The sequence below is a fragment of the Methylobacterium sp. A52T genome (assembly GCF_053346095.1).
This window is the reverse complement of sequence record NZ_JBKFBI010000031.1, coordinates 1-46,891: the sequence shown is the minus strand read 5'-3', so window position 1 is coordinate 46,891 and position 46,891 is coordinate 1. Positions and strand designations below refer to the sequence as shown.

The following is a 46,891-nucleotide window of genomic DNA, read 5'->3' as shown; positions in this document are numbered from 1 at the left end:
CGGCCGGCGCCTGGGCCGGGGCCTGGGCCTGGGCCCGCGCGGCCTCCGGCGCGAGCCCGAAGGCCGCCGCGGCGGCGAGCAGGGTTCGGCGCGACGGCGTGCCGGCGCGCGAATCGGTCGGCGGCACGGTGCGGGATGGCGGCATGGGATCTCGGCTGCGGCTCGCGACGGACCCGCTCCTTAGCGGCGCGCGGGCTCCCGCGCCACAGGGGCAAGTTTTTTGCTGCGGGCCCGCCGGCCCATGCTATAGGGCGCGCTTCCGGCGGCCGGCGATGCGCCGGATGTCGGCGCGCGCGGGCGTGGCGGAACTGGTAGACGCGCTGGATTTAGGTTCCAGTGTCGCAAGACGTGGGGGTTCGAGCCCCTCCGCCCGCACCAGGACCTCTGCTGAGGTTGCGGTCCCCTCGGGACCCTCCGCCCCGTACCCGACATCTCGGCATCCCGGTCCGCGCGAGCACGACGCCGGCCCGGCCGGCGAACCCAGGTTTCTTTGAAGAGCGACGACGACGATGCAGGTGACCGAGATCAACGCCCAGGGGCTGAAGCGCGAGTTTCAGGTTCTGCTGGCCGCCCAGGAACTCGAGGAGCGCCTGACCAACGAGCTGTCCGGCATGAAGGACAAGGTGCAGCTCAAGGGCTTCCGTCCCGGCAAGGTGCCGGTCGCGCACCTGCGCAAGGTCTACGGCCGCTCCGTCATGGCCGAGGTGGTGCAGAACGCCGTCAACGAGGCGAACCGCCAGATCGTCACCGATAACGGCCTCAAGCTCGCCCTGGAGCCGCAGGTCGAGTTCCCGACCGACCAGGCCGAGGTCGAGAAGGCGCTCGACGCCAAGGGCGACCTCGCCTTCAAGGTCGCCCTCGAGGTGATGCCGAGCTTCGAGCTCGCCGACCTCTCCGACGTCAGCCTGACCAAGCTCGTCGCCAAGCCCGCCGACGCCGAGGTCGACGAGGCGCTGGAGCGCATGGCCGGCCAGAGCCGTCCGTTCACCGAGCGCGAGGAGGGCGCCGAGGCCCAGAGCGGCGACCGCGTCACCATCGACTTCGTCGGCCGCATCGACGGCGAGGAGTTCCAGGGCGGCAAGGGCGAGGGCATCGACCTGGAGCTCGGCTCCGGCTCGTTCATCCCGGGCTTCGAGGAGCAGCTCGTCGGCGCCAAGGTCGGCGACAAGCGCGTCGTGAAGGTGACCTTCCCGGCCGAGTACGGGGCCGAGCACCTCGCCGGCAAGGACGCCGAGTTCGACGTGACCGTCACGAAGATCCAGGCCCCGGGCGAGGCCAAGATCGACGACGAGCTCGCCAAGTCCATGGGCATGGAGTCGCTGGAGAAGCTCCGCGAGGCCGTGTCCGAGGCGATCGGCCGGGATTTCGAGGCCGCCTCGCGCCGCCGGCTCAAGAAGGAGCTCCTCGACGCGCTGGACGGCAAGTACGCCTTCGAGCTGCCCCCGTCGCTGGTGGCCCAGGAATTCGCCGCCGTCTGGGCCCAGGTCGAGCAGGACCTCAAGACCCGCGGCAAGACCTTCGAGGACGAGGACACCACCGAGGAGAAGGCCCAGGCCGAGTACCGGAAGATCGCGGAACGGCGCGTCCGTCTCGGTCTCGTGCTTGCGCAGGTCGGCGAGAGCGCCGATATCAAGGTCTCGGACGAGGAGGTGAACCAGGCCCTCATCGCCCGGGTCCGGCAGTTCCCGGGCCAGGAGCAGCAGGTCTGGGACTTCTACCGGAAGAATGCGCAGGCGCTCGCGGAACTCCGCGCGCCCCTGTTCGAGGAGAAGGTCGTCGACCACGTCCTCGGGCAGGTCAAGCTCGTCGAGGAGCCCGTCTCGAAAGAGGCGCTTTTCGCGGACGAAGATGACGACGACACGACCGGCGGCAAGCCGGCAGACAAGGCCGAGGCCAAGGGCGAGACCGAGACCGAAGCCAAGGCCGACTGAGTCCCGCTCTGTCCCAGGACGGCGGGCAAGGGTTAGGCGATGGTTAAGCATCGCCGGTGTTCGCTGACATGCCCGGGGCTGCCCTGATTCGCGGCAGCCCCGGGCCTCACTCCGGGGCAGGATGAGATGAGAGATCCGATCGACGTCTACAACAACGCGCTCGTGCCGATGGTCGTCGAGCAGTCGAGCCGCGGCGAGCGCGCCTTCGACATCTACTCCCGCCTGCTCCGCGAGCGCATCATCTTCCTCACCGGCCCCGTGGAGGATTACGGCGCGTCGCTGATCGTGGCGCAGCTGCTCTTCCTCGAGGCGGAGAACCCGAAGAAGGAAATTTCCTTCTACATCAACTCCCCCGGCGGCGTGGTCACCTCGGGCCTGTCGATCTACGACACGATGCAGTTCATCCGCTGCCCGGTGACGACCCTCTGCGTCGGCCAAGCCGCCTCGATGGGCTCCCTGCTGCTCACCGCCGGCGAGCCCGGCCACCGCTTCGCCCTGCCGAACGCCCGGATCATGGTCCACCAGCCGTCCGGCGGCTTCCAGGGCCAGGCGACCGACATCCTGATCCATGCCCGCGAGATCGAGGCGCTGAAGCGGCGCCTGAACGAGATCTACGTGAAGCACACCGGCCGCGACTACGACACGATCCACACGGCGCTGGAGCGCGACAACTTCATGACCGCCGACGCGGCCAAGGAGTTCGGGCTCATCGACGAGGTGATCGAGAAGCGTCCCGAGCCGGCGGCCGCCTGACCGGCCCGCGTCGCCTGACCGCCGCGGCGCGGCCTTGATCCCGCCGCGGCAGCGTGTTTGCATCGAGGTTCGGGCCCTTCGGTCAAAGGCGCGCAGCACACTGTTTCTTTAAACGGGCCCCCTACATTCATGCGATGCGCGTCCGCCCCTTGCCGGCGGCGGACGCGAGGAATCGGAGACCGATATGAGCAAGACTGGCGGCAACGACTCGAAGAGCACGCTGTATTGCTCGTTCTGCGGCAAGAGCCAGCACGAGGTCCGCAAGCTGATCGCCGGCCCCACGGTGTTCATCTGCGACGAGTGCGTCGAGCTGTGCATGGACATCATCCGCGAGGAGTCGAAATCCTCGCTGGTGAAGAGCCGCGACGGCGTGCCGACCCCCAAGGAGATCCGCCGCGTCCTCGACGATTACGTCATCGGCCAGGACTTCGCCAAGAAGGTCCTCTCGGTCGCGGTGCACAACCACTACAAGCGGCTCGCCCACGCGACGAAGCACAACGACGTCGAACTGGCCAAGTCCAACATCATGCTGATCGGGCCGACCGGCTCGGGCAAGACCCTGCTCGCGCAGACGCTGGCCCGGATCCTCGACGTGCCGTTCACCATGGCGGACGCCACGACGCTGACCGAGGCCGGCTACGTCGGTGAGGACGTCGAGAACATCATCCTCAAGCTGCTCCAGGCCTCGGACTACAACGTCGAGCGGGCGCAGCGCGGCATCGTCTACATCGACGAGATCGACAAGATCTCGCGCAAGTCCGACAACCCGTCGATCACCCGCGACGTGTCGGGCGAGGGCGTGCAGCAGGCGCTCCTGAAGATCATGGAGGGCACGGTCGCCTCCGTCCCGCCCCAGGGCGGCCGGAAGCACCCGCAGCAGGAATTCCTGCAGGTCGACACCACCAACATCCTGTTCATCTGCGGCGGCGCCTTCGCGGGGCTGGAGCGGATCATCTCCCAGCGCGGCAAGGGCACCTCGATCGGCTTCGGCGCGACCGTGCAGGCCCCGGACGACCGCCGCACCGGCGAGATCTTCCGCTCGGTCGAGCCGGAGGACCTGCTGAAGTTCGGCCTCATCCCCGAGTTCGTCGGCCGTCTGCCGGTCCTGGCGACGCTGGAGGACCTCGACGAGGCCGCGCTGAAGAAGATCCTGCAGGAGCCGAAGAACGCCCTGGTCAAGCAGTACCAGCGGCTGTTCGAGATGGAGAACGTCGACCTGACGTTCCAGGACGAGGCGCTGTCGCTCGTCGCCCGCAAGGCGATCGAGCGCAAGACCGGCGCGCGCGGCCTGCGCTCCATCCTGGAGACGATCCTGCTCGACACGATGTACGACCTGCCGGGCCTCGAGTCCGTGGAGCAGGTGGTCATCGGTCCGGAGGTGGTGGAGGGCAAGTCGCGCCCCCTCTACATCCACGGCGACCGCAACAAGGACACGCCCGCGAGCGTCAGCGCGTAGGCACTCGGCAGGGTTGCATCAGGCGCCCGGCCCAGGCCGGGCGCGCTGCGGGGATCGCCTTGAAAACGCGCTCCCCCGCAGCCACCTCAGGCTCAGCGCGGTGGCCGCACGCTCCTTCGAGGTCCGGTCCGCGTCGCCAGCCGCAAAGTTAGCGAAATCCGACCCTCGCGGCCCGGTCGGCACCCGGCTGTAGGCGCGCTCCGTGCATGGGGGCGCCGAACCCGGGCGTCCCTGAGAGGAAGTCACATGTCACAGTCGAAATCGCGCCAGCCGGTGGTCCCGGGTTCGACGGGCTCCTACGCCGTCCTCCCCCTGCGCGACATCGTCGTCTTCCCGCACATGATCGTGCCCCTGTTCGTGGGCCGCGAGAAGTCGATCCGCGCCCTCGAGGAGGCCGTCCGCACCGACCGCCACATCCTGCTCGCCACCCAGATCAACGCGGGCGACGACGACCCGGCGACCGACGCCATCTACAAGATCGGCACGCTCGCCTCGGTGCTGCAGCTGCTGAAGCTCCCCGACGGCACCGTGAAGGTGCTGGTCGAGGGCGTCGGCCGCGCGAAGGTCGTCGACTTCACCCGCTCGGACGAGTTCTACGAGGCGACCGCCGAGGCCCTCCACGACGAGCTCGGCGACCGCGTCGAGGCCGAGGCGCTCGCGCGCTCCGTGCTCTCGGAGTTCGAGAACTACGTCAAGCTGAACAAGAAGATCTCGCCCGAGGTCGTCTCCGCCGTGACCCAGATCGACGAGCCGTCCAAGCTCGCCGACACGATCGGCTCGCACCTGCTCGTCAAGATCTCCGACAAGCAGGGCATCCTGGAGACCCCCACGGTGGCGCAGCGCCTCGAGCGCGTGCTGTCGCTGATGGAGAGCGAGATCTCCGTGCTCCAGGTGGAGAAGCGCATCCGGACCCGCGTCAAGCGGCAAATGGAGAAGACCCAGCGCGAGTACTACCTGAACGAGCAGATGAAGGCGATCCAGAAGGAGCTGGGCGACTCCGAGGATGGCCGCGACGAGCTGGCCGAGCTGGAAGAGAAGATCGAGAAGACCAAGCTCTCCAAGGAGGCCCGCGACAAGGCGACGGCCGAGCTGAAGAAGCTGCGCCAGATGTCGCCGATGTCGGCGGAGGCGACCGTCGTGCGCAACTACCTCGACTGGATGCTCGGCATCCCGTGGGGCAAGCGCTCGAAGATCAAGAAGGACCTGCTCGGCGCCCAGGCGCTGCTCGACGAGGATCATTTCGGCCTCGACAAGGTCAAGGAGCGGATCGTCGAGTACCTCGCGGTGCAGCAGCGGGCGAACAAGCTCACCGGTCCGATCCTGTGCCTCGTCGGTCCCCCCGGCGTCGGCAAGACCTCGCTCGGCAAGTCGATCGCCAAGGCGACCGGCCGTGAGTTCGTGCGCATGTCGCTCGGCGGCGTGCGCGACGAGGCCGAGATCCGCGGTCACCGCCGGACCTATATCGGCTCGATGCCCGGCAAGATCGTGCAGTCGATGCGCAAGGCCAAGACCTCGAACCCGCTCATCCTGCTCGACGAGATCGACAAGATGGGCATGGACTTCCGCGGCGATCCGTCGGCGGCGCTCCTCGAGGTGCTCGACCCTGAGCAGAACAGCACCTTCAACGACCACTATCTGGAGGTGGATTACGACCTCTCGAACGTGATGTTCGTGACCACGGCCAACACCCTCAACATCCCGGGCCCGCTCATGGACCGGATGGAGGTGATCCGCATCGCCGGCTACACCGAGGAGGAGAAGGTCGAGATCGCGCGCAAGCACCTGATCCCGAACGCCCTGAAGAAGCACGGCCTCGGGACGCACGAGTGGTCGATCGACGACGACGGTCTGATGATGCTGGTCCGCCGCTACACGCGGGAGGCCGGCGTCCGCAACTTGGAGCGCGAGCTGTCGAACCTGATCCGCAAGGCGGTGAAGGAGATCCTGATCACCAAGACCAAGTCGGTCGCGGTGACCCCGGACACCCTTCCGGTCTTCCTCGGCCCGCCGAAGTTCCGCTACGGCGAGATCGACGCGGACGATCAGGTCGGCGTGGTGACGGGTCTGGCCTGGACTGAGGTCGGCGGCGAGTTGCTGACGATCGAGGGCGTCATGATGCCCGGCAAGGGCAAGATGACGGTCACCGGCAACCTGAAGGACGTGATGAAGGAGTCGATCTCGGCGGCGGCGAGCTACGTCCGCTCCCGGGCGATCGATTTCGGGATCGAGCCGCCGCTGTTTGACCGGCGCGACATCCACGTCCACGTTCCGGAGGGGGCGACCCCGAAGGACGGTCCGTCGGCCGGCATCGCCATGGCCACCGCGATCATCTCGACGCTCACCGGGATCCCGGTCCGTCGCGACGTCGCGATGACCGGCGAGGTGACGCTCCGCGGCCGGGTCCTACCGATCGGCGGCCTGAAGGAGAAGCTGCTCGCCGCGCTGCGCGGCGGCATCAAGACGGTGCTGATCCCCGAGGAGAACGCCAAGGACATCGCCGAGGTGCCCGACAGCGTGAAGAACGGACTGGAGATCGTGCCGGTGTCGCGGATGGATCAGGTGCTGGAGAAGGCGCTGGTCCGCCAGCCCGAGGCGATTGAGTGGGAGGAGCCGCTTCCGGTTGCCAAGCCCGCCCGGACCGAAGAGGACGGCGCCGCCTTCGTGGCGCACTGAGCCGCCCGATCGATTGAGACGAGCCCCCGGTGCCCCGAGCCCCGGGGGCTTTTTCATGCGCGGACGCGAGCGCAGAGGCCCGGATGCGCATCCTGCTGATCAACGCGAACGCGCACGTCACCGTCCGGGCAGGCACCGTCGAGGCCCGACCTTGTCGAGACCATCGGTCTGACACTCGCGCTGGCGACGCGGCTCATCGGCCCCTGATAAGGATCCGGGGTGCGGGCCCTTGCACCGGACCGGGACCATGCCGTAACGGTCGCCGGCCGGGCGGTTAGCTCAGTTGGTAGAGCGTCTCCTTTACACGGAGAGGGTCGGGGGTTCGAGTCCCTCACCGCCCACCAGCGTATTCAATGGCTTAAGGCCAAATTCATAGCTGTTTGCTTCCCAGAACGCCGAACTGGGAAGCGTATGGGAAGCACGTGGCTTTGATTAGGACCCGGATCGGTTGATGTGAGTGGGGCTCGCCAAGGTTCATTGGCGCATCGGTCACGAGTGTAAGGGCCCCTTCGACCCTGGACGCAGAGTCGCGGGGAGGGGATGATGAGCTCGGAGGTGGGCGGCCTAGCCCTTGCTTAAGGCGCAAAGAGTTTGGTTCGTGGCCGAGAGCGGACGATAGAGCGAGCAGGCGACGCGAAGCTTGTGAGCCAAACCGAACGCTTGGTCGCTATTCGCAAGGTCCACATAGGTGGTGAGTCTCTTGTAGATTACCGACTGCAAGCTGACGTTACGCTCCGCGCCCAACTCGGCCGTTCGATTGATTAGCGTACGACCCGGTAAGCTGCCGTGGTCAGTCCACTTCCCCACCTTCGAAAGTGCCAGCCAGGACCGAGGCCATCGTAACCGACTGGCCGCCGACCTGGTGAAACGCGAGAGGCCCTCCGTCGTCCCCGTTGCGCGGCATAGCTCGAGGTCCGCGGACGTAGCCGCCATCGAAGGCGTTGAGGGCGGCTCGGATTCCGGGCATGTGGGCGGGGATAGCGGATTCGCCATCCGGTTGAGGCCAACGAAACAGGGGGAGTCGACGGAGGAGGGCCCGTCTGGGCCTTCGGGGGGGACGGCATTGCGCGGTCGCGCGCCCGTCCGCCGATCCGACGCGCGCACAATGCCGATCAGCAGCCCTACACCCAAGGAGATCCTGTTGTCCGCTGGCAATCCGGCGGACCCCGGCCTCTACTTCATCGGACCGCACAACCGCCGGATCACCTTCTACTCGCAGCAGGTAAGGGCGTTGCGCCTCGCGCAGGCAATGGACACCCTTAGCGCTATCAAGGCGGGGGAGAAGGTCGCGATCGTCGGTGCCGGAGCGGCCGGGGCAACCCTTGCGACCGCTCTCGCGCTACTCGGGAGGAACGTCACCCTCTACGATCCGGCCTTGGAGATACTGCAGCTGCAGAGCGCATCGACTCGCCTCCTTCACCCGCACATCTACGAATGGCCGATGCTCGGATCGCTCGACGATCGCGCTGGCCTCCCGATCCTCGACTGGAAGGCCGGGAACGCCGGGGAGGTATGCGCTTCTTTAAGAAGCGAGTTCGCCAAGATGCTGGCGGCACTTCCCGATCTTACCTTCAAGCCCAATCACCGCTTGAGCAGCTTGGCCAAGGCAGCCGGCGGGTGGCGGCTGAGTTTGCAGTCCGCCGATTCGACCGAGGATCGACTCTTCCAGCACGTGATCCTGGCTATGGGGTTCGGGGAAGAGAAGTCGTGTGGCGCGGTCACACCGGAGGACTATTGGCGCCCTAGCGCCATCGGCACGCCCGCGACCGAGCCCGAAGCGGGTGCCAAGTACGTTGTCAGCGGCAACGGCGACGGCGCGCTCACCGAGGTGCTCGGGCTGCTGATTACGGATTTCGAGCACGTCGCCTTCACGCGGCGCTTCCTTGGCCTATTCCGCGATGACGATCTACGGGTCGCTGCACTGCAGGTCTACGACGGCGTGCCACCCGACCATGATGTCGAGCATGACCTGAACACCAAGATACTCCCCACACTGGTACTTCACGGCGCAATAGACGCGCTGCGGAACTTGGTGCGCAAGGACCGGATGGTCACCCTGAACTCCAGCGGGACTCTCTTCCCCGCCGGAAAAGCTGCGCAGCTGAACCAGTGCATGGTCGCGGCAGTGCTCGAAGCAGCCAGGCGCGAGGGGATCACCGTCAGGCGTACCTCCGGATACATCAATGATGTGAAGGGCGCGGTCGGATCTAGGACCGTAGTCGGCACCAACGTTGGTTCGACGCCCGACAACGACGCGTACAAGCACGTCATTTTGCGGCACGGACCGGATCTGGCCGCTCGCTATGCGCCCGCGGCCGACCAGCTCATTGCCTATGGCGCCCATCTGAAGCCGCTGCTGGTCGCATATCCCGAGCTTGCTTCGCCTCCTGCAATGACTTTGGACTGCTTCGAGCTATTCGAGAAACTGCGGATCGAAAAGACGGCGGACCACGCCTCCAAACCACATCAGCTTCAAATCGCTGAGCAGAACAGGCATGTGGTCGAGGTGATCCGGGACGCCGCGACCCGCGTTGTCTTGGAGAGGGGGAATCGCACGCTGGACGAGATCGCAGCTGACTGCGAGACGCTGCCGCACCGCGTGACGATCCGTCTCCATATTCCACCGTCTGAAGTCACGACCGCAGAACAGCTGGTCAAGCTGGCACGGTGCAGCGACGGCTTGGTTGAGCTCGCCGCTCACCCCGAAGTTCGCGCGGATTGGCAAGCTCTGTTGCCGACCATCGGCGCCGCTCCGAATTTCTCGTCGGTGCGGCCTGCGCGGGAGCTAAGCTTGGCCGCTTTCGCTGGGTGCGTCGACCAGTGTCTCGTCCGGGCGCTGGACGAGCGGATCGCCGATACCCTTAAGAATGGGAAGAGCCCGATGCTGGGAGAAATCTCCAATGAGATCCTGGCGAAGGTCGGCGAGACCTGGGCGGCTTGGCGTATCCAGCTGGACGGAGACGCGGTGCTCCGGTTCGATTTTCTGCGCTGGTTGGCGCACGTCGATCAGGATCCCGTTCGACCTTGGGACGGTGACCGTGCATGCATCGACCACCTCTCGAACGCTTTGATCATGGCCATGGCGGCGCATCAGGCGGTACCATTCGTCCCAATATCGGTCGAGGACGGCAACCTACAGTTTGCCGCCAACGCTGTGGCACTCGGCTCCGGCTGCGACCGGATCGGCTCAGAGCCCATCGCGATCCGCTCCGAGCCAGACGAATGGGGCGTGGATGCCCTCATTCTGTCGGCCAGCAGCGAGGTCGAGGTCAGAAATGCAGCGGGGCGCGTGATGGATGGTGGCATCAAGGGCATGGCTCTCCGCACCGCCCGGCGGGTGAGCCCCGCCATCATCCAGAACGACCGAAAGTGGCGTTTGAAACTGAAGGGCGACCTCTCCTCTTGGCTTGCTGCGGTTGATGAGGAGTTTCAGGCACTGCGCGACCGCCAGGATGCCGAACTCGAGGAACTCGCCAAATGAACGCCCAGGACCTGAGGGACCGCCTTTTCGGGTCGGCCGAGGCGCTCGGTTGGCCGGCTGCAGCGGTGCAGGAGTTCACCCAGCCGCGGTTCCGTGGCAGGACCGACGAAAGTTCTGCGACGCTGCCGAGCGAGGCCTATGGAATGCGGCTCGGAGCCTATCCCGTCATCGTTGCGCCTGTCGCGCTTGGCGGTGTCAACGCCATGCGCGCAAATCTCCGCCCCCTGCATAGCCAGATGGTGATCGCGCGTTCTTACATGCGGCCCGAGGAGGTCATTAATTCGCACCTCCTTCTCTGCGCCGTAGATCCCGTCCGCGACGAGGACTGGCGGAACGCGGTGGACTTCGCTGAAAGGGACGAGAACGTGTGCCGCAAGATCGTCTGGATCCCGGACTCGGTTGCGCTAGATGCTAGCTACGATGAATTCCTGGCGAGGACCTTCATGGCCACGCCGTGGTTCCGGGCGGACGAGCGCCTCGATGCTTCGCTGGACAGTAATCAAGGCCTGGCGCAACGCGTCCTGACAAGCCACGGCCTCTCCAGCGCGGAGGCCGCACGCTGGGTCGAAATCGTCAATACGCTCAAGAGCGATCCCGAGGCCATGGTGGCGGCTCTTTCGGCTGCGGAGAGGCCGGCATGACGAACCCGCTGTACCTGACCCGCATCGAGCTCGCGCAGTTCCGCAGCTTTGCGGAGCTCGGGATCGACCTTCCTGCGGAGCCGGGCGTCTTGATCGTCCACGGCAGCAACGGCCTCGGCAAGTCGTCCTTGTTCGACGCGCTCGAGTGGACGCTTACCGACGCGATTGATCACTTCCAACCGGCCACTGGCTACGACAAGGTGGGCGCGTATCTCTGCCGCTGGCGGAGCGAACCCGGGCCGACCTCGTCGGCCATGCGCTTCTCTGACGGCTCGCTGATCGAGCGCCGGCTGACCTCCTATCAAGCGCATACCTCTCAATTAGCAGGCACCGTCGACGACGTAGTTGGATTCCTGCGTTCGCCCGCCTGGACCCAGCCGATTACGGCGATCAACCGATATCTGCTGCTGACACACTTCCTCGGTCAGTCCACGCTGTCGCGTCTCACGCACCGCAAGTCGGAGGAGCGATTTGAGATCCTCAAGGAGGCGGCCCAGAGCGCGGATTTGGAGGCGTTTGGTACAGCGCTGCACGGGAAGGGTAGCACGCTCGCCGCCCGCGCATTCAATAAGCGAATCAATGAGCTCGCCCAGGCCGCCGAGGAGCTCCGCAGGCAACTGAAACAAGAGGCAGAACTCTGGGCGGCTGCTCAGGCTTCGGGCGCATTGGACGAGACGTCCGCGCTCACGCTTGCGCGGCAGGTCGTTCAAACGCTGGATCGGACGGCAATCACAGCCGTCGCAGTGGCTCCGGCCGGTGTGGACATCGCGGCGCTCTCCCAAGCGACTCAGACGGCGGCCCGAAACATACGGGAGCGGAGCGAGGCCATCGCCAAGGCCCGACTACTCCTGGAGGAGCGCTCCAGACACGACATCTCGCTGGCAGAGATCACGGCTGCGATGGGAGAGGCGGACCGGGAGGCGGAGAGCGCGCGTTCCGCAGCCGAGCTGGCCCAGGAAAGGACGATCGCGCTGCGAGCGGTGCAAGAAAAGGCTTTCTCGGAGCTATCCGCCAGCCGGGCGTCACACCGGAGACTCGTCGATCTCCAGCAGAGCGGCCAGACGCTTGATCGCCTGCGCGAAACGAAGCGCACGCTCCTGCGCGAACTCGCGATGGCCGAAGAGGTAGTTACGGCCGTGGATCTCGCCGTTCAACGATGGCGGCGTAGGCAGCAGATCGCCGCCGGCATCGATGCGGAGATCGCTGCAATCGACCATGAGATATCCATCGAACGAAACCGGCTCGAACTGGCGACGAGATGGCTGGAGCGGCACCGACGGATCGGAGATCTGCTCGCGGGTGCCGCCTCTCTCACTACCGAGCATCCGCGGATGGACACCGAGGTGGCCGAACTAGAAGCAGCCGCATATGCGAAGAGCGAGGCAGTCCGGATCGAGGAGGATCTCCTTACTCGCTTGCGGGAGACGGTCGGCTCCATGACGGCCGCGGTCACCATGATCGCCGCGAGTCTGCCTGAGGGAACCTGCGACTGTCCGGTCTGCGCCACATCCTTCGATGACGCCGAAGCACTCAGGCGGCGAGCGACGACTGCAGCGGAACGCCTCGCCCCGATGCTTGTCCGGCAGGAGCAGGCGCACCGCGAGGCTCTGCGCGAGCAGGAGGAGGCGGTCGCCCACCTCGATGCGGTCAGGAGCGTCCAAGCTCAGATACAATTGCACAGTTCGCAGCTCGAGGAAGAGCGTGTCTCCAACGCTAGGCTCGCCGAACGGTTGGGCCTAACCGGGCCCACGGAAGCCGAGGTGGCGCGGCTGTGGTCCGACGCGGAGGCACGAATAGGCTCTGGGCTCGCCCGGGCACGGCGTCGGCGGCGGTGGCGCGAGAGGTTTTTGCCGTTGTCGGAGGACGTCAGTGCCGCCGGACGCTCCGATCCGACGCAGAGGCGGGTCGTAGCGATCCGCCAGAAGAGCGGTCTGGCGAAAGATCTGGACGACCTCGAACGCACCATTGCGGGTGCCTCGGTGGAGTTCCTGAGCCGTGTCAACGAGCTGTTCCCTCAAGGAGCTCCTTCGCCCGAGCAACTGGATCAGGCTGTCGCGGCGGCGGCGGAGGCCCTATCCATGGGACAACGACGACACGACGCAGCCCGCGAGGAGGCGGACGCCCAAGCTGGGCAGGCAGCGGCCGTGCAGGAGACACGCAAGTCGGTGGTTGCCCGACTGGAGCGGCTGGCCGCGCGCCGAAGCGAGGTTGAGGCCGCTATAAGCACAATGCCGGCACGCTGGACAGAGTTGAATTGGCCAAACGGCGAGCCCAACGCCGAGGGAGTGGAGGGTGTCGCCCGTACCCTGCCAAGCTCGGAGGGAGCCGTTGCCGAGGCGAACGCGCTGCTCCGGCAACTGCGGGAGGGGATCGAGGCGCAGTCGCGCCAGCAGAGCCACAGCGACACCTTGGAGCGGCTGCGTCTAGCGGTCGATCTCCCCTCCAACGCGAACCGGGTCTTGATACGAGAAAATGCCCAGACCAGGCTGTGCGAGCGGGAGGAGCAGGCAGATGCGACCAGGCGAGCGAAGGAGGTGGCCAAGCTCGCGAGCATCGACATCGGCAAAGAGGTCGAGGGGTTCAACGCTGAGTATATTCAGCCGCTCGATGAGCTAATGAAGCAGGTCAACCGAGCCATCCTTTGCGATCAGCGCGTCGGGATCGACCTCCACGTCAGGAACAGGAGGATCGAACAGAGCGCGTCGAGAGTTACCGAGGTGCCGGAAAGCGTAGGGGCCATCGATCCGCTATTAGTACACAGCGAGGGTCAGATGGCGGCGCTCGCCGTCGGCATGCTCAGCGCGGCCAGCCTGACATACCCATGGTCGCGCTGGCGCGCGCTCGTGCTCGACGATCCCCTCCAGCACAACGATGCCATTCACGCCGCGGCTTTTGCAGACCTGATGGCTAACATGGTGCAGGAGAAAGGCTATCAAGTGCTGCTTTCGACGCACGATCTGGCGCAGGCCGAGTTCCTGCAGCGGAAGTTCGACGCGCGACGCATCCCTTGCGCGGCGCTCAGCTTGCTCGGTCGCGGGCGGGACGGTGTCGAGTGGAGCTATCGGGCGGCAAAGTCACAGCCGCCGGCTGTAGCCGCCTAGCCGCTGTCACTGATCGGTCCCGCGGAATTGCGGCGCGACCACTACGGGACGGGCTTGTTGCGGCGGACAAACGCGTCCCTAATCTACAGTGATGAAACCGCCGGAGCCGCTGCTCGTCGGCTTGATCAGTCTATTAACTCCCATTCTGGCAAGCGCTGCTGGCATTATAGATTGCCATCAAGGACCTGCTGCCGATCAAAGCGGCCATGTCTGCTTCCTCGTCAGAAGCGTTTCAAAGCAATTAGGCAGCGATCCGCTAGAGCGTATTATGAACCTTGCACGAACGCTCTTCTGAGCGGCCCTTCTGGCGAAGGGTGAGAGTTACCGAGCTCCGGTGGCGGCTGCGGCGTAAAGCCGAGGTCGGCGCCAGAAGCTGCCGGAGACGCGAGGTCGGTCGAAGGATGGTATGGCACAACAGTCGGCGAGACGGGGCCGGAAGAACCAGACGAAATCCACGTGCCATCGAGTACGCTTGGGTGAGGTGGTTCCGGTCCGCGAACTCCCATACGGGCCCGCAGCCAATGGCTGCATCATCAGGCCGGACAGATGGCAGCATCCGACATCGTGCCACCCGCCAGAAACTGCTTGCGTCCGAGGGGGCGTCCACAGATGGGTTTCGGGCCGCGCACGAGGTGGATAGCCAAGTCCACGACCGGAGGGCCGTCGGTGGGTGTGGGTCGGCACGCCGTCTTGGGAAGGACCAGGGCTGAGCTTATGTAGGCCGTGCCAGAACCATACAGCCCATCGGCCAGTCCTATACCTGCACCGGACGACCGGATATCGTAACTTCTTGCCACGCGTATCCCTGCGGGCACTGCCCAAGATCAGGCTGGACCGTGTCGCCTGCCTGCACCTCGTAACGCCACTTCCGATCTCGGCCGCACTGGCTGCCAACCGAGTCCTGCCAGTACCAGACCTGCTTGCCGGCCTCGGTCTTCATCTCGAAGTTGTTGACGAGCCGAGTTGCCATGACCTCTTCACCTCCTGCGTGGATCGCGATCACAAGAACACGGGCGAGTTCGAGCGTCCAGCGATGATATGCCCCTTAACGCCTCGCAACCCGGTTCGCAGTTGGACAAAGCGCTGGAGTTGACCCTGTTTGTGGTCCACGGCCTATGCAAGTTCTCGAGTTGTTGAGGGTCCCCCGGATTTTGGTCCGGCCGCAAGGTGAGCTTCCGGATCTCATTCGGCAGCCTGCGGGGCCGCCGCCAGGGCGAATTCCTGGGGCATTCGCCACCCCAGGGCGGTGTGAGGACGGCTCTCGTTGTCGTGCCGCCGCCACGTCTCGATCTTGCTCCTCGCGTCGGCCAACGACAAGAACCAGTTCGCGTTCAGGCACTCGTCGCGCAGCCGGCCGTTGAACGACTCGACCAGCGCGTTGTCGGTCGGCTTGCCGGGCCGTGAGAAGTCCAACGTGACACCGTGCTCGTAGGCCCAGCGGTCGAGGGCTTTCGAGACGAACTCAGGCCCGTTATCGACCTAAATCGCGCCCGGTGCTCCGCGCAGCAGCGTCAAGCGGCCGACGACAGCCACGACCTGCTCGCCTTTGATGCCCTGGTCGACCTCGATCGCCAGAGCCTCGCGCGTGAACGCATCGACGACCGTCAGGGCCCGCAGCCGGCGGCCGTCGAACAGCGCGTCGGAGACAAGGTCCATCGACCAGCGTTCGTTCGGCCGGAGCGCGGCAGGCTGACGCTCACGGTGTGCCGCGCTGACGTGCCGGCGCGGCTGCTTGAGCCGCAGGCTGAGGCCCTCGTCCCGGTAGAGACGGTGGACCCTCTTGTGATTCACCCGCCAACCTTCCCGGCGCAGCAGGATGTAGATCCGGAAGTAGCCGTAGCGCACCCGGCTCTTGGCCAGATCGCAGATGCGCATCCGCAGCGGTGCCTGATTGGGCTTGGTCGAGCGGTAGCGGACGCCCGACCGGCCGACGCCGAGCGCGGCGCAGCCGCGCCGTTCGCTCACCCCGTGCGCCTCCTGAACCTGGTGCACGAGCTCGCGTCGCCGAGCAGGCGTCAGAGCTTTTTGCGAGCACGTGCCTCACAGGATGTGCTTGTCGAGGATCAGATCGGCGACGAGCTGCTTGAGCTTGCGGTTCATGTCCTCGAGCTGCTTCAGCCGCCGCAACTCGCCCGTGCCCAAGCCGCCGTAGAGCTTCTTCCAGCGGTAAAAGGTCTGCTCCGAGATGCCCATCCGACGCAGCACCTCCGCGACCGATGTCCCGGTCTCGGCCTGCTTCAGCGCGAAGGCGATCTGCTCTTCGGTAAACCTGCTCGTCTTCACGGCTCTGTTCCTCCCGTCAGGGTCTCACAGAACCGGAAACCTCGCACTTACGCCGGACCAAGGCGATGGGGGGACGTCAAGCGCAAAATTCGGTTTTCTATATCATAGGTTGAATGACTCGGGAGGCGGACGGCGAGAACGTTCGCGTTGCATGTGGTCCGATTCATTAGCCTGGGCCGCTCCACTTGAATGAAAAATCAAAACAAAATCATGCGCCGATAATAATCGCAAAATTCTGCGGAATTTCAACGTTAAAGCATCGTTCCATTCGGCCACTCGAATGACTACTTCTGGCGGATCCTCCCTCGCGCGAATGATCGGAGAGATCCGGAACCTGCATAAGCTGCGCCAGGGGAAGCCGCTGGCAGCAAATGATCTTGCCGAGCTTGAGCCCATGCTACTCAAGGCTGGCATCGGCGATACGCAGGTGATCGAACGAGTACGGGCAACGAGCTCCGGCTTCGGTGGCTTTGTCCGCTCGCTGATCGGCTTGGAACGGCAGGCGGTGCAGGCAGCCCTCAGTGAGTTCCGTGTGGGCGGATCGGCGAGCGCCGAGCAGATCGAATTCATCGGCCTCGTCGTTGATCATTTGACCGAGCGCGGCACCATGGAGCCAGCCCTACTGTACGAGCGACGCTTCATCGATGTTGCGCCTCAGGGCCCAGGCCAAGTCTTCGATCAACGGCAAGCAGATCGGCTCATTGAGAAGATTAGGAATTCCAACCAGACTGAGGCGGCCTGACACCGTCTTCCGCTCTCATAAGTGTTTCTAATAGTGGGGATTCGATACTCTTAAGGCGCCACGGCCTGAACAATCTCCCGAAACTCCAGCTACAGCGGAACGCTTTCCGCTACATCGACCTTTGGTTCGCGCAACGCATGTCTCCTGCGACAGCAATAAGTCGCGTATGTGCTAAATATATCTCAGACTCCCAAAGTGCGCCGAATATATGATGTGTCAAGCAAGCGCGCCACCGACTCGCTAAGGAGTCGTCGCGGACATTAATTTATGAGATTTTCGATATGAAGATCTTAACTGCAATCGCCCTAAGCTACCTTTTGACAACATCTTCTGCCTACGCACAATCAAATGTCTGCAAGCCCAAAGTGGAGAAGAGATCGATAAAAATTTCGTGTCCTGATGATTTAGTAAGACCCTGCAAGTGCGACATATATAGATACCCAGAGGGTGGGGAACGCGAAGGCCCTGTTCCCATCCTTGCGAGTCTGTGCAGGGCCCGCACAACGTATCTTGATGCGACCGGGCTCACGGTCTGCCCATTCAGCGTTCCCGCCTTCATTGTGATCAAAATGCGATGAAACGGTCCGCAGCCTCTGCTTACTTGGGTTTTTTCCTGTTAGTGAATTGCGGCGGGTGCGGAACGTATATTCCGCCCATCAGGGAACCTTCGGATCCGACGTTGCCCGGTAACGTCTCTGCCACTGGAATTCTGGAGTACAAAGTCAAGAAGAAGGTCTACTGCGCGATCTACGAAGCGGTCAGGCAGCAGGATAAGCTTCCACGGGATTGGGCGGTGCAGGTTACGTTGGATCTGCAAGCCGACGAAACGGGTGCGGCCAATCCGGGTTTATCCTACCTTTATCCGCTTAATGCGGCCGAAAGCTTCACTCTGGGTCTAGGGGCAAACCTCTCTTCACAAGCGACACAGGAACATAAATACGGCAGTTACTGGGACCTGTCACGGTTGCAATCGATCGGAACTCCCGAATGCGAGAATGCGCGCAGGCTTGAAGGCAGCTCACCAATCCTAGCCAACGAGCTTGGCCTGACCGAATGGTTGACGGACGCCCTCGAAAACAACGATTCCTTGCCTTCATCGGCCCTGAGCAAAGACAACACTTTCAATCAGGACAGTTTCACGTTTCACGTCCGGTTTGTCATCATCACCACCGGAACAGTCGATCCAACCTTCAAGCTCGTCCGAATTTCCGCAAACAACGGGGGCTCGCTCGTGAGCCTTAACCGGACACGGACGCATGACATCCTTCTAACCTTCGGCCCAAAGTTTAAGCCTAATTCCCCCAACATCGCTCTCACGCAGCACTCTGCAGCGGAGTACAGCGTTTCACTGTCGAATGCCGTCCGCTCGATTGCCCCGACGCCCTTCCGTTGAAGTAGAGCGTCCTTACCTCAGCGCGTCGGTGAGAAAGCTGGCCAGGATACAGCCGGCCTTGGTCAAATGCTGCGGGGTGCTCGCTACGGCTTGCACCTTGTAGAAGGTATATGGCTGATTGCGATTGCCCGAAAAGGTCCGGTTGCCGCTTCTTCCGCCAAAGGCCAGCCCTTCTGAAGCCGGTCAGGATGCGACATTAGCTGGAAGTCACTCTTCTCTGACCAGAGCTGTCCTCCTTGCAGCGGCCGTCATAGTTCTCGCTAGACGCCTCGCACGTGCAGCCTGACTTCTCAGGCAGATCTCGAGGATCCTCGATCACGCAACTCGCCGGCAGCAATTATTTTCACGTGGACGCTTTCCAAAGAAGCTGAAATTCGCGTAGCCTGCCGCAACTGGCAGTAGGTGGCGCTGATTCCGAATCGGGAGCAAGTGACCATGCACACGAGCAACTCTTCGACGTCAGGCGCTGACCAGTTCCAATCGAATCGGGCTCCGACCCCGACTCCGACTCTCCGATTGCATCTAAAAATTATAGTAGACCATCAGTATTTCTCGGTCGATAAGATGGTATCGGCAATGAGGGAGGTGTACGCAACGATCGGCGTTGCAGTGCAACTTGTTTCAACCGAAACACTCAACATCCCAAGTCTTCAGGTAGTAAATGTTGGTCGCTGCGCCGGGTCTGGCTTTACCCAAGATCAGGAGCGGTTATTTCAAAATCGAAATTCGGTAAGCAAGAACGAAGTTGTTGCTTACCTTGTGCGTCAAACAATACCTCCGTTGAACGGGTGCGCTACCCATCCACCTGGCCAACCCGCAATCATCTTTGTAAGAAATTCCTCCAAGTGGACGCTCGGGCATGAAGTTGGCCACGTTTTAGGCTTGGGCCACGTCCCCTCAACTGATCGTCTTATGACGGGTGGAGGAACCTGGAATATCACTAACGAGCCACCCGACCTCACAGCGCAAGAGGGCGAGGTCATGCGTGGAAGCCCATATACCATTGACGTTAGTGTAAGCGCAGAAATCATAGAGGCGGGCGATGCGAACATGGGTCATAATGAATCGATTTCTGATGACGTCGCAGCATTTCTAGAGAGCGATGAACCGGATTACGACGCAGGTGGGCGCAAGTTTCGCGGTAACAATGAAGCCATCTCCAAGGTCGAGCAAGTAGCCAGCGACGCGAATGCACGGCTCATTACGCGGACTAAAGCGGTATATTTGCTTAGTTTGCTAGATGAACAGGCCTTTTCACGAACTGCCAATGTGTTGGGTTCGCAAGAAAACGAAGATCTTAAAGTTGCCGTTGCTAGCGGCGCTTTGAACATTTCAGCTCAAATCGCAGCACCCTTACTTGTGAAACTGCTAGACGATCAAGATGTCGGGGTGCGTAAGGCATCTCTGATGTCTATACCAGGGGGGATGGCGGACTCAGTCACACCTGAGGCTAGAGAGTTGCTGAGCAACAAGCTTCGGAAAGTGGCTGAGTCGGATCCAGAGGCCGAGCTTCGGAAAATTGCGAACGAGCGTCTGCAAGAGCTTTCAATTCAAGCAAATGACGCTCGAAATTCAAGGTAAGAGTCGTGAATTTTATTTGAAATGGTCGTCCTATAAGATTATAACTTCAGTTTTTACTTTTGCAGACTGAATAATATTATGGCTGGATAGCAACCCTGTGTGAAGGACGAAGAGGTTCAATTGGGCCAGTCTTTACCTATTTGCATGAGCGGGTGCTGCCACATACCCCCTTAAACGGGAAACAATCGGCTTTATCGAGGAATAAGCCCATGAACTTGCGATTTGTTGTGCCAGCATTATACATAGCCGCTTGGAATGTTGGTATTATGCAATCTGCTGAAAGTGCAGAGTGGCTAATTTCGCGCAGCATCACATCTGGCGCCTGCCATGTGCAACTTGAAACCTCGCGCCCATACCTGGGAGAGCCACTACCCGGAAAGTATCCGCTGAGAAAGGCTGCATGTGAAAAGGCCAAGGCTCTGCACACGGAGGATGCAGTGGATACCTTAAAGTGCTTCGAGTATACGCGGGGAACGATAGACGGCTGCAGGTCTGACGGCGTCACATTACCCTAATTATATGAATGCATTGGCGGGACCGAGCATTGGCGCCGACACGACCAACCGGTCATGAATTCGGCACGAAGTTACAACGTGGAACACCACTCGCCAGAAATGTAAATGCCAAAAGATGAGCTTGCCGAAATTTGATTAGCGGGGCGTGTCACATGAAGGGGCACAGAAGCACTTCACGGTTCAACGTGTCGCGCCGCAACCTCATTCAGGGAAGCGCCGCCGCGGGTGCAAGCCTCCTGACGCAAGGCACGTTCGGCATGGCGGCTCAGGCTGCTCAGGACCTACCAACGCTCTCCTATCGCCTACTGCGTGACACGGACCTGCTAAACGTTGAGGTGCGGTTCATCAATTTCAGGCTGGCGAGCGGGAGCCTCCTCACGCCTATCGGCCTCGGCCAATCGTCAATAGCCGTCATTCTGCCGCCTCAGAATCTCGCGGAAGCGATCTTCGACGAGCGCCACCGCGATCAGGCGTTCGAGAATGATCCAATTGCCGGCCTCACGGCCGACGACATCGACCACATCCCGCCGGTGTCCACCTTTATCTCCGGGCCGAGCTGGGTCGTCTTCGAGGTCCCCGATCGCTCAGCCCCGTTCGACCTGATGCACCCCGATAGCTGGTGGCCGCGCGTGGAGCAGCTGTCCCTGCGCGTGGTTCCGGGAGCGAGCGGGCCCTGGGTCCCGCGGATGCCCACCAGCCGCGAGACGGCGCTCGAAGTGCCGTTCCGCCTCTACATCTCGCCCGGCCCCGACACGCGCTTTTCGGCCTCGCGCCTGCCCGACGAGATCGAGGAGGCCGCGCCGCCCAAGGCACCGGACGCGGCAGGCAAGGCGGCGAACGCCGCGCCAGTCGCGGCCAAAGGCGCCGCGGGGAAGGCCGCCGGGAGACGGCTGCCCGCCGAGCTCTGGAACGCCGTCCTGACCAGCCGCACTCTCGTCATCCCCGCGGGGCTTCCCCCCGGCACGACCAACATCCCCGAGGAACTGGCGCCGCCCAAGCGGGTCGTCCTTGAAGCGCGTGCGGTCTACTCGCCGGATTATCAGCGCCGGAGCGAGCCCCGCTTCACGCTCTACTACCCCGCCGAGCGACCGCTCTCGCTGCATGCCCTGACGCGCCATCGCCTCGTCAAGCAGATGTCGGAGGGCGACGGCAAGATCGACATCGAGCATCTCGTGCTGACCGCGCTCGGTGCGGACGCGAGTTTCCGCTACGCGAGTCAGAAGACCGTCGACCAGATCATCCAGGAGCAGGTCGCGGCCGACGAGATGCCGGGCACGGCAGGCGAGACCGGTACAGAGCTGCGTCTCTGGAAGCACCGCATCGTCATCGGGCGCGACGTCTTCTTCGTTGAGGCGTTCTTCGGCTTCCTGTTCCCGTTCTGCCATCCGGCGATCTACGTCGAACTCACCCAACGCAAGTTCGCGAGCTACACCGAAGAACTGCGCACGAGCGCGCAGACCCAGACCTACGATCCCGATCGAGCGTCGGCTCCCGGCGCCTACCTGCTGAAGCGTCGCTTCATCCTGGTGCAGGACCCGCTCAAGAGCTTCGCCGGGTCCGACAGCGCGGTGGGGCGCATGATGCCCACCAAGCGCGTGACCCTGCGGACCATGCGCTCGCCCGATCTCGCCGATCCAATGATCGAACCCGATCCAGGCAATCCGGCCGACAGGACCGGCCTGTATTTCTGGCCCCGCCTCGAATCCACGGACGGCATCGCGACCTGGGAGACCGAGGTCGAGGACGAGAGCGGCCAGAGGGCCACGACAACCGATGCGCGGCTGTGGTTCGCCTCGAACATCGTGAAGGGACATCGCCGGTACGCTGCGAAGAGCCCCGCTGATCGGACCATTCCGTTCCCGAGCAGCAAGATAGCTTTCGCGCCGGAAAAGGGCCCCTCGCAGCTCATCGCGCCCAAGGTCGAAGTGGCGCTGGTCGCTTTAAGGACCAGCCCGCCGAAGAAGGTCGAAGACGCGGTGGCAGCGATCCGCGAGGTTGTGCACGCCGCGGCTGAGGAGCTCAACAGCAAGACCCAGAAGATCGCGGACGTCGCCCGCGATGTGCTGATGGAGTTCGAGACGAAGGTCGCCAAGGGTTCCGCGTCGGTCGCCGAGTTACTCGCCGCCGCGGACCGTTTCGCCGGGGATCTGGCACAGCGAAACGATCTCGGTGCGACCTTAGAAACCAGGGCGATCACCTTTACTAGCAACTTTGTCAGTCACGAGATCGCCATCGCGAGGCGCGTCTTGACGCGGCTCGGCCGCATTCAGACCCTCGATCAGATCCGCCTAGACTTGCTGGAACCGCTCCGCAACGGCACCGATCCATTCGACGCGTTCGATCGCACCGCCCGGACCCGCGTTGCGGACGGCCTCGAGGCCTTGCGGGACGCTGGTGTCGGCCTGAAGAAAATCGATACCGGCATTGACGCTCTCGACGCCTTCAGGACGAAGGCACGGGCCTATCTAGACGAGTTCGAACGGTTCGCCGATCAGGCAGCTAGCCTCGGGTCGAGTGTCTTCCACACCGGTATAGACGGCGCGACCGTGGTGCTTCCCGCGATTAAGGGGCTGCTTCCCGAGGTGCCCGCGCGCGAGATCAGGCTGGTCGGTGACTATGTCACAAGCGGTTTCGAATCCCTCCAGCGTGCCGTCGGCACGCGGTTCCCTAACGCGCAGAACGGCGTGTTCGCGAGTTTGACGGAGGCAGTCGGGAAGGCGGAGGACATCGGAGGCCAAATCAGGAACGGCCTTGCCAAGCCAAGTGCTGTGATCAGCGGAATTTCCCGCGAAGTTGGTGCTGTCGTCGCAGACACGGTTGAGAAGGTTAAGGACGTCGCGCGGACTGACTTTAATCATTTCAAGCAAGACCTGTCCGAGGCCATTCCCGACGCTAAGCTGTTTGGCGTCATCCCGCTGCGCAAAATCGTCGCCGAAGTCTCGCGCGGTCAGCTCCCGAACATGAATGTTGTCGAGTTGCCCGACAAGATCGTGCGCACCTGGACGTGGGCGGCACCCGTAAAGGAGCAAAACCTCGGCATTCTAACCTTCTCGCCTAGGCTGCAGCCGGCCGGCCTATACATCAGGTCAGTCGCGACGATTAGCATTCCTAAGCCAAAGGAGCTTGCAAACGGCGAAAAGCCCTCGGCTGTCGTGGAGCTCTACGCCTTTCTCGGTCACATGAAGTCAGCCCCAGGAAGCACGAAGGTCGGCAATGTCCCCAATGACGTCGGGGACATGACGCCGGGCGCGCAGAAGCTGAAGGTGCTCGCCCTTAACCTGCTTGACCTCGTCGAGGTAGAGATCAGCGAACTGAGTGTGAAGGCGCACTTCAAGGCTGGCGAGGCACCCTCGAACCCGACCGTCACACCGGTCCTGGCCAAGACGCCAGTTCAATTTCTCGGCCCACTCGCCTTTCTCGGCACGCTGCAGAAGGAGCTGTCGTTCGGCAGCCTCACGGTCTCGGTCGACGCGGACTTCGTCAGCGCCCGCAGTAACACCGCACTTCCGCAGATCTCCTTCGGGGCCTTCAGCTGCCGTAACCTGGCGCTGAAGTCCGGCGTCGCGCTGCCGCTCGGCGACCGCCCTCTCCGATACGAATTTGCGTTCTCGAGCTTCGAGAAGCCGTTCGAGCTCAGCGTCATGGGCTTCGCCGGCCGGGGCTATTTCGGCGCGGCCTTCGAGAGCAACGGCAATCGCGAGCTGCAGGGAGCGCTGGAGTTCGGCGGAGCGCTGTCGTTCGACGTCGGGGTCGCGAGCGGCGGTCTCTACGTGATGGCTGGTGGCTATCTCAAGATCAACAACAGCACGACCGAGCTGGCAGGCTATCTCAGAGCGGGCGGCAACCTGGACGTACTCGGCCTCATCCATGCCAGCGTCGAGTTCTTCCTTGCCCTGGCCTACCGCAACGGCGAGAACGAGTCTCTCCTCTACGGCTACTGCGAGATCACGGTCTCCATCGACCTGCTTCTCTACAGCCAGGACGTCCATATCGGCATGGAGAAGACCATCGCCGGATCGCGCAAGGAGCCCCAGACCGCGCATATCCAGCAAGTCATCGACCTGCTCTCCACGCGGGGGGATGCGATGACGTCGCAAGCCTTCGTCCGGGCGGCCGCCCGTCGATACAACTCTCCGATGACGCAGCGGCGAGTGCCACTCTACTTCATGCGCCCCTCCATGAAGCAGCCGAAGGCGGATCCGATGCCGGAGACCGGGCGCTTCGAGCGCAAGGCTTGGGGCGAGCAGTACTGGTCGCATCTTGACTTCGCGAGGCCCTGAATGTCCGACGTCTCGCTCAAGGCGATCGCCATCCCACGAGGCTGGGACGGCCAGCGGCTTCGCTTCGCCCTGGTCTTCACCTTCGAGATCAAGCCTGGAAAAGATGGCGCGGCGCCCGTCCTCGGTTCGACCTTCCCGAAGTGGCCCAGCGAGTCGAAGCGTCTGCTGCCGGTGGGGGGCCCCGGGCTCGTCCGGCTCGCCATCACGCCCGATCGCGCCGCCACGCAGACGTTGGCCGTCTCCCGCCTGGGCCCCTTCGACGACGCGCAGGCCACGGATGCCTGGACCGCGATCTTCGGGCTGACCGGGAGCATCAGGGGCCAGGCCGCATCGGCGCCCGTCAGTCCGCTCACGACGATTTTCACGGGAACTCAGGCTCCCCAAAACACCACGGGCGCGAGCGTCAGGAGCGACGATCGCGGGCGCGCCGTCTCTGTCAATCCGCGTGGAGGGGCGGACCTGCGTCCGACCCAGCGGATCGAATCGCTGGAGCTCGACGCGGCACGCCGCTTCGTCGCCTCGGCCAATGTCTACACCGCCGCCCTTCGATCCGCGAGCCGGCACGAGCTGGCCATGGCGAAGGCGGTCGCATTCCGCAACAGTGACGCCCTGTCCCGTAAGTTCGCCTCCGAGGCCGCGGCCAAGGGAATGTCGCCGACCGCCTTGACCCAGATGACGGCAGCGTCGATCGATCTGGAAGGGAGCAGCGCGGCGCTAGTGACCGCGCTCTACTTCGCACAGGAGGCGGGAAGCGAGGGCGAGCGTCTCCAGCGCACGATCAATCTCGGCCGAAACCGGCCGGTGGGAGCTGTCGGCGCCGCGCAGGTGACAAATCCCGGTACGGGCGAGATCCTCGCCAGGCTCAAGCAGCATCCCGGAGCGATGCACGTGCTCGGGCTGGTGGTCGACTGCGCGGCACCCTTCGATCCCGGCGGAGCGAAGTTCACGACGGGCAAGATCGCGATCGATTTCGGCGGCCCCGTCGCCGACGTCACGACCTACACCGTCGCGACCCGCTTCGAGCTGCAGGCGGATCCGCACGGTCTGCCGTATTTCAGGGCAGCCGAGCGGGACCCCGGCGAGATCGACGACGCCGATCGGAGCTGGCGGCGGTTCCACCTGCTGCCACCCTCCCGCTTCTCCCTGCAACAGAGCGACCACGCCCGGACCATGATGCGGGCGCGACAGGACGCCCGATCCACGTCAGACGCGCAGCGGAGTGCCGCGATTGACGAGGCGCTGACGAACGCGATCATCATCCAGGCGGAGCGGCGGGTCTCAGCCGCCGGCGCGATCCGGACCCGCCTGCGCCAAGCGCAGGTCATGCTCAACGGCACCGTCGGGGGGCAGCGGCCGACGCCCGCCACCGAGATGCTGCTGCACGCCGAAGACCTGATGAGCGGCGTGACGTTCGAGGTCGCTCTCGGCGACGCCAACGGGATCGCCGGCGAGTGGCACTCGCTCTGCCGCCGCCACCTCTCCGTCACCGCCGGAGCGAAGTCGCTGTTCGAATGCGTCGAGGAGGGCTTCGTGTCGACGTCGGTCACGATGTCGGCACCGCCCCTCGTGGGCAGCGTCTGGAGCGTGACGCCGGCGGCACCGGACCCGACCAATCTCGACAAGCTGACGCTGGAGATCGTCGAGGACTGGGCCTATAACACGCCCGCGCCGCCCTTGGAACGGGTCAGTCCGGCCGGCTATCTGGTCACTGCGCCGCGTTCGATGCCGCGGACGAATGCCGATCTGGCCGCGCTCGCGGCGCAGAACGAGCCGGCGGCGCAGCCGACGCAGCTGCGGGGCGTCTTCCGCGATGTCGTGACGATCCGCGACCTCCGAGCCAATCCCGCAAAGGGCGCCGGGCGGCCCGGGGTGGACGGCCACGACCGCGTTCATCTGACCATAGGGCCTCAGGTCGACGTCGCGCAGCCGACGCTGGTCGAGAGCCTGTTCATCTCGCCCTTGTTTGCGACCGACGCCCTGAGCGATCCGGATCTGCCCCAGACCGGACTGCAGGTGTTGCGGGCCAGGAACGACCTGCGCGACGAGCACTTCCCGTTCGCCTTCGACGGCTCCGTCACCGCGTTCCTCGACGTCGACGGCAGGGATTTCGCGCCGAAGGCGCCCAGTCCCACGACCGGGTGGCTCGGCGAGAGCTTCAAGGTGTTCGAGCTGGAAGGCGAGCGGCGCGCCTACGCGCTGAACCCCTCCGACATCGCGGCGGCACGACCCCTGGCCCGGCTGGGCGCGGCCGCGCGCATCGCCGCGGTTGTCAGCGACAGCCTGCCCCAGGCTATCCTGACGCTCGATCACGCGATGATGCAGACGGGAAAGCTGACCCTTCTGCCGCTGCCCTTCGCGCCGCCCAGGAAGTCCGACCGGTTCACGACGCTCGAAGCCCCGGTGGCCGAGTATCCGCTCCGGTTCCGTTTCCGCGGCGTCGCGATCTCCGCCGCCCCGACCGTGGGCGCCGCCGGCTCCGTCGACCTGCGCCTCACGGGCTTTAACGATGCGCCGGGCTCGCCCGCGCTGGTCTGCCCGCCCGCAACGATCGTGGACCGCGCCGGGCATCCCTCGGCTCTCGACAGCAGCCGTCCCGGCTGGACGCCGGTGGCCGTGTCGGGAGATGGCGTGCTCGTGCGCCCCGGCGATCCGTTCATCGTCACCCAGGCGCGCGTCCTCGGCAACGGGGCCGGCGAGGCCGCCACGGCCAGGAGCGACCCGTTCCTCGCCTGGGTGCCGAGGGTTCTGCGCATCGAGCAGAGGCTCGAGCCGGTGCGGGGTCCGGTCACGGGACGGATCGGCTTCGACGTCGCGGGTAAGATCACGGCGCCCGTCGCCCAGGCGATCCGCTTCACCCTCACGTCGGCGCCGGATGCCGTTGGCGAGGCGGCCTACGTGACGGTGTCCTGGCCGGGCATCGCAGCCAAGAACCCGCCGCGACTGCCGATGAGGGTGGTCCTCCCGGTCGGCCTGACCGCGGCGGCGCCAGCGGACGATCTCATCGTGTCGGCGAGAGGGCGCGTCGAGGACGTCTTTCTGTGGCCGGACGGCACGCGCAACGCCGCGCCCGATACCGTTCTCCTCGTCGAGACGTGGAACGTGCTCGCATCCGGCTCGATCGCCGACGAGCGGCTGAGCGACGAGGCGCGGGCCGCTAAGGCCTCGCCGCGCCTCGACTGGATCGTGACGGTCGCCACCGACGACCAGGGCGAAATTCCCGTCCGGATCGATTCCACCCTGGCACCCGCCGACACTGCGCGACTGTTCCACCCCCTCGACCTGCGTCTGCCGACCGGGAGCGGGCAGCAGCCGCTGTGGATCGACATCGTGTGCGTCGACCAGATCGGGGAACGGCGGGGCGTCGGGTGGCCGGGCTGGATCGCCGCCCACGCCCCGCGCACCACGCCCGGGGTGGCCCGCGCGCTTACCTTGCTCGACATGCGCTCGCTGCCGCTCAAGCCGCTCGATGGCGACGCCGGCGGCGAGCTGACCGGCTACTTCAAGCTCGCGGGTCCGCGCGGCGCTGTGACCTGGGGCGGCGCCGCTGCGTTCGTCGAGTCTTTGGCGCTGCAGAAGATCCTCGGCGAGGTCGCCTCCATCGAGGTCGATGCTAGCGATTGCGTGCTGCACCTGACGGGACTGAGCGGTGCGCCGCCGTGGCAGGCCCGGCTCCGCTGCGCGCCCACCCGGCGGTTCGGCGACATCACGCCCGATCTGGTGTCGCGTCGGGCGATCGACCTGCAGCCCGGCGACTGCGTGTTCGCGAGCGTGCGCCCCGATCCTAAGGGCTGGTTCGAGATCGTTCCGGCCGCCGCCGACCCGGACGCCGGCGCCCTGCCCGCCGATGCCGCCGGGAACGAGATCATCGCTCTGGCGGCGGGCTTGTTCGGGCGCTGGTCGCCCGCGCCGATATCGTCGCCCGCCCTGACGAAGGCCGTGCTGGCCTTCGGGTCGATCGACCATCTTCCCGGGACGGTGACGACGCCCGGCGGCGTGTCCAGGACGGTCTGGGCGCCGCATCCGGTGATGGACGCCCCCGCGCTGCGTTCGCCCGATCGGCCGCCCAGCGGGAGCGGGCTCGACGCCACGGTGCTGCGCTCCCTGCCGGTCGCCTTCGCACGGACCATCATCGCCCACGCCGCGCCACAGTCGATCAAGGGCGGTCCCTCGCCGACGCCTAAGGCGGTGCACGCGGTGGCGAGCGACGCCTTCGCGCGCTGGTCTGGCTGGTGGCTCACCGTACCGCAGCCTGGGGCGTCCGACGTGGTGGGCAAAGACCCGTCCGGCGGCTGGCCCATTCGATTTAAAGTTAGGCCGACCGGACACATGCTGCCGCTGCGCGTCCAGCGAACCTACTGGATCAGGGGATGGCGCACCGACCTTGCAGGCAACATCGGCTACGACACGCTGGACGCCCGGGCACGAGCTGAGCTCGACCGCCTGCTGAAGACGGACCCGTTCGCCTGCGCGAAGAAGCTCGACGGATTCCGGCGCCCGGACTTGCCGCTGGCACCCCTTCTCGCCCAGCCGGGGAAGGACTTCCGCAGGCCCGAATTCAGCTTCGTCGGCTGCGTCCAGGGTCTCGGCGAGAAGAACGCGGCGGATCAGCCGCCGGGCGGGTCCGTCCACGGCCTCAGCCTCGTGCTGGTGACGAACAGCGCGGGCGAGGCGTTGCCCGCGAGAGAGGCGAAGGCGAAGGAAGGCATGCAGGAGCTGCCGCCTCTGTTCTACGCGTCGGGCCATCTTCTGCCGCCGCCTACCGATGTCGAGACCGCCTTGAGCAAGGGCGGCCTCGATCCGGACCCTGCCAAGGTCAAGAGCGCGTCTGCGCTCAAGGCCCACGGAGAATGGGTCGAGGCGACGATCTACAAGCACGAGCAATTCTACGACGACGGGGTCTTCGGCCGGCGGCCGAAGACGGGGCTGAACTACTTCCCGGATCCCTTCGCGACAGCCGCGGTGTTGCGCCTCGCCGAGACGCTGCCATCCGCGCTAGTGCGGCCGGGAGGAGCGGCCGGTCCCGTCGCGCCGCTCGGACCGTGGTCGGCTTTCGCGCGGCTGTCGTTCTTCCCTCACGGCGATTGGCCGTCGGGCGACGTGACGCCGCACTTGGAGCTCGCGGCCGGCCCAGTAGGCGTCAACGCGGCTGGACAGAATGCGATCTTTCGCGTGCCGCCTGGCCGCGTGGCGGAAGCCCAAATCGTCGCCGTCGAACCGAATGCCGGCACGAGTGCGGTCGCACCCGGTGCCGGGCTCACGTTGAGCCTCATCCATGCCGTCACGGGCCCGCTGCGGCAGCCGGAGTGGATTGACCTCGCCGGCGATCCCGCGCGGAAGGCGGGCGACACCGCTCAGACCTTCACCGGACACGTCGCCGTCGATGTGCCGAGCACCGGTTCCGTCGGGTTCTCACTGTTCTGGACCGACCCGTGGGACGAGACCGTCCCGGCGCTGTTTGGCGCGGCGAAGGCGCGCGCGACGGTGGTGAAGGGGGCGATTGCCAAGGTGATCGTCGACGCCGGTGGCTTCGGGTACGGAAGCGAGGCGGCCGTGCGGCCGCTCGACACGAAGACGGGCAAGGGGGCGGTGCTACTGCCCGTCGTCGCGAATGGAGTGCTGAGCGCCGTGACCATCGAGGCCGCCGGCGCGGGTTACCCCGATGGCGAAATCGACGTCGTCGTCGCCCGCCGGCCCCCGCTCCACACCCTAGCGACCGCGGCGGCAACCGTCTCCAAGGGCAAGATCGTGAATGTGACGCTCGCCGACGACGCTCGGGACAACGGCTACTACGCCCGACCGCCGCGCGTACGCATCCACGACATGAAGGGTGCTGGAGTCGGCGCAGACTGCCGCGCGGTCGTGACCGACGGGCGGGTAACGGGGTTCGTCGTCGACCAACCGGGTCGAGGCTACTCCGACAACGTCATTGTCGGCGTCTACACCGATGAGGCGGTCATCGCCGACCAGTCGGTCGCAGACCGGACCCGTGTCGACTTGGCGACATGGGTCCGCTGGCCATTCAAGTTCAGCCAGGCGTTCGGCGATACCAGGGCCCGCCCTCTCTACCTCGTCGCCCAGGGACGCACCCGCTTCCGCGACGAGGTCGACCTCGCATCCGAAGAGCCGATGACAACAGAGCCGCGGCGCTACGAACTACCCAGCACAGCGCGCCCTCCGAAGCCGGAGCTCGCGTATCTGCTGCCCTCCTTCAAGCCGGTCAAACGCCTGGACGGCTCGCCCGGCCATCTGATCGAGCAGCGCGACGGCATGATCCGCTGCTATGTCCACAGGCCCTGGAACGCAACCGGCGACGAGAAGCTCGGCGTCGTCATCTTCGCAGCCCAGGTCAACACGACGCTAGTCAAGGAAGGCTCGCATCGCGAAGGCATCGTCCCGCCTTCACTTAGGCAGCACGTTTCGCGCTGGGGTTTTGACCCCGTGTGGGACGACGTCGCCACCGCGCCGCTGACGGCTGATGACTTTGTCGATGCTGTTGACATCGTGCGCTACGATGACCTCGCAGAGTCGGCCGGCAGCGACTGGCCGCCGGTCGGCATCGCATTGCACGACATGCGGTATATGCCCCGTCGCGACATGTGGTACGCCGACATCGCAATTCGTCCGCCCGATCAGGGCATGCCGTTCGTGCGGCTCGCGCTGGTGCGCTACCAGCCGAACGCTGTGCAAGGGCTGACGATGTCGAACGTGGAGCTGGCTGATCCCATCGTGCTCCCTAGTCACCGGCGCCTCACCATTTACAGGGTTGGCGAGGGGACGAGGATCGAAGTGCGGGGCAACTTCGACGGGCTTCGAAGAAGTACGCGCAAGAAACAATCCCTCCCCTCACGTCGCATGGTTGTCGAACTACGCCAACGAACATCCGGCCTCCCTGTCGATATCGAGGGGCCTCTTGCGTTCGGCGACCGTCACGGCATCGCTTCACTCGATAGCTGGGACCTGCAGCGCGCTGAACCTTCACTGTTCGCTGGCAGCATCCCACTCGGGAGCAATGTTATGAAGAACGCCGGTGGTTTCTACCTCGCAGTGAAGGAGCTCGAAGTGTTTCCGACAGCCGCCTCCCATCGCGATCGTACCGGCACGGCCGGCACCATCACGGCCGACAGGCCGACGTTTGAGAGGCTCGTGTTCTATCGCAGGCTCGATCTAACAGACCTGCCGAAGGGTTGAAGCCATAGCGTTAGAGGGCGAGCGGCGTCCAGGACGGGACGCCAAGCAAGGCTGTTGAGGCGGACGAGGCATTCCGAACGGACGGGAGTAGGACGATTATGACCGACAGCAACCAAAGTGATCCGGCGATCGCACAACAGGGAGTCTCCCGTGCTCTCGAAGAGCTCACCGCGCTGCTCGAAAAAAACTCGCTCAGAAGCAGGATTTTTCCGGGCGGTATCACCAAGATCGCGGTCACTGCGAAGGCGGGGACAGCTGAACTGTCGCTGACGATTGAAGGAACGAACTCGGCGCCCCCGGCTGGTCGAGAAATTGAGTTGCTTGCGGCAAAGCGTGTATCGATTTCATTCGGTCCGAACGGCGAAGGAACGTTCAGCTACGATGGAAAGACAATCCCTTGTCTCGGAAGATCGAACTTGAAATATGCGAAAGATCTCACTGTGACAGGAGCTATCGATCGGGACAAGTTCAGAAAGAAATATAGCAACGAATTTAATGTTTGGATGGAATTCGCAATACTTATTATGGGGGACCGCGGCATATATATTCACGAAGGAGACGACACAATAGCCACAAACGGGGGCGAATCGGCTGGTTGCATTCACTTGGCGCCAGGTAACGCCGAAGCGTTTTGGAATTGGGTGAGCGGGCCAACCCGCATCACGATCGATTATCCATGGTAAGTCCTCAGCCCGTCACCTTCCTCAAACTTGCACAGATCGGACCTCAGCGCTTCGCTTGGCCCAGCTTTGTAGTCATCCGCTCGCAATTCAAAATGCGACGGCGTTCATGCCAGCCGCCGCCAGCGTCCTCAGGCTCGCTTGACTATGCTGTATCGCTCGACGGACTGCCGCTGTCGTCGTGGCACTGCCGTGGCGAACTCAGCTCATAGCGCTTCCTTTCACGCGCAGGGAGAGACTGCACCATCAAACCCCGGGATCAAACATCTAAGCGGCACGGGCGGCCACGATCAATGCGTTTTGACAGGGCCTCGATCGCAAGCAGCCCGTCCGCTTTTCGAGCAGACCTTCTCCGAAGCGGAAGGGCTGCTTTCGACCAGGTTCGGCCATTCGGAGCCGCGCACACCGCCGGTAAGCGGACCTTCCGAACGTCCGAAAATATGCCAGCGTCACCGGTTTTCAGTCAAAAACCTCGCCGTGATTTTTCGGCGGCATGAGTTTCAGGAAAAGACCCCACCCCGGGGGGCGAAAGGGGTTTTTCGGCTGAATCGGCGAGTACGTGTCACGTGACCACCGCTTAAGCAGACGGCTTGAGCCTCTCGGCCGGGGCGGGGGGTTAAATCGGGATCTTCGCCTGGAATTCGGCAGAGCGCCAGGCCGGGTTTTAAGCCGCCCGGTCCAGCACTCGCTTGACCTGCATGGCCGACCATTCCCCCTTGCGCGGCGTCTCAACCCGCCGGGCGTTCAACTCGGCGGCAATGGCCCGCAAAGATGAGATCCCGGCTGCCTGTATGCTGGCGATGATGGGCAGGACGTTGGTCGCGAAGGCATCGGCCTTATCCTCTCGCGCCACTCGGCCCTTGGCAGCAGCAGCAGCAAGGTTGGTGCGGTTGCCGAGCTGCACGCCCTGCGCCTTCTTAGCGGCCAGGGCGGCCTTGGTGCGGGCCGAGATCATGGCCCGCTCCTTCTCGGCGAGCGCGGCGTACAGGTGCAGGACGAAGGGGTCCACGCCCTCGCCCAACTCGGCCACCAGGAACGGCACCCGCTGCGCCATCAGCCCGGCGATAAAGGCCACGTCGCGGGATAGGCGGTCGAGCTTGGCGACCACGACAGCGCATTTCAGCCGGCGCGCCGCGGCCAGTGCCGCTGCTAGCTCGGGCCGGCGCTCCAGGGCATCGCTTCCCTGGCCCGTCTCGACCTCGATATGCACGCCCACAATCGCGAAGCCGCCAGCCGCGGCGAAGGCCGCCACTGCGGCGCGCTGCGCCTCCAGGCCAAGCCTGCTCTTGCCCTGCCGGTCGGTCGAGACCCGGAGGTAGGCTACCAGAAGGCGATTAGTGTCGGACATGGCGGCCTCTCGAGCCTGTGTAACATTTTAATACGTCCATATTGAGTTGTTACACAATCCCACCCGAGGAGGTTTCCGCGCTGAATGGGGCCACAGCCCGCACGCTGGAATTTCGCAGCGCTGTCCGAGTGCGCCGGGCTGCGGCGAACCAGGTTGGAACCTGAGCCCGCTAATTAGGCACCGGTCTGCGGTTGGCCTCGATCTAAGAGTCAGAGGCCTCTGCGAATTGACATACTAAACCCCAATGGGGCGCAGCCGGAATAATTCGGTTCGAGGTCCCGGCGAGCTATGGCGCACTCGCGGCCGAATTATCGGCACCGCTATTTCCGGCAGTGCCGCTATCGGATCCTCAGTGCCGCTTCCAGTGACGCATTCAGTGACGCTTTCCCCCTCTACAGGGACGCTTTACGCCGTTTTCCAAGTTGGCGGCGGCGGGGGCCCGGCAGGAGCGCGGTGGCACTGTCTGCCGGGGATCGCGCATACGTGAGAGTTTTTCTCAGAAAAGGCACTTTTAATAAAATCAATATCTTGGTCGCGAAATAGGGTCACTGAATGCGTCACTGGATGCGTCCCTACAGCGTCCCTGTAGCGTCACTGCGGGCCCGATAGTGTCACTGCGCACGATCTGGCTGGAGCCGCGTAATCATCGCTTGTGCTGCGCACCGCCCCGCTTCACCGGCCTAATTAGCCCGAAGCGGCCGAACCGAAGTTAATCAGCACCTCACGCCATGGATACTAAATTAGCTCGATCGTCCCGAAGGGTTGGCCGCCGTGCAGGCTCTACCGGGATCGCGCTTACCCATCGGTCCCTCGGTCACCGCCCTATGCCGCGCGGAAGGCTGCAGGCCTGCCAGTCATCGCGTCCGGATTCCGTACGAACCGGCGCCAGGCTACAAAAGGCAGATACCTAGGTGCCAATATCAGGGGTGACCCAAAGCTGGCGCTCGGTGTTCGCTTGTGATTCCGCTTTGGGAGGTTTTCCGACTGCCTGGTTTCGGGGACAACCCAATGGTAGGGGGCGTCGCTGCCCCGGCTGCTTGCAACTCGACCACACCGGCCACGCTCCGCTTGACAGCCGCTCCAGCCGACGCTTTTCTGGCTGCGGTTAGTGCAGCCTGCCGCTCGCGCCGCAAGGTCTGGTGAATGCACTCATGCGCTCGAACAGGTCTGACCTTCTGGGCGGTCCCGTCGGCAATGCGAGCCCCGATATCCGCGATCGCCCGGTTCAAGGATCGGACGCATGCATACCCCCCGCGACCCGAAGGCGATGGCGAAGAACCTCCGCCAGGCGCTTGCCGAACGACGTATCGAAATAACCCACAGCGACAGCTTGGAATGCGTGGCACGCCAGTTCGGTTGGCGTGACTGGAACACGCTCGCGGCCCAGCTCGACCGGCCACCTCTGCGGTTACCGGAGGGGTGGAACATCGGTGGCTCGCGCAGCGACGACTACGAGATGGGGTTCGATCCCAAGGAGAGCTGCGCGCTCATCCGCTACAGCGTCGCTTATGCGGAGCCGATACCGGGCCACCGTGGATCCGGCTTCGGGACGCTGATGCAGAACTTTCGGGCGGATGCCTACCTTGGCAAACGCCTCCAGCTCCAAGCCGAGCTCAAGGCAGAAGCGGTGACGGGGGCAGCCACGATTTGGCTTCGGGTCGACGGCGACAAGACCCGCGCCCTCGCCTTCGACAACATGGAGGGACGCGCGAGCGAAGGCCCGCTCACCGGCACCGTCGATTGGCAGGGTAGGTCCATCGTTCTCGATGTCCCATCCGACGCACGGTCGATCCACTTCGGGTTTTATCTTCGTGGCGGCGGATGCGTCTGGGCTCGGCGGTTCCGCTTCGCGGAAGTGGATGCATCCGTGGACGTGACCGATGATCTCACACCACGAAGGGTCGCCCCGATGAACCTCGATTTCGCGGCCGTGGCGTAGAGCTCGCGCCGTCGGCATGGCTGATGCAGCGCCAAGCCGATCCGGCCGTGCCGATGACCAGTCTCGGGATATCGATCACGACAGCCAGGAGGGCTCGCATGGGCGATTTACGGCTATTCCGCTTGGGGTGGAATTCTGTCTGTCCGCCTCCAGGCGATAACATGGAAAAGCAGACACCGCCGCTGCGCTGTTCGCCGAAGGGTGCCGACCGTCCGCTAAGGCCGGTCTTTACGATGATGAACCCAGCTCCGAAGCCTGGGCCTGACCACCGGTAGGTCCGAACGGCGCGCGCGGGATGCTGGACGACTGCGGCCAGAACATTTCCTAGTTGCCGGTCAACGCGCCCGCCATGTCGTCTATGCGCCGCATGAGGGCCGTGGCGGCTTCGTATTCCGGGCCACCGATCTTGGCCTGGCGGCAGAGTGTCGTGGCGACCGTGCGGCATTCGCGCATGGTGTCGATCATGCGGGTTCGGGTGTCGGGGGATATGATGCGGCTGGATCGTCTGGGCACGTCGACATAATAGGAACATTTGCCAGCTATCAGCGCGAGTTCGTACCGCTATAGCTCGATGCCTGTGCCCGGGAGCCGCCTGGTCATGCCGATACTCGCGGGAATTTCGATGTTCATGTTCGGGCGGCACAATGTCGGGGGCAGCCGGTTCGCGGATGACGAGGACGAAACCCGCATCGTAGCAGTGCAGGTCGTCCTCGATGATGAAGGACTAGCCATGTGGCCGGGCGACTGGCGGGAAGACAACATCGACGGCATGGACGAAGCCGCTCGAGAGTGCCTAAAAATCAACGGCCGGATGCCACAAAGCTACTTCGAGAAAAATTTCAGTAAGCAACCACACTCTAAGTACTATTTCGCTTTGGAAGCATTTTTATTCACCTGACCATATCGGCGCCGAGTATCAACGCGATCTTTTAATCCTACTCTCTCAAATAATGCTGCTTTGGCGAGCTGCGGCGCACTCATAGCCTCCTTCTGCGCATATCGCTGCAAGATCATCCACTCTTCTTCCGTTACCCGGAACGCCACTGAATGAACAAGGCTCGTGTCAGCAGGCGGCATGACACTTTACTCCGCAGCCGCGAGTGTCGATATTTTATTCCCAAAGACCGGATGTTGCATAAACTTACCCGATCCAAGCATTACATGCGGCAAGGTCGGTTTGAGTATGTCACCCGATTTCCAATTATCCATATGCTTGGCAAAATACTCGGAAACGATTGGCTCCTTGTCAGTGGAGATACTATGCCGACCGAGTTCTATGGCGACCCTGCTTGTCACGGCGCTACCGGCAAAGAAATCAAGCACGACTGAACCTTCGTAGGACATGCTTTTGATGATCCGGTCGATTAGCGCGATAGGTTTCTGCGTCGGGTGTCCGACCCGCTCCAATCCATTGCCGTTGAGGCGACCGAAACGCCAGACGTTGGTAGGGTTGCGCCCTTTCTCGACGCTTTCAGCTCGAAGGCGCTTATCCTTCATGTAGAGCCGCTTTGTATGCTCGTCGAAAGGCTCGCGAACAGCATCTAGATCGAAGAAGTATTTCGGAGTTTTGGTGAACCAGACGATTTCTTCATGCCGGTTCGCGAAGAACCGTTGTGCACCCATGCCATTCGGATAATTCCAAATAATCAAATTCACTAAGTTGAACAGTTTTTGACGACGAACTTCGGCGATGATGGAAAGCAAGTCGCCACTTCCCGCTTCGCCTTGATATTGAAGACCGCCAAAAATCACAAAATTACCGGTATCGGCCAGTACCCGCCGCGCCTCAACAAGCCATTGCGTTGCCCAACCTATATAGTCCAGGTGGTCATCCCAATGAGCCATCAGGATGTTGTACGGCGGATCGCAGACGATAAGCTGCACCGAATTGTCCGGTAACTTTCGCAACACATCGAGACAGTCGGCCGCAAAAACGGCATGATAAGTGCGGTCCGTCTTCGCCCGCTCAATATCCTTCGCTGAACTGTGAGCTTTGCCAGACTTGGCCAGGGCGTTCATGCCCCGATGCCCCTGGTTAGTATGCGAACGATTGGCCATCCAAATTCCCTGGGGCGGCTGCCGTTTGGTGAATTCCGAATTCAATCTAGCTGAGGCATATGAGCATAAGCAACAGCCAGGCAGGTTGTGTGCACCGCTAAACAGGGCTGTCCAAATCAGCGGCGATGACTTTCAGCGAGGTCCTTGCGATCTCAAGCATTACCTCACCCATCTCGCCAACCATCCACGGGCTGTGCTTGCAATAAAGTGAGACTGTTTGGAGCATGTAATTAGCATCTTTGATTTTAATCGAAATATTTTCGCAATAGTTCTTGTTAATTGGTCTTGAGAAGCTGCTAGCTGTCACGCGGTCTATACGGTTCAACATCCCAGAGTCATGCTCAACCTTGACCACACGCCCATCGGGGCGAACAAGGTCGAAGGACTCAATCGCAAAATTTGATCCTTGTAAAAAAACCGCATAAGGAAAATGCTTTTCATTCAGCATATAGTTTCGTATTTCTAATACGTTTTTATGCATGCGCTCGATAGCATTTCCAGCTGCCATGAAATCTTGATCTTTTTTCTTTCCCTGCAAAATTCCTGCAAGAATATTCTCAACGTCATTGCCTTGGTGCTTCGACTCGCCAACGAGTATTGTTCTCCAGTTACCGTGCCGGTCCATGACCTCTGTGAAACCGCCATCCGGCCGTATACTGGCGCTTTTCACAAACAAAGCCTGCCCGAGCCTAGAATCAAGGCTTTGAAGCTTTTCGTTTATATCCTTTTTGGAGAGCGAGCTTTTCAATCGAAATTCTAGATTGGGAAATTCCTCGGCTAGTTTTGTAAGCACACCGGCTGTTACTTCGCGTATCGCTAGATCATGTTTTTGCGCGGCCGCGCCGAAAATGCTTAGCGGCCCTCCGCCCAGCTCTTTCTCAATTCGGAGTCGTAGCGCCTGCCCCTTACCCTTAAAATCAACTCCTGACGCATCACTCATTTTTGAAAGCCTGTAAATAGAGCGGACGGATGCTCATCGAGAGCGCGGGCCAATTTTAAGATATTATCAAGCCCGAGGTTGCGTTCACCTCGCTCAATACCACCGATATAGGTGGGATGTAGGCCTGATCTCACCGCTAGATCCTCTTGCGACCAGTTTTTCGCGAGGCGTAGCTGTCGGATACGCTCACCAAATCTTGGCCGGTCCGTGGCATTCATCTGCAATGGGTGAGCGAGGGCAGACTATGAGTCTAGAGACGATGAGTATCGTCCCTCCGGGTTGATGGGTTATGCGGTGCATAAACATAGAGTTTCGCACCGCTACCGGTCTTGGGCGGATCAGCTGCTTATGGGGTTCGCCAAGCGCGCTCCCAAAGGATGGGCTGGGTCGCGAGCCGAAAGGCTGCTCAGGGTGGACATCCGTTGGTCCGCTTCCGGACGGCTGAACGACGCAGCGGACGTCGCCGCTGAGCCTGCGCACGACCTTTCGCTTATGTACGGACCGCGCGCGATCCCTCCTCGCGGAGGTCGAGGATGCCGAGCAAGCGGCCCGGGGCATGGACTCACTCCAGGGCGTGATCCGTCTTGCGATGCAGGTGCTCTACGGCTCGAGGGCCGTCGTACCCGCGCTCGCGACGTTCCTGGCGCGGCATCCGGGCCTCCTGATCGAGATCACCATGAACGACGCGCGCCAGAACCTGGTCACGGACGGGGTCGACATCGCCATCCGCCTGGGCGTCGGCCGCGTTGGCGGACTCGAACTTCGAGCCCGCAAGCTAGGGGCGGTCGAACGCCTGGTGGTCGCGGTGCCGGCCTGTCTCTCATCCCGCGGCACACCCATTAATTCGGCTGAACTCGCCCGGGACGATTGCATCGTGTAGCACGGCTTGTTCGGTTGCGAGAGCTGGCGCTTCACACGCGACGGGACTGTTACCTCCATCGATGCCCCCGCACGTCTCTGGGTCAACTCGGCGCCGGGGATTCTGGCCGCTGCGGTCGCGGGCATGGGCATCGCGCTGGCGACCCGCGTCATGGTCGGGGATAAGCTGCGCGCCGGCCAGCTTATTCAGGTTCTTGAACCTTATCGGCTCGATCCTGCCGAGATCTACGCGGTCTTCCCTGCGGGTCTAAGACCGTCTGCGAAAGTCCGGGCGATCATGGACCACCTTGGCGCGGCGCTTGATCGGGGTTGATCGAACAGCACACGGCTCGGACCAGGGGCGCGAGGGGCATATCGCTGCCGGAGCGGCGGCGGAATGTAGGTCTGTTTTCGAGACCCTTGAGGTCTCACCTGTACGGCTGGGTCGGGTCGGAAGCTGTAAGGCCGCTCAAGGTGGTTTTGAGACCGTCTGCTTCTAGAAAGCCGAGCTTTTGAAGCGGACGCTCCATCACGACAGTCCGACTCTCTCCATGGTGCCGTCCCGTGCCCTGCAAACCCCAGGCGAGATGATGCGGCCGGATTGGATGTCGGCCGGACAACGACAGCGAGGTCAAAACCGCGAGGTAAAGTGCTGCGCCTTGGCGGCGAGCCCCTGCAACGCGCCAAGCAGGTCCCGCACTGCTGTGGCGGCCAGCTCCTGCGAATTGGGCTCAATCAGCGATCGATCCCGATTGTCGTGCACGCGTTCAAACGCGCAACTCAGCTCATGCATCCGCTCGCATTCGACTTGGCTGTGCCGACCTGCAACCGCAGGTCATCTCGACATAAATAATCTGTCGGGCTTTAAGCGAGCTGCACAGCCCCTCTTTGTGTCCCGGGAAAAAACAAAAGTATAGCGCATGCAGCAAAATCGATAATAATACCGATAGCAGGCAATGATATATATTTAGTAGACGTGCCTGGAAAGGCGCTAACTACGAAAATGTTAGTTTAATCAAACGCGATCCAACCTAAAACTATCCAAGGGCTCCATCCGATATCCCGTACTCTGCGAACTGTAATGCAGATGCTACTCCAGAGAGCTGGGGCAAATATCGCGGCCGCAATTGGAAAAAATACCACAAAAGCATCCCGCGGCTGCAATTCCGATTTAAATTGATAGATTGCAATTGCTGCTAAAGAAATCGTCAAAGAGCTCAATAAAATGGATAAAGATGCAATCTTAATGGACCTCACAAGATATTCAAGACGACCGATGTGGCCTGATAGGCTGAAATATGAAGTCATTTTGACGTCCAATCGCTGAACTGGGTATCATGATAGAACGCCTCATGGCATTTGCGGTGACGCACAGCACATCGAGCCCCCGGATGTTGATCGGCCGGAAGTTGAGCTTCTGGGTCGCTCCAATCCAAAGTTTCCGGACGGCTGACAAACGGCCGCTTGGGGTGGAATGCGGCTTGTCCGCTTCTGAGCGACAAGGCAACAAAGCGGCCGCGGCACCCGCTCCCGGCACTTGGCAGGCGGCGAACCTCGACCGCGAGCAACAGCCCTGCGCCTTTTTGAGCGTATGGCGTAGGATCGCCGCATGGGACTGTTGACCTTCAGCATCAACGCCACCCTGGACGGCTGCGTCGACCACCAGGAAGGCGTCGCTGACGAGGAGACGCACGCCTACTTCACCCGTCTCATGGACGAAGGCGGGGCGATGCTGTGGGGCCGCGTCACCTACGAGATGATGGAGGGCTATTGGCCGGCGGTCGCTCGTGGTGACGTAGAAGCACCGCCGGCGGTCCGCGAGTGGGCGGTCAAGCTGCAGGCCAAACCGAAATACGTGGTGTCATCGACACGAACAGATTTTCATTGGACCAACAGCCACCGCATCACTGATGACCTGCGGACGGGCGTGCAGGGGCTCAAGGACGCGACGCCGGCAGGCGTGCTCCTCGGTAGCGGCAAGCTCGCGACCGAGTTAGACCAGCTGGACTTGATCGATGAGTACAAGATCCTCGTCCATCCTCGGATCGCTGGCCACGGCCCGACCCTGTACCAGAGCGGTCTCGCCAGGACGCGGCGGCTTGAGCTGATCTCGGCGAAGCCGCTCCGGAACGGTGCAGTTGCGATGCACTACCGACGTGAGAGCTGACCCGACGCAACCCCCATGCGCCGTACGGGGATCGAGGCGTCCCGGATAGGCTGCCCCCGAGTAATCAAACGGCTACGTCGGATTTCCACCATTGCGGATGCGGGGCACTCATGGTGCTGTCCGGTGATTTGCCGCCCGCACGACTTGCCTCGGAGCTGGCGCCTACCAACCAGCGAGAAGGACGGCCACCCGTGTCCACCGAACCCATCAAGGGGCCAGCTTCGTACTTCCCGTCCATCGAGAAGAAGTACGGCCGCCCCATCGACGAATGGCAGCAGCTTGTCCGCGATCGCCTACCGGCAAAGCACATGGACCTCGTTTCGATGTTGAAGGCCGAGCACGGGATGGGTCATGGCCACGCCAACGCCATCGTTGCCCACGTGCTGTCCGCGGGAAAAGGGTAGGCAGCCTTGCAGCAAGCTTGAAGTGGGTGCTCTCCACTCCGAGCAGTAGTTGCCTCACGCCCGACGAATGGCAGCTTTGGAGAAGTGCCGACGGAGGTCTGAGCGGCTGGGTTGGGTCGGTAGCGGACGGTACCAAGATCACGGTGCCATGGCCACCAGTGCCAAAACTTGGCGCCAAGTGCAGAGCTGGCTCGGCCACGCTCCCTCCTAGAAGGGTCCTTGGTCGCGAGACCCGGCCTGTAGACCGGTTTCGGGTCCCGCGACGCTCCTATCCCTACTGTCGCCGATCGGCAGGTTTAGGAGGCCCTGAGAACGTCGGCCACACATGGTCCGACGACAGCCGGTTATCGGCTCGGTCCTGGTCCAGCTCGTCCAAAATCTCCGGGCCATTTGCCTCTGCGAGTTTCTGAATGAGTGGGCGGGCCGTCCTCAAACCGTAGACGGTCGCGATGCGCGCTCCGTTGGATCTGACTTCGATTATCTTTTGGGCGTATTTACTGAGGCGCTTCGCCAGGGCAGGTGTTTTTCCGAAGTCATAGGTTTGGGTGTCGTCTACGTCGCGTTTCGTGTTTTCGCGCTCGTTCACGCTCATCTGAGACATGATCGCTGCGAATTCCTTCATATCAAAAATCCACCGGCCAGCGTTCCGGAAAACCTCCACAGCCGCCTGCATATGCCGGTCCCACGCGTCCAGGCCGGCAATCTGCACTTCCCGTTTTTCCCGAGTAACCGGTGGGGCCTTGGCAGCATTGTAACCCCGCACGTCCCGGCGCTCCAGGTAGCGCCACAGCGTCGCCAGCCGCTCCGGATTGAGGGTGACGGAGGTTAGGTCGGCATAGTACCGTTCGTTAGGTTTGTTTTCCTGTGTGATCCCGCAGGCCACATAGAAAATGCGCCGGTCCTGAGTTTCGACCTCAAGCGCACGGTTGTAGTTCGACGTACTCACCACACGGGCGAAGTTTCGAACCATCCGGGCGTTGATCCGCTTTTCCTCAATCTGGAAAAAGTCGCCATCGGGTCCCGGGTCTACAAGCTGTTTCAGAGCCGCCGTAACCGCCTTCTGGTTCGGCAGGCTGGAACCGTCCGGCAGTTCCTTGATACTAATGATGCGGCACCCCTCAACGTTCGCTAGTGCGAAGCGCCGGGAGGCCTCGTTCATCATCTTCGTGCCATCGATTTGGCCGCCTTGGTCCCGACCGGTGCCGTCAAACATGGAAACCAGCATTGCCACATAGATCGACTTGCCGACACCATGGTCGCCCTGGAGGAACAGCATATGCCCAGGGCGGCGGCCGGACTGGACCATGTACGCCAAGGTATCCAACTCATAGTTGGCTTGCTCGCCGAACACCCGCCCCATAAAATCCAGGAGGGTTTTCAGGTCAGCCTCAGACTGCACCGGATTCTTGGGTGGGTCTTTCGCAAACCGTATTACAGGCGACTGAAACCGCATGTTCAGCAGGAACATCGGGCTACCGTCCGGCTGCGCCTCGGGGACGACGGCGCCGCGCTCATACAGCGGGTTTTTCGTCTCGCCGACATAAAAGCACCGGGGCGCGTCCTCGGGCAGGGCGCTTTCCACTCCGCGCATCGCGCGCACGAAGTCCCAAAACCCATTCTCGGTTGGGTCGAAGTGGCGACGTAGGCCGGCGACTAAGGACAGCCGTGGATCCTCTGTCCGCCCGTTCCACCAATCGAACCCGCGGAACTCGACTCCCGGCTCAAACACGTTACGCATGCGCAAGGTGCTGTCGTCCGTCCGCATGTTGACTCGTCCGAATACATAACCGCGCATGACTTCCTGCAACAGCTTGGCCCGCTCGTCCTCCGCAACTGCAATCCTGGCCCGCGCCGCCTTCGAAACTTCATCGTCGGGGAACACGGTCCGCATGTCCGGGAAAATCTTGTTCTGCCGGAACATGATCGTGAGCGAATTGCGGCTGACACGCACACCGCGGTGGAGGCTGTCCCAGCACTTCCGGAAATACTCTCCATCGCACCAACCGTGGCGAGTGGCCCATTCCTCGATATCGTCGGCAGCGGCCTCAGCCTCGGACCCGAGCGTGGCGCGGATCGCCGCCAAGACGCCCACCAAGTCGTCCCGGTGGGGAAAGTTGGCTTCCGTGTTCGGGAGGCGGTCCAGGCCGGCCAGGACAGCCCCGAGGGGCATCGTAGCGTCCTGGTTGCTATAGTCCCGGTCCTCGCCGATTGCCGCGCCGCCCGATTGGCGCAGGACTTCACCACCAGCCCGCTCCAGCTCGTCAACGAAGGTACCGAGAAAGCGGTTGACGGTGGCGTTGTCCAGGAGCGCGATTTCCTGGCGGTCCCACAGCTCGAAAAGGTTTCGGTCCGGGTGCCATTCGTACCGATCGCGCCGGTTTTGGTGGAGGCCGGCCGCGAGGAACTGGTTTCCATACCCGATTACGTCGATTTTGCTGTCCACCCCGTTGAGGCGATACGACAGATGCCGGCCGCGAACCACGGCCTCCATATCGTCCGGCTTGGGGCACTCGAAGGCGTACAGCCGGCGGTGGCCGTCGCCGCGCAGACGTTCCGCATAACCCTGCCGCGGGAAAACCTCGTCTAGGACGCGCTCCACCAGTTCGCGGGCCTCGTCGCTCTCTGCGTCGCTATCGATCGCCGGCACGTAGCGCCCGAGGAGGCCGACGCTATCGGTGGGCCAGTCCTCAAATTCAACGGCGTCCCGCTCGGGAACGCCCTCTTTGATGAACGAGCCGAACAACCCCCGCCACTCATTGCGGCGGCGGTCATACCGACCAGGGCTTTTCCCCATGCTTTCTGATTTGAGAGTGCCCGTCGCACCGATGTGACCATCGGGTGGGGCGATCGGGAGAAGGTAATTAATCGAGATACCAGCGTCGCGGAAAGATTTCGTCGCGTTGCGGAAAACCGGGGTTGACTTGGCTCGGCCCTTCATTGCAAGTTCTCTTCGTTAGGGATGCATGGTGTTTGGCGACGCCTGCGGTTCCAGCCTTGGGGAACGGGAGCGTAGGTTTACCGACCACGCTCCCGTTCTGCTGTCCGTGGCTCAATTTCAGCCAATCGAGCTTCAAGAGCCGCTGTGACCCGTGCAATGCGCGCCTCAACATCTCGCGCAGATACACCAGGCAATCGGATACGATCTGTTCTACCGTGAGTTTTATCTTGCGTTAAAAGATCGACAAATATATCGTAATCGGGGCGCATTGCCCAAGCTGCAATTGACCAGTCTGAAAATCTGTCAATCCAGCTATTGTCGTTGTACCACTCCTCTTTAAGTCTCATTTTCATGCTTTTTACCGCAGATTTATTTGCTAGATCCGCAGCTTCGCGCTGATTGGGCGTCAAATTTTCTGCATTCCTCAGATATCTAACCTGAGAAACTTCGATAAGTCTGGCGCGGATTGAAGGCGCTAGACTCTCGTTCGCGGCATTTGTGTCGTTTAACATGCGAATACACTCCGCAGATTAGCTCACTGGGTGGGGGAGCCATCCCGCGGAAGGGCCATCGCGCTTAAACGCTCAGCCGGGCCGTTGTATACACTTGTATACCAAAACTAGGCAGCCGGCCCCATTGTTTACACTAAGCTGTTGGCCGATGAAAGCCGAACTCTGAATGACTTTTTGAGCAAGATTGGCGCGGTAAAGCCAAGGAAATTCATAGCAACGCAAAATTTCACCGGAAAAGGAAAAGCGGTACCAGCCGGTTGCCCTAAAACCCTCTTCGAATGTTTGTGGTTACGATCGTGACGCGCTCTTAGCAGGGTACGGCTGCAATGGGCTGCATGGTTTCGAGGGAATAGGCCGTGATGCTCGCGGACGTGCGCATGGCGATCGTTCCGGCGGGAATGTCTCGGCTCAAGACAGCTGGAAAACCGGCCCATTCCCGCACGACGGCGGTACGCACGCCTTTCTGAACGATTTTGGCTAGCCCCCGGGCGATGTGCTCAAGCGGCATATCCGGGTGGGCCGTGCCAATTGCGATATCTGCTGCCAGCCCCCGCCCTCGCTTGGTCAGTACCGTGGCTGTCTCGAACCCCGGGGCACGGGTCCGAGGTTTTTCCTTTGCGCGCTCATGTTGTTCCATGGGGCAGGCCAGCCTCCTCGCTGAATCCATCATCGCTACTGCGGCTATGAATGAGTGCGCACCGGTCGCCGAAAGAGGACAGCGGTCACGCCGCGCTTTTCGGCGCCTTACCAAGCGCCGCGACTCGCCTGATGCGTAGGGGAAGGGTCATCCCTATGCCCGAGCTGAAATCGGCAAAGGTGATCGCTGTACCGAGGCCTTCAGCCCGCGCGCTGAGCGTTGAAGTCGATGAGCGCGCCCTGTCTCCAGCCGAGCTTGCGCCTGCCTAGAGCGGTCACCGACCGGATTGAATCGTGTAGGGTTTCGGCCGCGGCGGTGATGTGATTCGATGGTCGGCTTTCCGAGGAGGAGAGCCGATGGCGTCTGCCCTGTCCGTTGATTTGCGCGAGCGT

At 62.8% G+C, this 46,891-nt stretch carries 29 protein-coding genes, 2 tRNA genes and 2 pseudogenes; 20 read left to right on the top strand and 13 right to left on the bottom strand.

Features of this window, described 5'->3' with window-relative positions:
- The first annotated feature begins 293 nt into the window (after positions 1-293).
- The 9 genes from ACLBYE_RS10415 to ACLBYE_RS10375 all read left to right on the top strand — a co-directional run bounded on the left by ACLBYE_RS10415 (position 294) and on the right by ACLBYE_RS10375 (position 14,036).
- A tRNA-Leu gene (locus ACLBYE_RS10415) sits at positions 294-378 on the top strand.
- Positions 379-509: 131 nt separating this feature from the next.
- Positions 510-1,931 (top strand): trigger factor, encoded by a 1,422-nt coding sequence (gene tig / locus ACLBYE_RS10410; protein WP_447694114.1) that lies wholly within the window; start codon positions 510-512, stop codon positions 1,929-1,931.
- Positions 1,932-2,057: 126 nt separating this feature from the next.
- Positions 2,058-2,684, top strand: a complete 627-nt coding sequence (locus tag ACLBYE_RS10405) for an ATP-dependent Clp protease proteolytic subunit (RefSeq protein ID WP_012322036.1) — start codon at positions 2,058-2,060, stop codon at positions 2,682-2,684.
- 184 nt (positions 2,685-2,868) lie between these two features.
- Positions 2,869-4,140, top strand: coding sequence for an ATP-dependent Clp protease ATP-binding subunit ClpX (clpX, locus tag ACLBYE_RS10400; RefSeq protein ID WP_020090762.1), 1,272 nt, complete (start codon positions 2,869-2,871; stop codon positions 4,138-4,140).
- Between the two features lie 246 nt (positions 4,141-4,386).
- Entirely contained in the window at positions 4,387-6,813 is a 2,427-nt protein-coding gene (gene lon / locus ACLBYE_RS10395; protein WP_447694113.1) for an endopeptidase La, read from the top strand.
- A 268-nt stretch (positions 6,814-7,081) separates the two neighbouring features.
- Positions 7,082-7,157, top strand: a tRNA-Val gene (locus tag ACLBYE_RS10390).
- A 761-nt stretch (positions 7,158-7,918) separates the two neighbouring features.
- Positions 7,919-10,294 carry an ABC-three component system protein gene (locus ACLBYE_RS10385; RefSeq protein WP_447694112.1) on the top strand — a complete coding sequence of 792 codons (2,376 nt, stop codon included), beginning with the start codon at positions 7,919-7,921 and terminating at the stop codon, positions 10,292-10,294.
- Positions 10,291-10,935, top strand: a complete 645-nt coding sequence (locus ACLBYE_RS10380; RefSeq protein WP_447694111.1) for an ABC-three component system middle component 1 — start codon at positions 10,291-10,293, stop codon at positions 10,933-10,935. Before ACLBYE_RS10385 ends, ACLBYE_RS10380 begins: the two co-directional genes overlap by 4 nt.
- Positions 10,932-14,036 (top strand): AAA family ATPase, encoded by a 3,105-nt coding sequence (locus tag ACLBYE_RS10375; protein ID WP_447694110.1) that lies wholly within the window; start codon positions 10,932-10,934, stop codon positions 14,034-14,036. The genes ACLBYE_RS10380 and ACLBYE_RS10375 overlap by 4 nt, the downstream gene beginning before the upstream one ends.
- A 754-nt stretch (positions 14,037-14,790) precedes the next feature.
- Here the strand turns inward: ACLBYE_RS10375 and ACLBYE_RS10370 are convergent.
- Together ACLBYE_RS10370 and ACLBYE_RS10365 are read right to left on the bottom strand one after the other, a co-directional pair.
- Complete coding sequence (locus tag ACLBYE_RS10370; RefSeq protein ID WP_447694109.1) at positions 14,791-15,006, bottom strand: hypothetical protein; 216 nt, start codon at positions 15,004-15,006, stop codon at positions 14,791-14,793.
- A gap of 212 nt (positions 15,007-15,218) precedes the next feature.
- Positions 15,219-16,319 (bottom strand): annotated as a pseudogene (locus tag ACLBYE_RS10365) (IS3 family transposase).
- 313 nt (positions 16,320-16,632) lie between these two features.
- On the opposite strand from ACLBYE_RS10365, the gene ACLBYE_RS10360 reads away from it, so the two are divergent.
- The 6 genes from ACLBYE_RS10360 to ACLBYE_RS10335 all read left to right on the top strand — a co-directional run bounded on the left by ACLBYE_RS10360 (position 16,633) and on the right by ACLBYE_RS10335 (position 32,701).
- A complete protein-coding gene (locus ACLBYE_RS10360; protein ID WP_447694108.1) occupies positions 16,633-17,061 on the top strand; it encodes a type I restriction-modification enzyme R subunit C-terminal domain-containing protein in 429 nt (142 codons plus the stop codon).
- Positions 17,062-17,740: 679 nt separating this feature from the next.
- Positions 17,741-18,454 (top strand): hypothetical protein, encoded by a 714-nt coding sequence (locus ACLBYE_RS10355; RefSeq protein WP_447694107.1) that lies wholly within the window; start codon positions 17,741-17,743, stop codon positions 18,452-18,454.
- A 585-nt stretch (positions 18,455-19,039) separates the two neighbouring features.
- Positions 19,040-20,035: a hypothetical protein gene (locus ACLBYE_RS10350; protein ID WP_447694106.1), complete on the top strand. Its 996-nt coding sequence runs from the start codon at positions 19,040-19,042 to the stop codon at positions 20,033-20,035.
- 667 nt (positions 20,036-20,702) lie between these two features.
- Entirely contained in the window at positions 20,703-24,830 is a 4,128-nt protein-coding gene (locus ACLBYE_RS10345) for a hypothetical protein (protein ID WP_447694105.1), read from the top strand.
- A complete protein-coding gene (locus ACLBYE_RS10340) occupies positions 24,831-32,018 on the top strand; it encodes a hypothetical protein (RefSeq protein WP_447694104.1) in 7,188 nt (2,395 codons plus the stop codon). It abuts the gene before it with no gap.
- A 98-nt stretch (positions 32,019-32,116) separates the two neighbouring features.
- The gene (locus ACLBYE_RS10335) at positions 32,117-32,701 is read left to right on the top strand and encodes a L,D-transpeptidase (protein WP_447694103.1); all 585 of its coding nucleotides are present in this window, start codon (positions 32,117-32,119) and stop codon (positions 32,699-32,701) included.
- Positions 32,702-33,362: 661 nt separating this feature from the next.
- Here ACLBYE_RS10335 and ACLBYE_RS10330 read toward each other — a convergent pair.
- A complete protein-coding gene (locus tag ACLBYE_RS10330; RefSeq protein WP_447694102.1) occupies positions 33,363-34,046 on the bottom strand; it encodes a recombinase family protein in 684 nt (227 codons plus the stop codon).
- A gap of 1,240 nt (positions 34,047-35,286) precedes the next feature.
- Here ACLBYE_RS10330 and ACLBYE_RS10325 point away from each other — a divergent pair.
- Positions 35,287-35,985: a glyoxalase superfamily protein gene (locus ACLBYE_RS10325; RefSeq protein ID WP_447694101.1), complete on the top strand. Its 699-nt coding sequence runs from the start codon at positions 35,287-35,289 to the stop codon at positions 35,983-35,985.
- 324 nt (positions 35,986-36,309) lie between these two features.
- Here the strand turns inward: ACLBYE_RS10325 and ACLBYE_RS10320 are convergent, their stop codons facing one another.
- Positions 36,310-36,450: a hypothetical protein gene (locus ACLBYE_RS10320; protein WP_447694100.1), complete on the bottom strand. Its 141-nt coding sequence runs from the start codon at positions 36,448-36,450 to the stop codon at positions 36,310-36,312.
- 133 nt (positions 36,451-36,583) lie between these two features.
- On the opposite strand from ACLBYE_RS10320, the gene ACLBYE_RS10315 reads away from it, so the two are divergent.
- Positions 36,584-36,883 carry a hypothetical protein gene (locus ACLBYE_RS10315; RefSeq protein WP_447694099.1) on the top strand — a complete coding sequence of 100 codons (300 nt, stop codon included), beginning with the start codon at positions 36,584-36,586 and terminating at the stop codon, positions 36,881-36,883.
- Between the two features lie 185 nt (positions 36,884-37,068).
- On the opposite strand, the gene ACLBYE_RS10310 is transcribed toward ACLBYE_RS10315, so the two are convergent.
- The 3 genes from ACLBYE_RS10310 to ACLBYE_RS10300 form a co-directional block, all read right to left on the bottom strand.
- Complete coding sequence (locus tag ACLBYE_RS10310; protein ID WP_447694098.1) at positions 37,069-38,004, bottom strand: DNA-methyltransferase; 936 nt, start codon at positions 38,002-38,004, stop codon at positions 37,069-37,071.
- Between the two features lie 136 nt (positions 38,005-38,140).
- Complete coding sequence (locus ACLBYE_RS10305) at positions 38,141-38,983, bottom strand: EcoRI family type II restriction endonuclease (protein WP_447694097.1); 843 nt, start codon at positions 38,981-38,983, stop codon at positions 38,141-38,143.
- Positions 38,980-39,201: a helix-turn-helix domain-containing protein gene (locus tag ACLBYE_RS10300; RefSeq protein ID WP_447694096.1), complete on the bottom strand. Its 222-nt coding sequence runs from the start codon at positions 39,199-39,201 to the stop codon at positions 38,980-38,982. Before ACLBYE_RS10300 ends, ACLBYE_RS10305 begins: the two co-directional genes overlap by 4 nt.
- A gap of 338 nt (positions 39,202-39,539) precedes the next feature.
- Here ACLBYE_RS10300 and ACLBYE_RS10295 point away from each other — a divergent pair.
- Positions 39,540-40,175, top strand: a pseudogene (locus ACLBYE_RS10295) (substrate binding domain-containing protein).
- 297 nt (positions 40,176-40,472) lie between these two features.
- Here the strand turns inward: ACLBYE_RS10295 and ACLBYE_RS10290 are convergent.
- Together ACLBYE_RS10290 and ACLBYE_RS10285 are read right to left on the bottom strand one after the other, a co-directional pair.
- Complete coding sequence (locus tag ACLBYE_RS10290; RefSeq protein WP_447694095.1) at positions 40,473-40,634, bottom strand: hypothetical protein; 162 nt, start codon at positions 40,632-40,634, stop codon at positions 40,473-40,475.
- A gap of 218 nt (positions 40,635-40,852) precedes the next feature.
- Positions 40,853-41,149 (bottom strand): DUF805 domain-containing protein, encoded by a 297-nt coding sequence (locus ACLBYE_RS10285; RefSeq protein WP_447694094.1) that lies wholly within the window; start codon positions 41,147-41,149, stop codon positions 40,853-40,855.
- Positions 41,150-41,450: 301 nt separating this feature from the next.
- Between ACLBYE_RS10285 and ACLBYE_RS10280 the strand changes: the two genes are divergently transcribed.
- Positions 41,451-42,008 (top strand): dihydrofolate reductase family protein, encoded by a 558-nt coding sequence (locus tag ACLBYE_RS10280; protein ID WP_447694093.1) that lies wholly within the window; start codon positions 41,451-41,453, stop codon positions 42,006-42,008.
- Between the two features lie 191 nt (positions 42,009-42,199).
- Positions 42,200-42,412, top strand: coding sequence for a DUF4287 domain-containing protein (locus tag ACLBYE_RS10275; protein WP_447694092.1), 213 nt, complete (start codon positions 42,200-42,202; stop codon positions 42,410-42,412).
- A 274-nt stretch (positions 42,413-42,686) separates the two neighbouring features.
- On the opposite strand, the gene ACLBYE_RS10270 is transcribed toward ACLBYE_RS10275, so the two are convergent.
- The 4 genes from ACLBYE_RS10270 to ACLBYE_RS10255 all read right to left on the bottom strand — a co-directional run.
- The gene (locus ACLBYE_RS10270) at positions 42,687-45,350 is read right to left on the bottom strand and encodes a DUF5906 domain-containing protein (RefSeq protein ID WP_447694091.1); all 2,664 of its coding nucleotides are present in this window, start codon (positions 45,348-45,350) and stop codon (positions 42,687-42,689) included.
- Between the two features lie 77 nt (positions 45,351-45,427).
- Positions 45,428-45,862 (bottom strand): hypothetical protein, encoded by a 435-nt coding sequence (locus ACLBYE_RS10265; RefSeq protein WP_447694090.1) that lies wholly within the window; start codon positions 45,860-45,862, stop codon positions 45,428-45,430.
- A 307-nt stretch (positions 45,863-46,169) separates the two neighbouring features.
- Positions 46,170-46,499 carry a hypothetical protein gene (locus ACLBYE_RS10260; protein ID WP_447694089.1) on the bottom strand — a complete coding sequence of 110 codons (330 nt, stop codon included), beginning with the start codon at positions 46,497-46,499 and terminating at the stop codon, positions 46,170-46,172.
- A gap of 200 nt (positions 46,500-46,699) precedes the next feature.
- A partial coding sequence (locus tag ACLBYE_RS10255) for a hypothetical protein (RefSeq protein WP_447694088.1) occupies positions 46,700-46,891 on the bottom strand: 192 nt, incomplete at its 5' end.

What these genes read in the sequence shown, in the direction of transcription:
- tig (WP_447694114.1), top strand. Translation starts at nt 510, where the DNA reads ATGCAGGTGACCGAGATCAACGCCCAGGGGCTGAAGCGCGAGTTTCAG.
- ACLBYE_RS10405 (WP_012322036.1), top strand. Translation starts at nt 2,058, where the DNA reads ATGAGAGATCCGATCGACGTCTACAACAACGCGCTCGTGCCGATGGTC.
- clpX (WP_020090762.1), top strand. Translation starts at nt 2,869, where the DNA reads ATGAGCAAGACTGGCGGCAACGACTCGAAGAGCACGCTGTATTGCTCG.
- lon (WP_447694113.1), top strand. Translation starts at nt 4,387, where the DNA reads ATGTCACAGTCGAAATCGCGCCAGCCGGTGGTCCCGGGTTCGACGGGC.
- ACLBYE_RS10385 (WP_447694112.1), top strand. Translation starts at nt 7,919, where the DNA reads ATGCCGATCAGCAGCCCTACACCCAAGGAGATCCTGTTGTCCGCTGGC.
- ACLBYE_RS10380 (WP_447694111.1), top strand. Translation starts at nt 10,291, where the DNA reads ATGAACGCCCAGGACCTGAGGGACCGCCTTTTCGGGTCGGCCGAGGCG.
- ACLBYE_RS10375 (WP_447694110.1), top strand. Translation starts at nt 10,932, where the DNA reads ATGACGAACCCGCTGTACCTGACCCGCATCGAGCTCGCGCAGTTCCGC.
- ACLBYE_RS10370 (WP_447694109.1), bottom strand. Translation starts at nt 15,006, where the DNA reads ATGGCAACTCGGCTCGTCAACAACTTCGAGATGAAGACCGAGGCCGGC.
- ACLBYE_RS10360 (WP_447694108.1), top strand. Translation starts at nt 16,633, where the DNA reads ATGATCGGAGAGATCCGGAACCTGCATAAGCTGCGCCAGGGGAAGCCG.
- ACLBYE_RS10345 (WP_447694105.1), top strand. Translation starts at nt 20,703, where the DNA reads ATGAAGGGGCACAGAAGCACTTCACGGTTCAACGTGTCGCGCCGCAAC.
- ACLBYE_RS10340 (WP_447694104.1), top strand. Translation starts at nt 24,831, where the DNA reads ATGTCCGACGTCTCGCTCAAGGCGATCGCCATCCCACGAGGCTGGGAC.
- ACLBYE_RS10335 (WP_447694103.1), top strand. Translation starts at nt 32,117, where the DNA reads ATGACCGACAGCAACCAAAGTGATCCGGCGATCGCACAACAGGGAGTC.
- ACLBYE_RS10330 (WP_447694102.1), bottom strand. Translation starts at nt 34,046, where the DNA reads ATGTCCGACACTAATCGCCTTCTGGTAGCCTACCTCCGGGTCTCGACC.
- ACLBYE_RS10325 (WP_447694101.1), top strand. Translation starts at nt 35,287, where the DNA reads ATGCATACCCCCCGCGACCCGAAGGCGATGGCGAAGAACCTCCGCCAG.
- ACLBYE_RS10320 (WP_447694100.1), bottom strand. Translation starts at nt 36,450, where the DNA reads ATGATCGACACCATGCGCGAATGCCGCACGGTCGCCACGACACTCTGC.
- ACLBYE_RS10315 (WP_447694099.1), top strand. Translation starts at nt 36,584, where the DNA reads ATGCCGATACTCGCGGGAATTTCGATGTTCATGTTCGGGCGGCACAAT.
- ACLBYE_RS10310 (WP_447694098.1), bottom strand. Translation starts at nt 38,004, where the DNA reads ATGAACGCCCTGGCCAAGTCTGGCAAAGCTCACAGTTCAGCGAAGGAT.
- ACLBYE_RS10305 (WP_447694097.1), bottom strand. Translation starts at nt 38,983, where the DNA reads ATGAGTGATGCGTCAGGAGTTGATTTTAAGGGTAAGGGGCAGGCGCTA.
- ACLBYE_RS10300 (WP_447694096.1), bottom strand. Translation starts at nt 39,201, where the DNA reads ATGAATGCCACGGACCGGCCAAGATTTGGTGAGCGTATCCGACAGCTA.
- ACLBYE_RS10290 (WP_447694095.1), bottom strand. Translation starts at nt 40,634, where the DNA reads ATGCATGAGCTGAGTTGCGCGTTTGAACGCGTGCACGACAATCGGGAT.
- ACLBYE_RS10285 (WP_447694094.1), bottom strand. Translation starts at nt 41,149, where the DNA reads ATGACTTCATATTTCAGCCTATCAGGCCACATCGGTCGTCTTGAATAT.
- ACLBYE_RS10280 (WP_447694093.1), top strand. Translation starts at nt 41,451, where the DNA reads ATGGGACTGTTGACCTTCAGCATCAACGCCACCCTGGACGGCTGCGTC.
- ACLBYE_RS10270 (WP_447694091.1), bottom strand. Translation starts at nt 45,350, where the DNA reads ATGAAGGGCCGAGCCAAGTCAACCCCGGTTTTCCGCAACGCGACGAAA.
- ACLBYE_RS10265 (WP_447694090.1), bottom strand. Translation starts at nt 45,862, where the DNA reads ATGTTAAACGACACAAATGCCGCGAACGAGAGTCTAGCGCCTTCAATC.
- ACLBYE_RS10260 (WP_447694089.1), bottom strand. Translation starts at nt 46,499, where the DNA reads ATGGAACAACATGAGCGCGCAAAGGAAAAACCTCGGACCCGTGCCCCG.